We start from the raw sequence: 56803 nt of genomic DNA on the forward strand, positions 1-56803 counted from the left end.
GATCACGATCCCCAGCACCGCCGTGGCCATCGCGACCCCGAGCACGACACCGGACCGGTCGAGCAGCCATAGCGCGCCGGTCCGGCCGAGCAGAGCCCAGGTCACGTCGTGGCCGGTCCACACCAGCACGACTGCAGTGCCACCCAAGACGGCCAGCCGGATCCGTGGCCTGCCGCGGCGCCTCGACGATGTCTCCCTCCGCTCAGCACCGCAATCGCGGCGAACGCTGCCCATCCGTCCATGCCCCCGAGTCTGGCAACGCAGCGCTACCGGGCGACAACCACGCCCAGGCGCTGCACGACCGTAGTCGCGGGCTCCGCGTCGGCTGGTGGAGCCGGTGGAAGGCAGTCCCTCGAGGATACGTACCTGGCGATGAAGTACACCGGGTACCGGCCGGCCGCCGCGGCCTGGAACGTGACCTGGAGCCGCTGGTCGTTCGGGTCAAAGTTGGTGACAGCGTTGGCCGCCAGCTGGTTCTCCGGCCGCAGTACGGCCGTGGATGGGAGGGCCGACGGGTCGCCGGCTCCACCGGTGCTGTCGACTGCCCCGACCACCAGGGTGCCCTCGACGAGACGGATCCCGGATGCGGGAGGAATGACCACGTCGACCATGGCGGGCGTTCCGCCCGCGGTGGTCGACAGCTCTAGTCCTGAACCGCTCGCCCCGCTTGCCGGGATGGCGAACGGTGGTGCGCATGCTGGTCGCATCACGACTCCCGGCGGCTCGGCCGCGTCGCGTTCCGGGACGCTCAACGTTGCAACGGTTCCGGCCACCACCAGCGCGCCAGTAATGAGCAGGCTCGAGGAGATGACAGTTCGTCGCATCTTGGCCCGTCTGCGCGCCTGGTCTGCCACAACTCCAGCATCGAAAGTCCGAAGTTCCGCTGGATTGACGCTCGACTTGATAAGTGAGGCAAGTTCTTCGTCGTGCTGATTCATCGCGATCATCCTCATTTAGCCGTGTGTATCTCCTTCGGGGAGACCAGGAGCCGCCTAAGGTTCTGCAACCCTTTTGAGGTCTGACTCTTCACGGTTCCTGGACTGCACCCCAGCACCCGTGCGGTGTCTTCGACGCTCAAATCCGAGTAGAAACGCAATGTCAGCGTTTCTCGCTGGCGTTTAGGCAGCATGGCGAGACGCTCCCGAACTGTGATGCTGAGATCCGCATCATGGCGCGCACCGTCGCTCACAGGAGAATCCGGCACATCGCTCATGAGAACCTCGTGGCCGCGTGATCTGTGTCGCCAGCGCCGGCGCGACTGGCGGATCAGCGTCCGATATGCGTACGAATCGACGGCCGTGGTCGACCGGATGGAAGGCCAGGCGCGAAACACCTGGATCAGCGCCTCCTGCGTCAGATCCTCTGCAGTGTGCCGGTTCTCGGCCAGGAGGTGAGCGGTACCCAGGAGCCGACGCGACCCTCGCGCAACGAAGTCGTCGAAGTCTGCATACTCCATACCCCACACCTCCCAATAGGTAAGAGGCCCACCGTGTCCACCAGGTTGCCTCGAACCCGGGCTTCTTTGCACATCCGTCCTCGCGAACGGAGCAGTCCGCGCCAAGGAGGCTCGACCAGGTCACGCACAGTGCCCGTCCAAACCGGGGCTCAGGGGCAACCGCGATCGAGTTGGTCGAGGAGACGCCGCGAGCGATGCGACGGGTGACGTAGATATGTGAGATGGACCAAGACCGCAGAGCGAGCCGCAGTGCTTTGAGCCGTCGATTATTGGCAGTGCGACCCGACCATCTAACGCCTTTCCTGCCGCGTCAAGCAGTTCCACCGTACGCGAAGTTGGTGGCGATATCGCCGGCATCATAGGAGAAGAATCCCGGATCATTGAAGTAGTCGTCAGAGAAGAAATGCCACACTGACCCGCCACTACCGTACGTTAGATACATCAAGACGCGGGTTGGAGCTGTCGATCGGTACGCTCTCGCACGCATCAACGTGCAGGTGCTCGCGACTTCGCCGTTGAATGCAGCCGTACCCCAACTCGAGTGGGCGGCCGTTGTCGTAAATCTATAGGTGTTATTAAAATAGAAACGGTAATGTTGCCCGGGCAACCCGTCTTCCCCGGTGAACTCAATTCTAAACAGATAGAACGTGTCCCAGGCGAGCGCTGGACCTTGTCTTAGTAATTCGTCGTTCGTGTAACCAGGGCGGTATTCGCCTACAAATACATGAGGGGTGCTCACTGTCGGCAGCTGACTGGCCGACCCAAGATACCAACCCCATTGGACGTAGTCCGCGCCTTGAATTATGTAGATGTCCGCGGCACTTGGACGATTGGTGCCGATCCCTCGAGCCTCGTCCTGCCGCGGCGTGCGCAACATCCCGGAAACACCTCGTGAGGATGAGTTTCCGCTGAAGTCGCCAGCTCGCCAGTTGGCGATCGTGCAGACCTCCGACCCCGAACCTGCACCGGGGCACGTTCCCACCGAGAGTCGTTGAGGATGCGGCGAGCGGAGGGACCAGCACTGCAATGGCCGTGAACGCGCCGGCGACCTGCCAGCTGAACCATCGAAACATGATTCCCCCCACGCGTCGTGGTGCGCGCCCGTGCGAACTGTTTTGGACAGTACCTCACGAGCGGTATGTGCAACAGGCGCCAGCCGCACGGGCCAGCGCCATCGGCACCGGGCCTGACAGATCGGGTGGCCACGTCCTTACGAGGTACACAATGCGTGTGGCCGACCGTGTGTCGCCCGCGAGTAAGCTTCTACGACCTGGTGCCCGACCGGGCCGGATGCGGCTCGAGCCAGCACACTCCACCCTGGCTGCGACCTGTTTGGTGCGTCACTGCTGTCCCGAGTCGACAAGGCCGCCAGGTGACGACTCGTCGTAACTCCACCATCTCATTGGCACGAAGAGCGCCCCACCGGCCGCGCGGAGAACATCGCCGCTGGCGGGTCGCGTCAGCCCCAGAAGATGCCGGTGGGGTCGCGGTCGATCTCGGTCAGCAGGTCTTCGATCCTGCGTGCGTGCTCGGGCACCCGTTCGGCGCACTATCGCTGTACTCGCGACGTCCCGCACTGGGAGGCCATCCGGATCACAGCGTTTCAGTGGGTCTGAGCCGCATTGCTGAGCTCCTCGGCCGATACCCCGGGGAGCTTTCTAACGTACGTTTCCGTTCCGATGTTCCTCAGGGGCCAACTCCGCCTAGGCGTACGGCGCGGCTGCGGGTGATTTGGTTAGGAAGGTTTACTAAAGATCCGGTCTTCGGTAACTTCTTGTGCCTGCCCGCTCACTGTCGAGTGGGGTCCGCCCAGGAGGAACCATGAACGGTCTGTTCCGCCCAGCCCTGATCGCTCTAACCATTGCGCTGATCGGCATCCCGACAGCCAACGCCGTTGAACCACCGGATGACCGTCCGGCCGCCGCGCTCGCGTTCAGCCATCCCGGCGTGCTCGTCAATAAGGCCCAGTTGGACGTCACCCGCAGTCGGGTGCTCGCCGGCGCCCAGCCACAGAAGGCGGCGTACGACGCGATGCGCGCGAGTGGTTCCGCCTCGTTGTCGTACACGCCGAAGCCACGTGCCGTCGTCGAGTGCGGTTCGAACTCGAACCCGAACTACGGCTGCTCCGACGAGCGGAACGACGCCATCGCCGCGTACACCCACGCCCTGCTCTGGTACATCAACCGCGATACGCGTCATGCCACGAAGGCGATCCAGATCATGGACGCGTGGTCGGCGGTCCTGACGGATCACACCAACTCGAACGCACCTCTGCAGACGGGTTGGGCCGGTGCCTCGTTCTCCCGCACCGCCGAGCTGATCAAGCACACGTACACCGGTACGTGGACGCAGCGCGGACGGTTCGAGAACCTGCTGCGCAACGTCTATCTGCCCGAGATCCGCAACGGCGCCGGCTGCAAGAACGGCAACTGGGAGCTGATCATGATGGACGCCGCGATCGGTATCGCGGTGGTGCTGGACGATCGCGCCGCCTTCGACAAGGCGATCGGCATCTGGCGCGGGCGGTTGCCGGGTTACGTCTACCAGACCACGGACGGCGCCTGGCCGAAGGCGCCGTCGACCTGTCCGTCCAAGGACACCCGGGCCGAGATCATCGACTACTGGCAGGGCCAATCCACCTTCTCCGACGGGCTTTCGCAGGAGACCTGTCGCGATTTCGGCCATACCGGCTGGGGTCTGACGGCCGCGACGCATGTCGCTGAAACGGCCTGGCACCAAGGCGTCGACCTGTACGCCGAGGCGCGGGAGCGGCTGAGCGACGGCTTCTACTTCCACGCCCGGCTGGAGACCGGTACGCCGACGCCGTCGAACTTGTGCGGTGGCACCGTGAAGAAGGGGTTGGGCGCGGTGACCGAGGTGGCGTACAACCACTTCCACAACCGCCTCGGCATGTCGATGCCGACGACCCTGCGCTACACGGAGTCGAAGCGGCCGGCGGGCGCGAACTACTTCTACGCCTGGGAGACCCTCACCCACGCGGGCAATCCTGGATAACGCGCTGAGCGGACTGCGGGACCGTTGTGGTCCCGCAATCCGTATGGGCGGTTAGTCCCAGCTAAGGCCGGAGCCGGTCTGGTACTCGATGACGCGGGTCTCGAAGAAGTTCTTCTCCTTCTTGAGGTCCATTACCTCCGACATCCAGCCGAACGGGTTGCGGGTCTCGCCGAAGATCGGCGCGATCCCGATCTGCTCTGCCCGCCGGTCGGTGATGAAGTGCATGTACTGCTCGCACAGGTCGGCCGTCAGCCCGAGCATGCCGTTGGGCATGGTGGCGCGGCCGTACGCGACCTCGAGCTCACACGCCTCCGTGAGCATCTGCCGCACCTCGGCCTGGAACTCGCTCGTCCACAGGTGCGGGTTCTCCAGTTTGATCTGGTTGATGCAGTCGATGCCGAAGTTCAGGTGGATCGACTCGTCGCGCAGGATGTACTGGTACTGCTCGGCGATCCCGACCATCTTGTTGCGCCGGCCGAGCGACAGGATCTGCGCGAACCCGGTGTAGAACCACATCCCCTCGAAGACCACGTAGAACGCGATCAGGTCCCGCAGGAAGTCCGTGTCGGCCTCCGGCGTACCGGTGCGGAAGTCCGGATCCTCCAGGTGCTGGGTGTACTTCAACGCCCAGGCGTCCTTGTCCGAGATCGACGGCACCTCGCGATACATGTTGAACAGCTCGCCCTCGTCGAGGCCCAGCGACGTACAGATGTATTGGAAGGTGTGCGTGTGCACGGCCTCCTCGAACGCCTGCCGCAAAAGGTACTGCCGGCACTCGGGATTCGTCAGCTGCCGGTAGACGGCGAGCACGATGTTGTTCGCCACCAGGGATTCGGCGGTGGCGAAGAAGCCGAGGTTGCGCTTGAGCATCAGCCGCTCGTCATCGGTCAAGCCGTGCTCGCTTTTCCACAAGGCGATATCGGCCTGCATGGACACCTCGGTCGGCATCCAGTGGTTGTTGCATCCGGCAAGGTATTTGTCCCACGCCCACTGGTATTTCAGCGGCAGCAGTTGGTTGACGTCGGCGCGGGAGTTGATCATCGCCTTGTCGCTGACCTCGACCCGGCCCGCGCCGAGGACGATCTCGCCCAATCCGGTGACACTCATTGGCAGGCCTCGCAGTCAGGGTTCTCGATGGAGCAGATCTCGGCAGGTGGAGGTGTCACGGGTACGGCGTTGAGGCGGCCGTCGGTGCCCTGGAGTGTCGACTTCTCGACGTGGGTGGCGGACAACGAACGCAGGTAGTACGTCGTTTTCAGGCCGTAGCGCCACGCCGATCGGTACAACTCGTCGAGCGCCTTGCCGGACGGCGCCGACATGTAGAGGTTCAGCGACTGGGACTGGTCGATCCACTTCTGCCGGCGGGATCCGGCCTTGACGAGCCACATCGGGTCGATCTCGAACGCCGTCGCGTAGAGCTCGCGCAGGTCGGCCGGGATGCGCTCGATCTGCGCGAGCACGCCGTCGTGGTACTTCAGGTCGGACACCATCACCTGGTCCCACAGCCCGCGGGCCTTCAGGTCCTTCACCAGGTAGGGGTTGGCCACGGTGAACTCGCCCGACATGTTCGACTTGACGAACAGGTTGCGGTAGATCGGCTCGATCGACTGGCTCACCCCGCAGATGTTGGAGATCGTCGCGGTCGGCGCGATTGCCAGCAAGTCGGAGTTGCGCATCCCGTCACGTCGTACCTTCTGACGCAGGGCATCCCAGTCCAGCGTCTTGCCGGTGTCGACGCGCAGATCGCCGTTCCTTGCCGTGCGCAACAACTCGAGCGAGTCGATCGGCAGAATGCCCTGGCTCCACAGCGAGCCGTCGTAGCTGCTGTAGCTGCCGCGCTCGACGGCCAGCTCGGTGGACGCCTCGATCGCGTAATAGCTGATCTGCTCCATCGAGCTGTCGGCGAACTCGACCGCTGCATCCGACTGGTAGGGGATGCGGAGCTGGAAGAGCGCGTCCGTGAAACCCATCAGGCCAAGGCCGACCGGGCGGTGCCGCTGGTTGGCGCGCTCCGACTCGGGCGTGGTGTAGAAGTTCACGTCGATGACGTTGTCGAGCATCCGCACTGCGGTCTTGACGGTGTCGCGGACCAGCTCCGCGTCGAGACCGGTGGCGGTGAGGTGTGCGACCAGGTTGACCGAGCCGAGGTTGCAGACGGCCGTCTCGTCGATGCTGGTGTTCAGCGTGATCTCGGTGCACAGGTTGGACGAGTGCACCACGCCGTCGTGCTGCTGCGGGGAACGCAGGTTCGACGGGTCCTTGAAGGTGATCCACGGATGGCCCGTCTCGAACAACACGGTCAGCATCCGCCGCCACAGCTCGAGCGCGCGCACCTTGCGGAATACCCGGATCTCACCGCGGTCGGCGGCCGCCTCGTACTCCGCGTAGCGCTCGGCGAACGCCGTACCGAACAGATCGTGCAAGTCCGGCGTCTCGTCGGGGGAGAAGAGCGTCCACTGCTGGTCGGCCTCGACGCGCTGGATAAAGAGGTCGGGCACCCAGTTCGCCGTGTTCATATCGTGCGTACGCCGTCGCTCGTCGCCCGTGTTCTTCCGCAGGTCGAGGAATTCGCCGATGTCGATGTGCCAGGTCTCCAGGTAAGCGCAGACCGCGCCCTTGCGTTTACCGCCGTTGTGGGCCAAACCGGCACTGGTCATATAGGACTCATCCACGTCGACCTCAAGGTCGTGCACGACTGGCACCGTCGGTGTAGTCCGGACCTCGCGCACCCGGGAGAAGACCATGCCTTCGTGTGCGATCCAGTTGAACTTCCGGATCGGCGTGACGCCCACGAGCTCGGCGATTCCCGGTACGGCGGGAATTCGGAGATCGAAGACGTGTACGGGCTTCGAGAAGGTAGCGTGAGATCCGTCGGACCGTCGACCGACGTGCGGATTGTCCCGCTTGCGGTATTGGCCCGCGATGGGAATCCCGAGCCGAAGCAGCTGGTAGCGCAGGTCGGAGGCGAGCTTTCGCGAAGTAGTCGTGAAGTAGATCTCGGCGCCACGCGATACCCCGCCGTCCGTTTCCAGGAGGCCGCGGATGAGCGCATGGGTCTGTGCGGGCGGTAGATGAGCGAACCGCCGTGCAATGTGCTTCGAGCCTTGTTCGTCGTAGATGTCCTCGCTGACAAACGGAAGTGTCGCCTCGCCTGGTCCGACGATACGTCCCGTTCGCAGGTCTCTTCTGGCGCCACGTCCGGCCGCCCAGTGGACCTGCACGTAGGTGTGACCGCGCCCATTCTCCCAGAAGTGGATATCGCGAGCGGTGAGGTAGTCGCGTACGAACGACAGGTGCGTGTCGCACTGTGGGTTGCCCGATACCCCCCATTGGCTGCCGTTCTTCGACAGGTGGCCGTCACCGAGAAGGATGCCGTACAGGCGCGCATCGTCTTCCGTCAGATCGTGGACCGGAATGATCTCCTTCGGGACGACCTGCCCGAGGTAGTCACCCCTGCTGAGCATGCCGGCCTCGACCCAGGCTGCCTGGACCTTCCCCTTCGCGAGCCACTCGAAAGTGCGCTCGTTGCTCTGCTCCAGCGGTACGCCTTGAATCGCGTAGAGAGGGTGACCTGCGGTGACCGTGAGCGGCTCGATAGAGTGCTTCGCGTCAACCTCGACCATCGGGTCGTCCTGGTCGTACGTGAAGGTCTTGGTGACCTCGCGATAGCGACCGCTCGCACCGAGCACCAGATCGCCCACCTTGATATCGCGGATCGCGATGCTGCCGGCCCCGGCGTAGACGAGAGTTTCCGGAGCGAAGCACTGGTTCACCGCGACGGCCGTGTCGTTGGCGATCTTCAGGAACGGTACGACGCCCTGGGACTCGCCGTTCGTACCTTTGATCTTGGCGCCGATCCCGCGCACCGGCGTCCAGTCGTTGCCCAGACCGCCCGAGTACTTCGCGAGCAACGCGTTGTTGCGGATGCTGGAGAAGATCGACGAGAGGTCGTCGTCCACGGTGGTCAGGAAGCACGACGACAGCTGCGGCCGGGTGGTGCCGGAGTTGAACAGCGTCGGCGTCGAGGACATGAACCGGAACGAGCTGAGCAGTTCGTAGAACTCGATCGCTCGCGCCTCGCGATCGTCCTCGCGCAACGCCATCCCCATCGCCACGCGCAGGAAGAACGCCTGCGGCAGCTCGAACCGGACCTTGTCGATGTGCAGCAGATACCGGTCGTACAAGGTCTGCAGACCGAGGAACGCGAACTGCAGATCGCGCTCGGGCCGGATCGCCTCGGCCAGCCGGCCCAGGTCGAACGTCGCCAACTCCGGATCGAGCAGCCCCGCCTCGATCCCGGCATCGACGTACTTCGGGAAATACTCGACGTACGCCGTGGCCATCTCGGCCTGACTCGCCTGCCGGGGTTCACCGTGGACCCGGCCGAGCGTCTCCCGGCGGATCTGGTCGAGCAGTAGTCGCGAGGCGGCGAAGCTGTACTCCGGCTCGGTCTCGACGAACGACCGCGCCGCCATCACCAGCGCCTGCTCGACCTCGTGCAGGGCGATGCCGTTGTAGCAGGAACCGAGCGTCTCGTTCAGGATCAGCTCGGGGTCGACCGAGTCGAGCCCGGCGGCCGCCTCGGCGATGATGACGCGCAGCCGGTCGAGATCCAGCGGCGCCGTACTGCCGTCGATCGCGCGCACCGTGATGACGATCGGCGCGGCCGTGTCGAGCTCACCGGCGTCGGCGGGTACGCGGGCCTTGGCGCGCTCCTCGCGGTACAGCACGTAAGCCCGGGCGACCTGATGCTCACCCGCGCGCATCAGCGCGAGCTCGACCTGGTCCTGGATCTCCTCGACCTGAACGCTCGGGCGGCCGGCAGCGCGCTTGCCCAGCGCCTCGACCACCTGCCCGGTAAGGGTGGCGACCAGGTCGCGAACGCGATGGCTGGCACCCGCGTCCGCGCCTTCGACGGCCAGGAAGGCCTTCGACAGCGCGACGCCGATCTTGCCCGCGTCGAACGCGGCGCTCCGCCCATCACGCCGTACGACGGTCAGGTCCTGAGTTGTTGCGGTGCTTCGGGAGGCCGAAGTGGTGGTCACAAGCTCTCTCTCCTCGCGAGCCTTGGCGGCCCGGAGCCTGCGGGACGGAGAGCACACGACGAGACGGCAGCGCCCATGGCGACGCGGCTGCACATCACGTCCGCGCAGCCCACCCACGAGGCCTCGGACAGCACGTACCGGCGGTACGCGCGCTGATGGCAGGTCTTCGGACTCACGGGCATGCCTGATACCAGGCGCTCCTACCGGCCGTCGCTTCCCGGACCAAGTGCTTCCAGTGCTGTTGACGACTTTCGTTCCCGTTCACCGCTGCGGGGCAGTTCCGGTTTCACACCGGATTCCCTCTTACCCCTGAACCCCTACACCTTGTGGTATAGATCGCCCAGGACCACCAGTGGTTGTGATGCTATCCCGCCTCAACACTTTCGCCCCGCACATCCTCCTCGCGTGTCGCGGTACCAGATCAAGCCGCCAGGGCGTGCAGATCCTGCAGCGTCATGATCTCGGAACCGTGGTGGATCAACTCCCGATTGAGGTGCAGCACCACATGCCCGAACGGCGCCGCCGCATCCAGCCCGGTGGCCTGGCTCAGCCCGATCGTCATCACCTCCTCCTCAGGTAACTCGGCGATCGACTCCTGCCACGCGTCGACCCAATGCGTCAGCCACGCGACGGCGTCCCGCGCGTTGCCATGCAAGGTGATGTCGGTCCGGCTCTGCCTGCTCTCGCCGAACGTCCACTCCCAGCGCTCGAAGAACGTCTCGGTCAAATGCGCGATCAACCACGCGATCGTCCGCGGCCCGCGATGATCCGGCTCAGCCGGCCACTGCGCCGCCCACTCGCCACTCCCATGCAGCCGGAACCGCCCCGGATAGTGCCGCCGCACAATCGTCAACGCCTCGTCACTCGGCCGCCAGAAGTACTGCTCATCAGTCAACTCGGCCAACCTGCCCGACAACACCAACCAGCTGAACCCCAACTGCCCTCGCACCATCGCCATAGCCGACTGCTGGTGCAGAATCTCCCAGTCAAATGGCTCCGGCATCCCACTTCTCCTCACCCCGCGTCGAACGTATGTTCGAATCATGCCTCGCCCGCAACGTCGAAGTCAAACCCCCGCGTGTCGATCACCCGTTCGAGTATGCCCATCTGCTATGCGCGGTTTCAAACGACTGACCTTTGCAGCTAGATGCAAACCATGGGACTTGTTCTGGTGCCCGTTCGACCGTTGGTGACGGACTGTGGTCAGCCTGAGCGGCTGAGATCGACGGCTGCCGACGCGGCTGCGCCGTGAATTCTGCACGTAGGCGGCGCGCCACGCGGTAAATGGTTGCCCGGACTGGATCCTCGTGCCACCCTGCGCACGCCCGCCAAGCCGTCCGCCGGGCCGCGCCGAAACGGCATTTGGCGAGTGCGGAGCGTACACGCCGGGCCCTTGTCCGGCGCCTTGCGCGGCCGCTTCAGCGCGGAGACACTTCCGGTGGATTCCGGGAGGGAAAAGATATGGCCGTCTTCAAAGAAGTGCGCCAGCTTCGCCTTGATCAGCTGGTTCTGAGTCCACAACAAGCACGCACCCGCGATGTCGAGAAAGGCCTGGACGAACTCGTCGAGAATATTCGCGTCCAGGGCCAGTTGGAGCCGATCATCGTGTCACCGGCATCGGAGGGGGACCGGTTCGAGATCGTCGCCGGACAACGGCGCTGGCTGGCGTTACGCCGCTTGGGCGCGGCGACGATCCACGCGGCGATCCTCGACCACCGCATCGACGAGGTGACAGCACAGGCCATCTCCGTCAGTGAAAACCTGGTCCGCCGTGACCTCAGCGGCAAGGACCTGATCAGCATCTGCACCAGACTGCACCATCGGTACGGCTCGGTGAAGGCCGTCGCGGAGGAACTCGGATTGCCGTACAACAAGGTTCGCAGCTATGTGAAGTTCGACCGGCTCCGGCCGGAACTGAAGACCCTGGTGGAATCGGGTCGGCTGGACATTAAATCAGCCATTCGTTTGGAAGATCATTATGGCGAGAGCATGGTCGAACTGCACAAATTGCAGACCATTGCCACCGCACTGGCCGAAATGACCAATGCGCAGAAGGCGGAGTACTTCCGGGCGATGCAGCTCGACCGGGCCGGTGGGGCGCCCGCCGCCGTCGCCGATGGCACGGCCGGCTACGGGCGGCGGGCGCCCGGCGCGGTCCGGCAGATCCTCGTGACCCTTCGCACCGATGAGGTCGAGCTGCTGCGGGAGTGGGCGAAAGAGCACCATCTGACCCAGGATGCCGCGGCGGGTCAGATCATCAGGGCACACCTCCGCCGGCACACCGCGGCCGTAAGACCGAAGCGCGGGGCCTGAGCAAGCGTGCAGAGTGATCCTAAGATCACTCTGCGCGTGGGCCGGCCGCCGCCATCGCGATGAAGCGGCGCATTCCGTCGGAGGTCGAGGTCATTCCACTGGGCAGCGGCACCACCGCGCCGGACGGGAGCACGAGTGCGTGCCCTGGTTCACGCCGGGCGTTACCCGCGGCCCGATACCACTCGCTCATCGAGCGATAGCCGGCGCCGCCGCGCTCCCTGAGGGCGATGAACGCCGCCGTCATGTCGCCGGCCGTGGTGAACGCGTCGAGATCGGCGAAACCGACGGCGCAGTCGCGCGCGCCGACGAACTGCCGTCGCGGACCATCTCCCGCGGGCTCCGGCAGCAGGTCGCGTCCGTACCTGGCGAAATACAGCAGGGTGTGGGCGCTGTCAGTGCCACCCACCCAGGGACGTCCGTCCACTGGCCGGTCCAGGGCGGCCCGTAGCTCCGGTGCGACCCGGTCCTCGGCCTCGCCCGGCCAGTGGTCGACGTGCGTCGCCTGATCCCGCCAGGGCAGTGTGCGCAGGATGTCCTCATTGGGCGGCGGTGGCAGCAGCTCGACACCGAATCGCTCGGGACTGCGAGCCACGATGGAGCCCGGTGTGAGGGAGAACGTGCCGATGGCGGCCAGCGACCACAGGCCGGGGCGGTCGGTGAGATAGCTGTAGGTGAGCGCGGCCTCGTCCGCCTGCTCGGTCGGGAAGCCGGTGAACCCCATCATCTGGGCGCCGACGCCGGCCGTCGCCAGGTCCCGCAGGATGGGTTCGACCTCGGTCATCCGGACGCCTTTGTCGATCAGGTCGAGCACCCGTTGCGAGGCCGACTCATAACCGAACGAGACGGCGATACAGCCCGCCTGCCGGAGCTTGGCGGCCATACCGCGCTGCGGGAAGGTGCGCTCGAGCCGAAGCTCGGCCGACCAGCGCAGTCGCAGATCGACCGAGCTCAGGGCATCGCAGAGCACCCGCAAGTAGCGCGGTGACATCGCGTCGACCGCGAAGTAGATCGTCCGGCCGATCTTCTGGATCGCCTCCAGGTCACGGACGACGACATCGACGGGGCGTTCGCGCGATGGCGAGGTGGGCCGGTCGGTGTTGAGTCCGTAGTCGCAGAACGTGCACTTGTTCCAGTAGCAGCCGCGGGTAGGGCTGTAGAGGATGACCGATTCGGGAGACCAGTAGTCATCCCAGTCCCAGACGGTGAAGTCTGGTGCGGGCAGCGCGGCCACGTTCTCGTACACGATCGGGGGCTTGCCGTAGCTGTGCCCCCGGAGCATGACGCCGCGCGCGCCGGCCAGCGAGGTGCCGTCCCGGACCGCCGTGAGGATGTCGCAGAGCGCGGTCTCGCCCTCGCCCGGCACGATCACATCGGCATCGGCGAACAACGACCAGACGGCCGCCGGCTCCTTGGCGAACCGCACCGCGTCGCAGGTGTCGGTGCCGCCGAACACGATCAACGCCTCGGGCCTGATCCGGCGCGCCACCCGGGCCAGCCGCAGGGCGAATGGCAATTGGCTGATGTAGTTCACCGAAAAGCCGACCACCTCCCAGTCGCGTTCGCGCAACGCGGCGGTATAAGGGCCGTCGATATACCTGTCGAAAGGGCTGGTCAGCTCATCGATCAAACGCTCGTCGCAAAGGTCCTCATAACTCGACAGATTCGCCATACCGCCGACCCGGACCTCGAACCCGTCGTACGCCTCGGGCAGGCCGTCGAGGCAGATCAGGCGTAGCCAGAGTTTTATCGCCGAGGTGGCTTCCTGGTACGTCGGATAGTGGTAGAAGTCGGTCCGGTCGCGAAGTGCCGAAATAGCGGACTGGGCGAAATCCGGTTCGAGGCCGGCGCAGCCCACGGCGACGCGATAGGCCAGCTCGTCCCCACGGCTCAGCGTCTGCTGCGTTTCCAGTCGTTGCTTCAAGTCGTCGGCGAGTGCGAGCAGGCGTGCGACGTGGTCCGGTTCGGCCAGCAGGTTCAGCGCTTCCACGTTCGCGTCGAGGCAACGCAGGTTGGTGAAACCGCGATCCCGGGTCGCGCCGACCAGGTACGGGATCGAGTGGTACGGCGCGGTCGGATCGGTGAGTGGCGGGTTCACCAGCAGATAAGGCACCTCCGCGCCCGGGCGGGCGGCTCGTTCCTCGCCCACGCGGGAGATCGACTGGGCAGGAATGAACACCGTCATGTCGTCCTCCGGATCGGATCCTGGATAGCCGGAAATGACCTCCAAATTACCCGTGCCGGGAAGTTCTGAGGTGAAAGAAGCGAATATTTCCGGAGTCGGCCGGTGTTTGTTCCTAAGGTCACGGCGTTATGGACTTAAGAACCGGCCGCAGATTCTGTAGACAGCGTTGAATCGGCCTGGCTAACTTGGCTGGGCCGAGGTACCCGGTTATTCCGTCCGGTCAATCGAAAGGAAGTCGGCATGTCGAAGAATTCGCTGGATGCGCTTCGCCCTGCACTCGACAGGATGACGGAGGCACAGCAGGCGGTCTTCAGCTCGTTGAGCCCCGAGGAGATCGACCTGGCCGCCAAGATCCAGACGCGGCTCGACGCGGTCAGCCCCGAGGTCGAGGGGCAGGCCAACAACACGAACAACCTCTGCTGAGCGGTAGAGCAAACGTTCGATCCCGCCCGTCGCGTCCGCCGGTGTGCCGGTGGTCGTGACGGGCGGTCGGCCCGGGACACACTCACGGAGGTGGCACAGGTGGACGAGAAGGTCAGTCGCTATCTGGTGATCAGCGAGCAGACGTTCGGCGACGGGGACGGGCTGCGGACCAAGGTGCTGTACGCCACCCGGACCGCGGAGCTGATGTTCGTCGTCCCGGAGGTCGCGGACAGTCTCGAACGCGGCGATCTCACCTCGATCTCACCGGGCATGCTGGCGAAACTCCGCCAGGCCCAGGTCGTCGTACCGGCTGCCGAGGACGAGCTGGCGGCGATCGTCGAGCGCAATCGCGCCGCCGGACGGGACATCTCCCGGGTCCAGTACATCCTGATGCCCACGTCGTACTGCAACATGGGCTGCGTCTACTGCGGCCAGGAGCATGTCCAGGGCCGGCTCGGCTCCGATCACCGCGACCGAATTCGGGACCGGGTGTTGCGGGCGGCGCGACTGCCCACCACCGAACATCTGCAGATCGACTGGTTCGGCGCCGAACCGATGATGGGTTATGCCGCCATCAAGGACCTCTCCGCGGACTTCATCCGGGTCGCGGACGAGCGCGGTCTGGGCTACTCGTCGGAGATCGTCACCAACGGATCGCTGCTCACCCCGCGGAACATGGCGGTCCTGATCCAGCAGTGCCGGATCACCAAGTTCGACATCACGATCGATGGTCCGCCCGAGATTCATGACGAGCACCGGCCGTTGAAGGCGGGCGGGCACTCGTTCTGGAAGATCATCAAGACGATCAAGAAGGTGATCGACGATCCGGCCCACGCGCACGTGCGGTTCGAGTTCCGGACCAACGTCGACATCCACAACCAGGACGCCATCTCGCGTTATATCGACCTGATGGCCGATCTCGCCTTCGGCCGGCCGAACGTCACGTTCCTGCTGATGCGGGTCCGGCCGTGGAGCAACGACGTCTCCGCGATCGAGATGGCCAAGACCGACTTCGCCGACCAGGAGCTCGGCTGGCTGCGGCAGATGCACGAACGCGGACTGACCTTCATGCGAATGCCCAACCTGGCCAAGAAGGTCACGTGTCCGGCCGTTCGGACCTCCTCGGAGCTGATCAGCGGAAAGGGCGACATCTTCTCCTGTACCGACCAGCCGCTGGTCCCGGGCCTCGAGCAGGAGACCGTGCTCGGACACGTCACCGACGTCGAGTTGGAGGTGTTCCGTCCGACCGGCCTGTACGACGACTGGAACGACGACGTCGAGTCGGGCAAGTCGTGGTGCAAGGGCTGCGTCTTCCTACCGACGTGCGGCGGCATGTGCCCGAAGCTGTGGCGCGAGGGCTACGCACCTTGCCCGAGCTACAAGTTCAACGTCCAGGGCAGACTCGGGCTGGCCGCCGAGCGACTCGGTCTGCGGCAGCTGACGACGACCGCCGGCTGAGCTCACGATGACCACCCGACCAGCGGAGCGGCAGGACGAGCCCGAGACGCGTTTGCTGATCGGCGTCTGCGGCGCCGCGAACGTGATGAACCTGCCGGCCTACCTGCACGCGTTGCGGGCGCTTCCCGGCTGCCGGATCCGCGTCATCATGACCGCGAGCGCGGCGAGTATCCTGCCCGCGACGACGGTTCGGCTGGTGGCCGACGAGGTCTACTGCGACGGGGTGCACAACGCCGACCCCGGGCACGTCCAACTGGCCCGCTGGGCGGACCAGTTCATCCTGCTGCCCGCCACCGCGCATCTGCTCGGACAGGCCGCGAATGGCTTGGCGGGGAACCTGGTCGCCACCACTCTGCTCGCCTACGATGACGCGGCGATCTTCTTCCCCAGCATGAACGGCCGGATGTGGAAGCAGCCGAGCGTGCAGCGGAATGTGGAGCGTTTGCGCGCGGATGGCCATGAGGTGGTGGAACCGGAGCCGGCCCAATGCTGGGAGGTGGCATCGGCGAGCTTCCAGCAGGCTGCCGGGCTGCCGACGCCACGCGTGGTCGCGCAAATGGCCGGTGTTTTCGGGATGCTGGCCAGACGTGCCGGCGGGGCGGGCCGGATTCCGGATGAAGCGCTGGGAGAAAGGGATGTCGATGCTGGACGCTGACCTGGGGGTGCGCGAATGAACCGGCTGAGGGCCGCGGTGCGCAAGGAGCTGACCGCCGGACCGATGGCGACCAAGGGCTTTCCGCTCTTGCTGGCAGGGCAGTTCACCTCCAGCATCGGCGACCTTTGCTACGCGGTCGCCCTGCCCTGGCTGATCCTTTCCAACGGCGGCAGTCCGGTCCTGCTGGGCACCGTGCTGGCGTGTTACGGCGTCGCGCGCACGGTCGGTATCCCGGTCGGCGGAATTCTCGCGGACCGTTTCGGTGCCCGGCAGATCATGCTCACCACCGACATGGTCCGGTTCGCCGTAGTCGCTCTGCTCGGCGTGGTCGCGCTGGACGGCCAGCCGCATATCGCCTTGCTCGCGCCGATCGCCGTACTGGTAGGTGCCTGCGAGGGCTTCTTCCTGCCGGCCTCGTTCGCCTTACTACCCAGCTTGTTGCCGGAGAAGGAACTTGGCGCCGGTAACTCGCTCTCGTCCATCGCGACCCAGGGCGGCAGCCTGCTCGGGCCCGTCGTCGGCGGTGTGCTGGTCGCGACCGTCGGCCCTGGGCCGGCCCTGCTGGTCGATGCCCTCACCTTCGCCGTGTCCGCGGCGACGTTGTACGCGATGCGACCGGTGACGAAGACCACGACCACCGACGACGACGAGGACGTCGAGGCCGAACCGGCGGTGATTCCCGCGACGTTCGGCGAAGTGCTGCGCCGGGGACGCCTGCTGCACATCATTCTCGGCATCGGCCTGATCGGGAACCTGGTATATGCCGGCGCCGCCGAGGTCGCGCTGCCGACCCTCGCCCATCGCGACTTCGGCGCGGCCGGTTACGGCATTCTGCTGCTCGGCCTGGGCGGCGGCATGATCGTCGGAGCGGTGCTGGCCCGCCGGGACTGGGTGGGCGATCAACCAGCGCCGTTCATCGCGGTGCTCGGCCTGGTGATGGCGGTCGCGATCGGGACCGTGCCGTTCGTCGGTGGTCTGGCCGGGGCGGTCATCTGCATGACCTTGTTCGCGGTCGCCAACAGCTGGTCGGGCATCGTGATCATGACGATGCTCCAGGTCTGGACCCCGCGGCATGTGCTGGCCCGGGTGATGAGTGTGCTGATGCTCGCGCTGACCGGAACGTTCCCGATCTCGGTGGCGATCACCGGTTTCGGTGTCGATCGGTACGGCGTGACCGCGTTCTTCCCGGTGGCCGGCGCCGCCATCGCGTTGGGCATTCTCGGCGCCTTCAGCAGACCGGCCTTCCGCCGGTACCGCACCGGCGACCGCTTCCCACAGGTACCGGTTGCCGCTCAGACCGAAGGGACGTGACCACCGTGGAGTACGACGCTCTCGCCGCACTGCGGTCGGCAGGCCTCGCCGTGGACGTGCTGTCCTCGGCCCATCGCGAGGTGCTCGCCGGGTTGAGCCCGCAGGAAGTCGGCGTACTCAACGACATCAAGAACCGGCTCGACGCGGTCGAGCCGGACGTCGTCGGGCAGGAGGTCAAGCTGCTCTGAGCGTGCGCCGGCGCCGGACCCGAGGAGGCTGACCGTGATCCAAGAATCCGAATGCGCCGCGTGTGGCGCCGTCAGTTCCGCCGGTGATCGCTTCTGCCGTTCGTGTGGCGTGGTGCTGACGGCTGCCGATACCGAGCCGGAAGCGCGCAAGACGGTCGTCGTACTCTTCATCGATCTGGTCGGTTCCACCACGCTCGCCGAGCAACTCGATCCCGAGGTCCTCCGGCGCGTGCTCGACCGGTACTACAAGGCCTGCGCGGGCTGTATCGCGGAACATCTCGGCGTGGTCGAGAAGTACATCGGTGACGCGATCATGGCCGTTTTCGGGGTGCCGGTCAGCCGCGAGGACGACGCGATCCGGGCCGTGCGCGCCGGCCACGCGGCCGTGCGGCTGGTGCAGGAGCTTGGCGCCGAGCTGCGCCTGCCGGGTGTTCGGCTGAACGCGCATTGCGGGATCAGCGCGGGTGAAGCAGTGGTCATCAGCGCGCCGGGCGTCCACCTCCGGGTGATCGGGGACACCGTCAATACCGCGAGCCGGCTGGAGACGGCTGCCGGGCCCGGGGAGGTGCTGGTGAACGCCGAGGTGGCCCAGGTGGTCGGCCGGCACGCGCAGCTCGAGGAAATGGCCGCGTTGCCGTTGCGGGGCAAGGCGCTGCCAGTGCCGGCCTGGCGAGTGATCGCGTTGCGCGATGACGCGATTCCCGCCGATCGGACCGAGCTGATAGGCCGGGAGCTGGAGGCGTCCGCGCTGCGCGAGTGCTTCCGCCGGGTGATAGCGGAGTCGACCTGCCGGCAGGCCGTCGTCCTTGGTGCGCCTGGGCTCGGCAAGTCCCGGCTGGTCCGCGAATTCGCCGAAGGCGCCCAGCAGGCGCTCGTTTTGACAGGGCGTTGCGAGTCGTACGGCAAGGACATCACGTACCTGCCGCTCGCCTCGATGTTGCTCGAGTCGTTGCCCGGCGGCTGGGAGCGGATCAGCGCCTTGCTCAGTGGGGACGACGTTGCGCGGCATGCATTGCGATGTCTGTCCACAGTCCTCGGCCGCGATCCAGGCGACCAGCGGCCGGTGGGCGTCGAGGAGATCTCGTGGGCGGTCAATCACCTCTTCCGTGCCCTGGCCGGGCTGCGGCCGCTGGTACTCGTCTGGGAGGACCTGCACTGGGCCGAACCGACGTTGCTCGCTTTGGTGGACGACCTTCGCAGCCGGTTGTACGACGTGCCGGTGCTGGTCGTCTGCGTAGCCCGGACCGAGGTGCTGGACGTCAAGCCCGGCTGGGCGGTCGATTGCGATACGAAGGTGCAGCTCGAACCACTCGGTGAGTCCGACACCCTGCAGCTGGTGGTTGGCCTGATGGCCGACGTACACGCGCAAGCCGCGGACCAGGTCATCACCAGGCTTGCGCGTGCCTGCGAGGGCAATCCGTTGTTCGCGACGCTGATGGTCGACGTATCGGCGGAGCGCAGCCTGACGGTAGTGCCCGCGAGTGTGTCCGCCGTTCTGCGGGCCCGGATCGACGCGTTGCCGCCGGCCGAGCGGCAAGTGGCTCGCTGGGCGGCGGTTGGTGGGCCCGATGTCGGTGCCGACGTACTGCGGGTGCTCGGGTCGGATGCGGCCGACCTTCAAACCGGACTCGCTGGTCTGCTTCGGCGCGGAATCCTGGAGCAGGTGTCGGCCGGCAGATACCGGTTCGCCCAAACACTCCTGCACGACACGGCGTACAAGATGACGGCCAAGACGCTTCGCGCCCGCTGGCATGCGTTGCTGGCGGAGGCCCAGGGCGGCGGCACGGACACCGGGATGTACCACGCCGAGGCGGCCTGTCTGTTGCTGCGCGAGATCGATCCACAAGACGTACGACTTCCCTGGCTGGCCGAGGTGGCCGTCGAACGGTTGTCGGCACTCGGCACCGTTTCGCTGCACCGGAAGGACCTCAGCGCGTCCATCGCCTTGCTGGAGCGGGCGCTCGCGCTGCTCGAGCCGAGTGCGGAGCGCTATCCGGGAGTCGCCTTGCGATTGAGCGACGCCTTGGTCGCCGCGGGGGATACCGAGCGGGCTCAACAGGTATTGCGCGAAGGTCAGTCCGTCTGCACGCAGTGGCATGGCGGCCGCACAATGCGGCTTCAGCACGGGATCGTCCTGTTGAGGCTTGGCGTGCTCGGCGCGGCGGCCGCTGAAGGGCTGATCGACGAGGTCGGCCGGGATCTGGCGGTTGGGCCCGGGACCGATCTCGACTGGTCTTTGTGGCATCAGTTTCGCGGCTTGTACGAGTTGAGCCGAGGCCAGATCGGTGCTGCCGAGGAGGAGTTGCGGCACGCGCTAGTACGGTCGGAGGCGCTCGGTGATCGCTACAGCGCGGACCGCCTGCTCGGTGCCTTGTGCGAGTTGTCCCAGTGGTCGCCGACGTCGGTGCGGACGGCGTTGCAGCTGTGCTCGGAGCTCGCTGTGCGGTTCGAGGCCGACCGGTTGTTGCTGATCCCGGTGCTGACCACGCGGGCGCGGCTGCTCGCGTTGATCGGTGAGGTCGACGAGGCTCGGGTGGTGCTGGCGGCGGCTCGGCGGCACGCGAACGATCTGCGCGCCGCGCTGGCGGGTATCGCGGTCGCCCAGGTGGACGCGTTGATCAGCGCGATGATCGGCGAGCATGAGCAGGCGGCCCGGCAGTTCGCCGAAGCGACCGAGGCGTTGCGGCAGCAGGGGCACATCGTCGCGGCGCTCACGCTCGACGTCTACACCGCACGGGAACTGCTGGGAGCCGGCCGGCCGGCCGAGGCCGCGACCGCGATCGCCCGGATCAGCGCTCGCGATGACCACGAAAGTCTCGACGTACGGGCAAGGACTTGGCTTGCGCTCGTCCAAGCCCGTTTGGCCTGCGCGGACGGCGACATCGCTGCCGGCCTGGTGCTGGCCGCCGACGCGGTCGAGTCGATCAGCACCGACGACCCGTACCTGCTGGGCGACGCCTGGTTCGAGTACGCCGTGGTGCTGGCGATCGCCGGGCGAACCGAGGACGCGCTGGCGGCCGCCGATCGTGCGCTGGGCAGCTACGTCAGCAAGGGCGCGACCCGGTCGGCCGAGCAGGTGCGCGGCTGGATCCGGGCGACCGAGGGAGGAGCGCGGCGATGACCATGCCATGGCGGGGGACCGGCGTCGAGCAGTTCCCGGGCGTTCCGGCCTGGGGAGCGCCCACGTCGCGTCGACCACCCGAGCCATTTCCGGTGGTGCCGCTCGGCGGGATCGACCCTCAGTGGGCGTGGGGAGGTGCGGACGGCAGCGGCGTACGGGTGTGCATCCTGGACAGTGGAGTGGACGCGTCCCACCCACTCGTCGGTGGTGTCGAAGGCGCGTTCTCGATCGTGCTCGACGACACCGGCGCGCTCGCGGTGGCGGCGGTCGAGCCGGCGGACTCGGCCGGACACGGCACGGCTTGTGCGGGCATCATCCGCTCGATCGCGCCGGCCGCGGCGATCACCTCCATGCGGGTGTTGACCGACGCCGCGACCGGCACTGGTCATGCCCTGCTGACCGGGCTCGACTGGGCGATCAACGAAGGCTTCGACGTGATCAACCTGTCGCTGGCCACGACCAAGGCGGACTACATTCTCGCGCTCTACGAACTCGCGGATCGGGCCTATTTCCGTCGCTGCACGCTCGTGGTGTCCGCGCACAACCTGCCGGTCCGCAGTTTCCCCTGGCCGTTCGCCGCGGTGCTCTCGGTCGCCAGCCACGACCAGGAGGACCCGATGCTGCACTACTACAACCCCGCGCCACCGGTGGAGTTCCTGGCCCGCGGCGTCGCCGTCCCGGTCGCGTGGGCCAACGGCAAGGTGGTGCGCAGTACCGGCAACAGCTTTGCCAGCCCGCATATCGCCGGGCTGTGCGCGTTGATCCTGGGCAAACACCCGTGGCTGACCCCGGCACAGCTGAAATCCGTGCTCTACCTCACCGCCCGCAATGTCACCGACTCGTCAGGAGAAGACCATGTCCCTGCTTGACTTCGCCCTGCCGAACTCCCGGCCGGACAGCCGGATGATGCTCACCGAGCGCCAGCTGCTGCAATCGGTCGTCGAGATCGCCCGGCACGTGTTCAGCGCGATGGCCTCGTCGGTCTTCCTGATCGACGCGGAGACCAGGGAGCTGGTCTTCGAGGCGGTTGCGGGTGAAGGTGAAGGCCAGTTGCCCGGCACCAGGTTCGCGCCGGGCACCGGCATCGTGGGCTGGGTGGCGAGCAGCGGCCAGTCGATCTTCGTGGACGACCTGGCCGACAACGATCTGTTCGCGCGGTCAGCCGCGGAATCCACCGGGTACGTGCCGTCGAGCCTGATGGCGGCACCACTGATCCGGCGCGGTGACTGCATCGGCGTACTGGAGGTGCTCGATCCCGCCGACCGGAGCCGCGGCGGACTGGTCGACCTGGATCTGCTTGCCCTGCTCGCATCGCAGGCGTCGATCGGTCTCGATCTGCTGGTGCGGGCCCGATCCACCGACGGTGGCGGCGGCAGCTTGACCACCGGTCAGGAGGCGTTGGTCGCTCGCGTGACGTCCGGCGTACGGTCGGCCTCCCCGGAGATCGCGGCTGTGGTCCTGACCATGCTCACCGCGGTCGATGACATCCTCAGCCGATCCGCTTGACGGTTCTCCGCTGCTGGTCCATCAGCTGGCCGATCCCTTCACCCTCGACCTGCTCCCGGGCCAGGCAGTGGCAGCAGGTTGCGGGTACGCCGGCCCGGGCCAGGTTGTGCTGCTCAGCCGGTCGGTCGATGCCGAGTTCAACGACTTGCAGGTACGGCTCGATCGGCTCGGCGTACCCAGCCTGCGGATCGACGCCGATCGGCTCGGGGATTTGCGGCTGACCGTCGAGGCACGCCCCACGGTGGTCTGGTGCCGGCGTTTCACTCGTACGGCGATGCCCGGCGGAACGGCGATCGATGCCTTGCGCAACGACTCGTGGATCGCCGTGGCGAACCATCTGACCCGCCTCGCGGTGACGTCGTTGCCCGGGGCCCCGATCGGCGTACTCGATCAGCTGGCCGGTGCGCGCGCGTTGGGCATCGCCGTACCGGCAACAATCGTGACCACCACTCCGGCCGAAGCGGTCGCGACCCTGCCGGGTGACCGCGTTGTGCTGAAGGTGATCGAGTCGCATTTCGTCGAGCCGTTGCCCGGTCGCCTGTACGGCGTCTTCGCCGAAGTCGTCGAACGTCGCGACCTGATGCGCCGGCCGCCGCCCGGGATGCCCTTGATCATGCAGGAGTTCGTGCCCCACGAGGCCGAGCAGCGCGTGTACTACTGCCTCGGCCGGATGCTTGCCTTCGAGATCCGCAAGTCGAGCCCGGCGGCTCCTTGGTCGGACCAGGCCTCGGTGCTGGTCCGTCCGGTCGAGGTCCGCTCGTCGATCGCGACCGCGGTCAGCTCGATGGCCGACGCGTGGAGCCTGCGGTTCGGCGCTTTCGACTTCCTCCTGGCGGACGGTGTGCCGGTGTTCCTGGAGGTCAACCTGACCGGCGATTGGCGCTGGTACGAGTCGAAGGCCGGCAACCGCGCAGTCTCCGCGATGACAGCCGCCGCAATTCTCGACCTCCATCTCCGCGCGGGGGGAGCCGTCCATCCGCAGCCATCTGGATTCGACCTCCTGTCCTTCTTGACCACCTAGTTTCGTGGATTCTGCTGGTCGTTCTTCCTGGCGATCCGGCACCCCGCCGATAGCGTGTGGGGGATTCGCAAGCAGTGCTCTGCCCGAGCTAAGGACTGATTCGATTGCGAAGACTGGCCATTGCCGCCCTCACCGCCGCGACCCTCTGCATCAGCAACCCGGCCATGGCCGCGGTCATCGCCTGGCCCGGCGCTTCGACGGTCACCGTTGCTGACGGGACGAACGTCCTTGGTGGCAACCTGAGTGGCTTGTCGTTCCAGACGCCGAGTGTGTTGTGGGCGGTGAAGAACGGGCCGAGCAAGCTCTATCGGCTCACGCCCAACGGCTCGACCTGGCGTCCCGACTCCTCCAACGGCTGGTCGAGGGGCAAGACGCTGCGGTACGGCGACGGCACCGGCGAGCCCGATGCCGAGGGCGTGGTGGTCACCCCCGACGGGATGTTCGTGGCCACCGAGCGCGATGGCGGCGGCGACAGCAAGCCCGCGATTCTCCGGTACGACGTCACCTCCTCGGCCACCTCGCTCAACGCGACCGCCGAGTGGGACCTCACGGCCGACCTACCCGAGGTGGGCGCCAACGACGGACTCGAGGCCATCTCGTGGATCCCGGACGCCTTCCTCACCGCGAACGGCTTCCGCGACGAGAACACCGGTAGCGCCTACGACCCCGCCTCATACCCGGGCCACGGCACCGGCCTGTACTTCGCCGGCCTCGAAGCCGACGGCGTGATCTACGTCTACGCCCTCAACCAGTCCGGCGACGACTTCACCCGAATCGCCACCATCGACAGCGGTTTCGGCACGGTGATGGACCTCGAGTTCGAGCCGCCGACCGGCCGACTGTGGGTGGTCTGCGACAACACCTGCTCCGGCCGTACGACAACACTCGCGCTCAACGCCGAAGGCACGTTCGCCGCCACGGCCACCTACAACCGCCCGTCCGGCATGGCCAACCTCAACAACGAAGGCTTCGCCATCTCCCCAACCTGCACTTCAGGCCGCAAACCCGTCACCTGGGCCGACGACGGCAACACCGCCGGCCACGCCCTCCGCACCGGCACCCTCCCCTGCACCACGAGCTAACCTCGGCGCGTCGATCGCGGCCTGGCGCGCACGGCCGATTCTCCCGACGACAAAGCGACGGTTATCCCCTCATCTCCTGGGTTCCGGTACCAAATAACCGGCCCGCGGGCGTTGTCAAGCTGCTTGGAGTCGTTCGGTGTCTTTTGCTGGGGTGCCGGTTTTGGGGAGGTTGATGCCGACGGTCGCGGCGGGTGCGGGTGTGTAGGGGCGGTGTCGGAATCGTTCGGGGTGGGCGTTGTAGTAGGCCTGTTGTGTTTGGTGGCGTTGTTGCCAGCGGTGGCGCCAGGTGCCGTTGTGGACCTCGTTGGGTGAGAACAGCGCGATCCCGGAGTGCTTGTGTTCGTGGTTGTACCAAGGCACGTAGGTGGCGAGGTGGGCGCGGGCCTGGTCGAGGTTTTGGAAGGTGCCGGGGTAGTTGGGCCGGTACTTCATGGTGCGGAACTCTGATTCGGAGAATGGGTTGTCGTTAGAGACCCGGGGCCGGTTGTGGGTCTGGGCGATACCGGCCTTGGCGAGTAGCTTTTTGAGGTCGTTGGAGCGCATCGCGGGTCCGGAGTCGGAGTGCACGGCCCGTGGTAGTCCGTGTTCGGCGAAGGCGCGCTCGAACATTTCGACGGCCAGGTGGTCGGCCTCGCGGTCTTCGACTCTCCAGCCGACGATGGTGCGGGAGTAGATGTCGATGATCGAGTAGGCCTTGAACGTGATGCCCCGCCATGGGGAGCGCAGGTCGGTGATGTCCCAGGACCAGACCTGCCCGGGCCCGGTCGCTTCCAGCACCGGCATTTCACGCGGGGTCTTCGCGCCCGGCGAGTGGGCGCGACCGGCCGCAGGGACTGGTCAGGAATGCCGGCGGCGATCCGCCACCACGACCGCCGCGACGCGAGCATCACCCCCGCATCCCAGGCCGAGGCGAAGGCATGATCGACGGAGTTACCGGCCGCCCATGCCGCGGTGATCCTGGCTGCGATCAGGACACAATCAGCCGCAGGGATCCGCGACGGATAGGCCCGCTGCTTTTGCGGCACCGGATCAGCCACCGGCTTACGCGGGCTGGTCCGGTAGTGCCACGTCGAGCGTGACACCCCGGCGATCTCCAACGCGCGACGTTGTGACCCGAGCTGGCCGGTCAGGTCGACGACGAGCTCGTTCTCGCCGGTCAGGAACCGGACGGATCGTTCGTCGTCCGGGCATCGGCGGGCTCGTGCTCGTTCATCGCATGCAAGAGCCCGATAGCTTTTCCCAACGCCTCGTTGGTGCCCTCCAGCTCACGGATCCGTTTGCTCAACTTCGCAACCTCAGCCGCATGCGCCGCACGCTCAGCCGCCCGCGCTTTCTCCAACGCGGTCCGATTGCCCGAAGGAACACTCATAAGGCCACCTTCTCGCGGAACCAGGCCCCGGTCGAGATCACCCTCGAACACCCCCGACCGCCACCGCTTCAACCGGTCATACGAAACACCCTGCGCCGCCAACCACGACCGCTTCTGCCCATGCGGCTGCACGCCATACTCGTGCACGAACTCCCGAATCTCCTCCGCCGTGAACCCCACACTCACCGTCAACACCCTGCTCCTCACCAATCGCGAACTGACTCACAACCAGCCTGGCGAAGAGGGCCGGAACCCAGAATCTCAGACGTTAACCGCCAAATGCCGGGTCAACCCCTCAGATCGCGGGGGCTAACCCGCCATCTTGGCGGTTAACCCCTCCAAATAGGGAAGCGTGGCTCCGCCTCGGGCAGCGCTCGTCCTATTCCGAGGGTCGGCCTCCGGAATGGGGAGTCGACCCGCCAAGTTTGGCGAGTCCACCCCCTATTCCGAGGGTCGACCCGCGGAATAGGGCGATGGCCGGTGGCGTCGGCGGGACCGGTGGGGTTTGGGAGTGGCTGGCCATTCGCGGGGTGGGTTACCGCCCCGGAATCCGAGGTGGGAACCCACCCGGACGGTGGCTACCCCTCGCCAGGCGAGAGCATTCCGCGACGAAACCCGCCATCCGCGACGGCACCGCCCCGCCATCCGCGAGCGGTGTCGTCCGGCCACCCGTGAATGGCATCAGCTGGCCATCCGCGACGGCGCCGCTCGCCATCCGACTACGGCACCACTCGACCATTCGTGAATGGCATGACCTGGCCGTTCGCCCACGGCACCAGGTGATGCAATCGGGCAGACCTCACCCGTCCCCCTGATAGCCCGCTGCCTTTGGTGGAGCCGGGTCGGGTCAAGGGCGCGTTAGCGTCGGCGGTAGCCGATGGAGCCCTTGACGCGGGCCGGGTTCGCCTGACAATTCGGGAGAACTCAGGGGGACGGGTGCCCACCAAAAAAGACTGGTTCAAAGGTGATGCCGGGCAGGCGACCAGCGTTGATTCGTCCGAATCCGCCCGCCCACGGCAAGTGCTCAGGCGCGAGGTGCTCAGCCGCAAGGTGGTCAGGCGCAAGGTACTCAACGCAAGGTGGTCAGGCGCGCGAGGTGGTTAGGGGAGGAGGGTGTCGCAGAGGGCTACTAGGTGTTGGCGGAGGGGGTGGGCTCGGTCGGCGAAGGTGCGTTGGGTGGTGGCGTAGGTGGCTTTGCCGGCGGGGGTTTCGATGGGGATGGGGTCGTAGCCCAGGGGCTGGAGGTCGTAGGGGGAGGCGCGCATGTCCAGTTCGCGGATGTCGCGGGCCAACTCGAAACAGTCCAGCAAGAGGTCGCTCGGGGTGAACGGCATCAGCTTCGACGCCCACTTGTAGAGGTCCATGTTCGCGTGCAGGCAGCCACCTTGTTCCAGGAGCGGCTGCGTTTCACGGCGAGGCTGCAGGATGTTCAAAGGACGAGCCGGCTCGGTGAAGAACCGGAACGCGTCGAAGTGCGAACACCCGATCCGATGCGACTCCACGACCTGGTCCGTGCCGGACGATCCGAGGCGAAGCGGCCAGGCGTTGTGGCGGACTTCGTCGGCGTTCTGGCGGTAGACCATCGCCCACTCGTGGAGACCGAAGCAGCCGAACTGGGGTTGCCGGGAGGCCGTCGAAGCGAGCAACTGACGGATCCACGTGATGCTTTCGGAGCGTCGTACGGCCTCCGCGGGGTCGATCGACGCGACACCGTCGACCACGCGGTAGCCGCGCTTGCCGTCGTACTCCGGAGCGTTCTCCAAGCGAACCCCCGGGCCGGGGTGCCAGAAGCGCAACTGGTTCGGCCGGGTGGGGTAATACGTGAAGAGGAAGTCCTCGACCGGGTGGGGTTCACGGCGGCGCCGGCGCTCGAGGTGACCGGCCAGGAGGCGGTCGGCGCGCCGTACGTGGTCGTCTCGCAGGGGCTGCCACACAGCCGGTGGGAGGGCGGCCAGGCTGACATTGCTCACCGTCCCACTGTCTCACCCTGGTACGACGGTAGGCTCGGGACGTTCAATCCCCCGCAACACCTTCGTTAGTAGAGGCAGCTCACCCGTGCGTATCGCTCGATTCTCCGTCGACGACGAACCGAAGTACGGCATCGTCGAGACCGACGACCCGGACGGTCTGGAGGGCACGGTCGCCCTGCTCGACTCGGACCCGCTCTACCGCCCGGTGCAGTTCACCGGCGAGCGGTTGCCGCTGGCCGATGTGCGCCTGCTGGCCCCGGTCATCCCGCGCAGCAAGGTGGTCTGCGTCGGCCGGAACTACGCCGCGCATGCCGCCGAGCTCGGCAACGACGTACCCACCGAGCCGTTGATCTTCCTCAAGCCGAACACCTCGGTGATCGGCCCGCGCGACGGCATCGTCTACCCCGAGCAGACGAACGAGGTGCACTTCGAGGGCGAGCTGGCGATCGTGATCGGCCGGATCTGCCGCGACGTGCCAAAGGAGCGGGTGAACGAGGTCATCTTCGGTTACACCGTGGCCAATGACGTGACCGCCCGCGACCTGCAGAAGTCGGACGGCCAGTGGGCCCGGGCGAAGGGCTTCGACACGTTCTGCCCGCTCGGCCCGTGGATCACCACGGAGCTGGACGTGAGCGACGTGCGGGTCACCACCACCCTGAACGGCGAGATCAGGCAGGACGGCCGGACCTCGCAGTTCATCTTCGACATTCCCGAGGTGCTGGCCTACATCACCTCTTTCACCACGTTGCTTCCCGGCGACGTGGTCCTCACCGGCACCCCCGCGGGTGTCGGTCCGATGCTGCCCGGCGACGAGGTCTCGGTCAGCATCGAAGGAATCGGAACCCTGACGAACAAGGTGATCACGCGTGACTGAAAGGCCTGCCCCGACCGACGATGACGTCCTGGGCGGACTCGAACCGAACCAGGTCAGGGTTCGGTTCCCACCCTCGCCGACCGGTCTGCTGACCGTCGGCAATATCCGCAGCGCCTTGTTCAACTGGGCTTTCGCGCACCACTACGGTGGCAAGCTGGTGCTGCGCATCGAGGACACCGACGCGGCGCGCAACACCCCGGAGGCGCTCGCCTACACGCTGGAGTCGCTGCGCTGGCTCGGCCTCCATTGGGACGAGGGGCCCGAGGTCGGCGGCGAGTACGGGCCGTACCTGCAGTCAGAGCGCTTCGCCATCTACAGCGAGATCTCGGCCAAGCTCCTCGACGCCGGCAAGGCGTACCACTGCTACTGCTCGCAGGAGGAGCTCGAGCAGCGTCGCGAGGCCGCGCGTACGGCGGGCCAGCACAGCGGGTACGACGGACACTGCCGCGCGCTCACCGCTGAGCAGACCAAGGAGTACGTCGATGCCGGGCGTCGTCCGGTGCTCCGCCTGCGGATGCCGGACCGGCCGATCACCTTCACGGACCTGGTCCGCGGGGAGATCACGTTCCTCCCGGAGAACCTCGGCGACTACGTCCTGGTCCGGGCCAACGGCCACCCGCTCTACCCGCTGGTGAACCCGGTGGACGACGCGTTGATGAACATCACCCACGTGCTGCGTGGTGAGGACCTGCTGTCGTCCACGCCTCGTCAGATCGCCCTGTACGAGGCGCTCGGCGAGATTGGCATCGGCAACGGTGTCGCGCCCCGGTTCGGGCATCTGCCCTTCGTGATGGGCGAGGGCAACAAGAAGCTGTCCAAGCGCGACCCGGGCTCCGGCCTCGGGGAGTACATGGAGCGCGGCTTCCTGCCCGAGGGCCTGCTGAACTACCTGGCCCTGCTCGGCTGGTCGATCGCCGACGACCGCGACGTCTTCACGATGGACGAGATGATCGCGGCGTTCGACATCCGCAAGGTGAACGCGAACGCGGCCCGCTTCGACCCGAAGAAGTGTGAGGCGATCAACGCCGCGCACATGCGGTTGCTGCCGCCCGCGGTGTTCGCGGAGCGCGTCGTACCGTTCCTCGCGAAGGAAGGCCTGATCGCGGCCGAGCCGACCGACGAGCAGTTGAGCTTGCTGACCGCGGCGACGCCGTTGGTGCAGGAGCGGATGAACACGCTGTCCGAGTCGGTCGACATGCTCGGCTTCCTGTTCATTCCGGCCGACGAATTCCGGATCGACCCGGACGCCGCGGCCAAGGTGCTGACGCCCGAGTCGGGTGCGGTGCTCGAGGCCGCGTCGAAGGCTCTGGCCGACCTGCCCGAGTGGACCACCGAGGCGATCGAGCAGGCACTGCGCTCGGCCCTGGTGGAAGGCCTCAGGCTCAAGGCGAAGAACGCCTTCGGCCCGGTCCGGCTGGCCATCTCCGGGCGCCGGATCTCGCCGCCCTTGTTCGAGTCGATGGAACTGCTCGGACGGGAGATCTCGCTCGGCCGGCTCGACCAGGCCCGCGAGGGCCTCAGTACGGACTGAGTCATGGCCTACAACGCATACCCCGCGCAGGACGTCGTACCGGGTGATCCGCAGCCGTATCACCGGCAGATGCGGAACGTCTGGTTCGCCGTCTGGCGGCCGTTTCTCGGCACGCTCGCGATCCTCTGCGGCTGGATCATCGCCACGCTGATCTGCCTGCTGCCGATCCAGGCGATCAGGCCGGAGGCGGTCGAGAAGGTGGGCTGGGAGATGCTGCTCGCGACGAACCTGTCGCTGGCCGCGTTGATCCCGCTGAGCCTGGGCATGGCGAAGTTCCTGCATCAGCAGCCGCACGGGCTGTTGTCGTCGCTGAGGCCGGGCCTGCGGTGGCGGCCGCTGGGGATCTTTCTGATCGCGGCGACGGTGGTCGAGGTCGCGATGCTCGGCGTCTCGATGCTGCTGCCGGTCGAGCTCGCCACCGAGGTCAGCGGCAAGGCGGACGACGCGACGGCCATCATCGTCGTGGTGTTGCTCACGTCCACGTTCCAGGCAGCGGGGGAGGAGTACTTCTTCCGCGGCTACCTGTTGCAGGCCTTCGGGTCGATCATGCGCAACCCGATCGTCCCGATCCTGCTGACCGCGCTGATCTTCACGCTGTTCCATGGTGTGTGGCCGTGGGAGAGCCTGCCGCTGTTCTTCGACCGGTTCGCCTTTGGTGTGCTGGCCGGTGTGCTGGTGGTCCGCACAGGTGGTCTGGAGGCCGCCATCGCGGTGCATGCGGTCAACAACATCATCACGTTCATCTTCGCGGCGATGACGGACTCGGTGACCGAGAGCCTCGGCATCACCGACGCGCCTTGGTCGTTGGTCGCGGTCGACATCGCGAAGTTCGCGTTGTTCGCCGCCGTCGGCCTGTGGATCGCCCGCAAGCTGGACCTGCAGACGACGGCGCGAGTGCCCGCGCCGCCGTTGGCGAAACCCGTGTGACAGGAGTGACACCGGGCCAGGGGCACCCCGTTTTGCTGCCGGGGCCCCTGGTCGGGTAGGCTCAACGCGCCAGGTTGTGAGGGCGGAAAAAGAAGTAAGAAGCTCTCACGATCGTAGTAAAAAAGCAGTAAAAAGCTTTGGGGTATGGGGTAATTGGCAGCCCGACTGGTTCTGGTCCAGTTAGTCTAGGTTCGAGTCCTAGTACCCCAGCGATTGGACTAGATCGCTGGAAATTAGATAGAGTCCAACCTCGTTGGAAGGCCCGCAAAGGCCGGAAAACAAACCTCTGGCCCCGTTGTGTAGCGGCCTAGCACGCCGCCCTCTCAAGGCGGTAGCGCGGGTTCGAATCCCGTCGGGGCTACCAGAGAAACCGAAAGGCCTCCACCCCGGTGGAGGCCTTTCGGCTTTTCCCGGGCTCACCCAAAAAAGCCCCGGCGCGCCAACTGTGGTGTGCCGGGGCTTTTGCGTGCGGGCGTTATTCGGAGGCGCGGCGGAGGGCTTCGGAGAGGCGTTCCGCGGCGGCCATGACGGCGGGGGCGTGCATGCGGCCAGGTTGGCGGGAGAGGCGCTCGATCGGGCCCGAGACCGAGACGGCCGCGATGACCTTGCCGGAGGGGGAGCGGACTGGCGCCGAGACGGAGGCGACGCCTTGTTCGCGTTCGCCCACGCTGTGCGCCCAGCCACGACGTCGTACGCCGGCCAGCGCCGCCGCGTTGAAGGTGGCGTTGTGGAGGCCGCGGTGCATGCGCTCCGGGTCCTCCCAGGCAAGCAGTATTTGAGCGGCGGATCCCGCGGCCATCGTGAGCTGGCTGCCGACCGGCACGGTGTCGCGCAGACCCGACGGGCGCTCGGCGGCAGCCACACAGACCCGGTATTCACCTTGGCGGCGGAACAGCTGCGCCGATTCGCCGGTGATGTCGCGGAGCCTGGCCAGCACCGGGCCGGCGGTCGCGAGCAGCCGGTCCTCGCCGGCCGCCGAGGCGAGCTCGCTGAGCCGCGGACCGAGCACGAAACGCCCCTGCATGTCGCGGCCGACGAGCCGGTGATGCTCGAGGGCGACCGCGAGACGATGGGCGGTGGGGCGGGCGAGTCCGGTAGCCGCTACGAGTCCGGCCAGGGTCGCCGGTCCGGACTCGAGTGCGGACAGCACGAGAGCTGCTTTGTCGAGAACGCCGACTCCGCTAGAGTTGTCCATGAGACGATATTGCCGTCTCGAATCGTGGAACGCAAGTCGCCAGACGAGGCGGCACGGGAGCACTGTGGCTATCTGGGGTTAACCCAGCAGTCAAGTCGCAGCCACCTCAACAATCATCGTAGGGAGCAGTCTGATGGGTCGGACGTTGTCGGAGAAGGTCTGGGACGCGCATGTCGTGCGCCATGCCGACGGAGAGCCCGACCTCCTTTACATCGACCTCCACCTGGTGCACGAGGTCACGAGCCCGCAGGCCTTCGACGGGCTGCGGCTGGCCGGCCGCCAGGTCCGCCGCCCGGACCTGACCATCGCGACCGAGGACCACAACGTCCCGACGTACGACGTGGACAAGCCGATCGCGGACCCGGTCTCGAAGACCCAGGTCGACACCCTGCGGAAGAACGCGGCCGAGTTCGGCATCCGGATCCACACGCTGGGCGATCCCGACCAGGGCGTCGTGCACGTGATCGGCCCGCAGCTCGGGCTGACCCAGCCGGGCATGACCGTGGTCTGCGGTGACAGCCACACGTCGACCCACGGCGCGTTCGGCGCGATCGCCTTCGGTATCGGCACGAGTGAGGTCGAGCACGTGCTCGCCACTCAGACCCTGATGCAGGCCCGTCCCAAGACGATGGCGGTGACCGTAGATGGCGTGCTGCCCGACGGTGTTTCCGCCAAGGACCTGGTGCTGTCGTTGATCGCCCAGGTAGGTACGGGCGGCGGCCAGGGCTACATCGTGGAGTACCGCGGCGAGGCGATTCGCGCGCTCTCGATGGAAGCCCGGATGACGATCTGCAACATGTCGATCGAGTGGGGTGCGAAGGCCGGCATGATCGCGCCGGACGAGACCACCTACGCGTACCTGAAGGACAAGCCGCATGCCCCGCAGGGCGCGGACTGGGACGCCGCCGTCGAGTACTGGAACGGCCTGGCCACCGACGCCGATGCCACCTTCGACCGCGAGGTCGTGCTACGCGCCGAGGACGTCGCCCCCTTCGTCACCTGGGGTACGAACCCGGGCCAGGGCGTGCCGCTGTCGGCGAACGTGCCGTCGCCGGACGACTTCGACAGCGAAGGCGACAAGATCGCGGCCGAGCGCGCCCTGGAGTACATGGGCCTCACCGCCGGTACACCGATGCGCGAGGTCCACGTCGACACCGTCTTCCTCGGTTCCTGCACCAACGGCCGGATCGAGGACCTTCGTGCCGCAGCCGGCGTGCTGGCCGGGCGGAAGGTTGCCGAGGGCACCCGAATGCTGGTGGTGCCGGGTTCGGGCCGGGTCCGGTTGCAGGCCGAGTCCGAGGGCCTGGACGTGATCTTCAAGGACGCGGGCGCCGAATGGCGTGGTGCGGGTTGCTCGATGTGCCTGGGCATGAACCCGGACCAGCTCGCGCCGGGGGAGCGCAGCGCGTCCACCTCCAACCGCAACTTCGAGGGCCGGCAGGGTAAGGGCGGTCGTACCCACCTGGTATCGCCGTTGGTCGCCGCCGCCACCGCCGTCACCGGCACCCTGTCCGCCCCGGCGGACCTGGAGCCCATCGACGTAGCCGTCCCGCAGAACGTCTGAGATCGAGGAAGAAGTCATGGAAGCCTTCACCGTTCACACCGGTACGGCGGCACCGCTGCGGCGCAGCAACGTCGACACCGACCAGATCATCCCGGCCGTCTACCTCAAACGCGTCACCCGGACGGGCTTCGAGGACGGGCTGTTCTCGGCCTGGCGCAACGACCCGGCCTTCGTGCTGAACCAGCCGGAGTACGCCGGCGTCTCGGTCCTCGTCGCGGGCGAGGACTTCGGCACCGGGTCATCCCGGGAGCACGCGGTCTGGGCCCTGATGGACTACGGGTTCAAGGTCGTCATCTCGTCGCGGTTCGCCGATATCTTCAAGGGCAACTCGGGTAAGGCCGGTCTGCTCGCGGCACTCGTCGAGCAGGAGGCGGTCGAGCAGCTCTGGAAGGTGATCGAGGGCGATCCGACGACGCCCGTCACCATCGACCTCGAGCAGAAGACGATCACCGCGGGCGATCTGGTCGCGCCGTTCGAGATCGATGACTACACCCGCTACCGCCTGCTCAACGGCCTCGACGATGTCGGCATCACCTTGTCCAACGAGGCCGACATCACGACGTACGAAGCGTCGCGTCCGTCCTTCAAGCCGGCCACCCTGCCGGCCAAGGCATAGGGGCCATAATCGCGTAACATCCGCGTCATAGCTTCGGTGTTAGGCTATGGCGGTTGTCAGGCTACGTCTTTACAAGGCGTTCGAGATTGGGAGGTGAGGCGCTCATGAGCAGCGATCCCTCCAGACATACCGATCTCGCTCGACCTTGACGCGCTGACTTCTCCTTCGTCCAGGTCGGGCCATCGGTGTGCCTTCGCGCATGCCGGTGGCCCGAGGCGCTTTTCAGTGGCAGTGCTGTGACCTGCCACGGGGTCGGGCAGATGGTCGCCCACTTCACCCGTCTCGCCTTCAGACCTGGAGGACTGCCATGTCCGACCTGCGCCTGCGCACGCTTCGTGCCTTCGGCCGTACCCCTTCCCTTCGCGCCGCCGCGCGCCGTTATGCCAGTGGCGTTCCGGCCCAGCCCGAACCGGTGGTTGAGCCCGCGAAGAAGCCGTTGCCCAAGGGGCACAGCGTGGTCGACAGTGCGATCTACTCCGGTGGTTGCCGGGTCGCGTCACCGGCCACGTTGGCCGAGACGTACCAGGGTTTGCACGAGACGCCCGGCAGTCTGGCCTGGATCGGCCTGTATCGCCCGGACAGGCGCGAACTCGCCTCGCTGGCGCAGGAGTTCGACCTGCACGAGCTGGCCATCGAGGACGCCATCCAGGCCCACCAGCGGCCGAAGCTCGAGCGGTACGGCGACACCCTGTTCGTCGTACTGAAGGCTGCTCGCTATCGGGACGAGACCGAGGAGGTCGAGTTCGGCGAGGTGCACTTGTTCGTCGGGCCGGACTTCGTCGTGACGGTTCGCCATGCCGAGGCGCCGAACCTTGCCGCCGTACGGCGCCGGGTGGAACGCGATCCCGAGCTGCTGCTGCGCGGCACCGAGGCGGTTCTCTACGCGATCATGGACAAGGTCGTCGACGGGTATGCGCCGGTCGTCGCCGGTCTCGAGAACGACATCGACGAGATCGAGACCGAGGTGTTCCGTGGCGATCCGAAGGTGTCGCGGCGCATCTACGAGTTGTCCCGCGAGGTGATCGAGTTCCAGCGCGCGACCCGGCCGCTGATCGGAATCCTCGAGCAACTACGCAAGGGCTTCGACAAGTACAAGGTGGACGAGGAACTGCAGCGCTCGCTGCGAGATGTCGCCGACCACGTCACCCAGGTGGTGGAGAAGGTCGACGCCTTCCGCGAACTGCTGCGCGACATCCTGACCGTGAACGCCACTTTGGTCGCGCAGAAGCAGAACGAGGAGATGAAGAGCCTCACCGTCGCGAGCAACAGCCAGAACGAAGAGGTGAAGAAGATCTCAGCGTGGGCGGCGATCCTGTTCGCGCCGACGTTGATCGGCACGGTCTATGGCATGAACTTCGACGTGATGCCGGAACGGGACTGGACCTACGGATATCCCTTCGCCGTAGCGCTGATGGGCCTGGTCTGCGTAACTTTGCATCAGGTCTTCAAGCGGCGTGGTTGGTTGTAGGCCGGGGAGGTTGTTGGCCCTGGGTATTAAGGTCAGCAGCAACAGAAGCGAAAGGGGCTCCGGCGATGTGGTTGTTCCTGCGTAAGCGGTTGCTGATGTGGCTGATCCTCGCGGTCGGTGTGCCTTTGCTGGACTGGCTACTGGGCAAGGCGAGCGACACGATTCGGGCCCGCAAGGGGGATAACGCGGTGACTCGCGGCCTCGACACGACGCGAACCGGGGTTCGCAAAGTGCGCGGCCGCCGGCGCTGAGTCCTCACCCATGGTCGCCGGTTCGTTGCTCAGAAGGGAAAAATCACCCCTTCCGGGCACCAGAATCGGCGAAATGCCATGAAATACAAGAAAAGTGCCGCGTGGGTGTTTGTACAGGGCGTGAAAGGTCCATAACGTTCCCTGAAGATCGAGCGCGGTGCTCGACACCTACGTTCACGGAGGGAAGCAGTGAACAAGAGTCAGTTGGTCGAAGCGCTCGCAGTGCACTTCGACGGAAACCGCCGTTCCGCCCAGCACGCCTTGGAGTCGGTGATCGACACCGTCCAGCGCGAGTTGACGAAGAAGGGTGGCAAGGTCGCCATCACCGGGTTCGGCGCCTTTGAGGCGATCGAGCGCGGCGCTCGCATGGTTCGCAACCCGCGGACCGGCGAGACCAAGCGCGCCAAGAAGACGGTGGTCCCGAAGTTCCGGGCCGGCGCCGAGCTGAAGGCCGTTGTTTCCGGTGCGAAGAAGCTGCCGAAGCTGGTTGCTCCGAAGCCGGCCGCGACCGCCACCAAGGCCGCCGCCACCAAGGCCGCACCGGCGAAGGCCGCTGCGACCAAGACCGCCGCCAAGAAGGCTCCGGCCAAGGCCGCCGCCACCAAGACGGTTGCCAAGAAGGCTCCCGCCAAGACGGCTGCCAAGAAGGCTCCGGCCAAGGCCGCCGCCACCAAGACCGTTGCCAAGAAGGCTCCGGCGAAGACCGTTGCCAAGAAGACGGTTGCCAAGAAGGCACCCGCCAAGAAGGCTCCGGCCAAGAAGGCTCCCGCGAAGCGCACCGCTCGCTGATCCTTCGCACCACCTGCACTGAAGCACCTTTGCGAAGGCCGGTCTCCCCAATCCGGGGGCGACCGGCTTTCGCCGTACTCAGAGCGTTTTTCTAGGGCAGGGTTATGAAGCGGACGGACGTAATAGCGAGGCTCGCGCCCTCGCCGGACGTCTCCAGCCGCACTCGCTGGCCGATGCGCAACAGCCGGACCGGCGTTGTCGTAAGGCTTTCCGGCCCGAAGGACAGCTCGATCCCGTTGTCCGTCAGTACGGCGCCCGCACCCGTCTCCGCGTCGTACCGGCTCACAGTGGCTTGCATGAGTTCAGCATGCCAGGCCTTCGGAGCCGGTGGCCGCTCCGAGCACCAACGACATCACCTCAGCCGTTTGCGGACCTAGTCCAAGCTGTACGGCGTGCGCGAGGTCTGCCGCCGTATCGACGTCGCGGCGAACCGAGATGATGCCGGGATGATCAATGGGTACGGCGCCCGACGCCTGGTGCGCGAGCGCGGATCCGACCCCGAAGCGTGGATCCAGTTCGACGCCCGGGCCAGCCGCTAACAGCGTCGTACCCGTGCCTGGTAAGTCGATAACGAAGCTTCGGCCTATCCCGCAGGCTGCGAGGACTGACGTCAGTTCAGCCGGCCGTAGCGCGGGGAGATCGGCAGACATCGCCGCAACGCCAGTGCCTTCTTTGGCGGCCACAGCGGCTCCATGCGCCAGCGCCTCGTTAAGCCCAAGGTCCGGCCGATCTGGCTCTACCCTTGCGCCTAGGGCGGTTACGGCCGCCGCAACGGTCGGATCGTCGGTCACGACCACTACGCCGTGGACCATCGGCGTAGCCAGGGCTGCCGCAGTAGTGTCGACGGCAAAGGCCAGCGCGAACTCAGGACGGTGCTGAGGGTAGGCGTCAGCAAGTCGGCTCTTCGCGATCGTCAAACGCTTCACCGGGAGCACGAGGGTCCAGGAAGCGACCTGTACGTCTGCCATCAGGCAGGATTCTCCCATGACCGAAGGTTCGCACGACCGCCAGGAGGCAGCAGTGGAGCGCAGACCGCGCACAGGGTTCTGGTTCGGCCTGGTGGTAGTGCTGGTCAAGCCGTTCATGCTGCTCTGGACCAAGCGCGACTGGCGTGGGATGGAGAACGTACCGCGCACGGGCGGCATGGTCTTCGTGACCAACCACATCTCCCACTTCGATCCGTTCGCGGTCGGGTTCTTCGTCTACGAGTGCCGGCGGATCCCGCGCCTGCTCGGCAAGGCGTCCCTGTTCAAACTGCCGATCGCCGGGCGCATCATCACCAGCGCCGGCCAGATCCCGGTCTATCGCGGGTCCGCCGAGGCCGCTGACGCCTTCCGGGCCGCCGTCGCTGCGGTCGAGCAAGGCGAATGTGTCGGCGTCTATCCCGAGGGCACGATCACCCGCGACCCGCAGTTGTGGCCGATGACGGGCAAGACCGGCGCCGCCCGGATCGCGTTGATGACCGGTTGCCCGGTGATCCCGATCGCGAACTGGGGCGCTCAGGAGGTGTTCGCCAGTTATGGTTCGCACGCCGTCCGGTTGCTGCCGCGCAAGACCATGCGGGTCAAGGCAGGCAAGCCGGTCGACCTGAGCGCGTTCGAGGGGCAGCCGATCACCTCCGACCTGTTGCAGAAGGCAACAACCGTGATCATGGACCGGGTCGCGCTCGAGCTGGGCGAGTTGCGCGGCGAGACCCCGCCGGCCCAGTTGTACGACGCTCGTCAGGCTCGTGAAGACAAGGCTCGTCAGGCTCGTGAGGAAGGTGAGGGGCAGGTATGACCAAAGTGGCGGTGTTCGGGGCCGGCTCGTGGGGTACGGCGTTCGCGACCGTGCTGGCCCAGGCCGGTAATCAGGTGTCGATCTGGGGACGTCGGGAGGCGCTGTGCGAGACGATCAACGCGCGGCACGAGAACACCGACTACCTGCCCGGCATCCGGTTACCCGATTCGATCACTGCCACCCATGACCCGGCGGCCGCCGCTGCCGGGGCCGAGGCGATCGTGCTGGCCGTGCCGAGCCAGTCGTTGCGGGACAACCTGCGCGACTGGGCAGGCGTGCTGCCCTCCGCCGTACCGCTGGTGAGTTTGATGAAGGGTGTCGAGGTCGGCACCACCAAGCGGATGAGCGAAGTGATCGCGGAGTTGACCGGCGCCGGGCCCGAGCGGATCGCCGTCGTCTCCGGGCCGAACCTGGCGCGCGAGATCGCCGAGGGACAGCCCGCGGCCAGCGTGGTGGCCTGCACGGACGAGGGTACGGCGGCCCGGTTGCAGAAGCTTTGCCATTCGCCGACGTTCCGGCCCTATACGAACAACGACGTGGTGGGGTGCGAGCTTGGTGGTGCGACCAAGAACGTGATCGCGCTGGCGGTTGGTATGGCGGTCGGACTGGGCTTTGGGGATAACGCGCGCGCTTCGGTGATCACGCGTGGGTTGGTCGAGACGGCGCGGCTTGGGCGGGCGTTGGGGGCGGACGAGCACACCTTCTCCGGGTTGGCCGGGTTGGGGGATCTGGTGGCGACTTGCTCGTCGCCGTTGTCGCGGAACCGGACGTTCGGCGAGAAGCTCGGGCAGGGGATGACTGTCGCGGAGATCGCCGGCGCTACTCGGCAAGTGGCTGAGGGTGTGAAGTCGTGCTCGTCGATCACGGAGCTTGCGCATCACCACGATGTCGAGATGCCGATCGCGGAGCATGTCACTCGCGTGGTTTCGGGGGAGATGACTCCCAAGGACATGCTGTTCAGTCTGATCTCGCGGTCTGCCAAGTCCGAGCGTTGGGGCTAGTCGCGGTCGAGGAGTTGCTGGAGGACTAGAGCGGCGGCGCCTTTGAGGGCGGCGTCGCTCGTCTCCGAAGTGGTGACGCGCAGCGTGGTCGTAGCCAGTGGCAACGACCTGGCGTAGATGTTCTCCCGTACGCCGGCCAGGAGGCTTTCGCCGGCTTGGGCGAGAGAGCCGCCGATGACGATGACCGACGGGTTGAGCAGGCTGACGCAGGTGGCGAGCACAGTGCCGAGCTCGCGCCCGGCCTGCCTGACCGCGCGGGTCGCTGCGGCATTTCCGGCGCGCACTTGGTCGACGATGTCCTGGCTGCTGGTGACTTGGACTCCCTGCTCACGTAGATCCATCGCGATCGCTGCCGCGCTCGCGATGGCTTCGAGGCATCCGGTATTGCCACAGCGGCAGACGACGTGATGCCCGCCAGGGGTCTGCACATGGCCGAGGTCGCCCGCTGCGCCCTGGGCGCCTCGTTGCAGCCGGCCGCCGCTGATCACCCCGGCACCGATGCCAGTGGCGACCTTGACGAACAGGAGATGGTCTACGTCGGCGTAGTGGCTGGTGTGCTCGCCAAGGGCCATGAGGTTCACGTCGTTGTCGACGAGCACCGGCTGGCCTAGATCCTTCTCTAGCCGTCCCACTACGTCGTAGCCGTCCCAGCCGGGCATGATCGGCGGATGGTTCGGCCGGCCGGTCTCGTGCTCGACCGGACCGGGTAGACCTATACCGGTGCCGGCCAGGGGAGCGTGGCCTTTCAGCAGCTTGCGCGCTTCACGGACGGCCCGGCCCAGGATGCCCTCGGGTCCTTGGTCGATGCGCTGTGCGGTGGTGACGCTGTCGAGGATCGTGCCGGCCAGATCGGTGAGTGCGACGGTCAGGTGGCTGGCGCCGACGTCGATGGCCAGGATCACCCGGGCGCCGGGGTTGAAGGCGAACCGGGCCGGTGGGCGTCCGCCGGTCGAGGACGCTTCCCCCGACTGGACCACCAGGCCGCTCGCCAGCAGCGCGTCGATCCGGCCGGCCACCGTGGAGCGGGCCAGGCCGGACAGCTCGATCAGCTCGGCCCTGGTTCGCGGGCGGCCGTCGAGCAGCAGTCGCAGCAGCGGTCCCGTGCCCGGGGCCAGCAGCGGGCTGGTCGTCATACCGGCACTTTAGTGCTTCAGTGGGCAGACTTCTGCTTGACAGGCGACAAAAGTCCCGCCTAGCGTCCACGTCATGACCAACGCTCTGCGGATCGGCATTGTCGGCGGCGGATTCATGGGCCAGGTGCATTCCCATGCGGCTCGTGTCGCGGGCGCACAGATCGTGGGGGCAGTCGGGTCCTCACCGGACCGCGCAGACGCCGCAGCGGCGTCTACAGGCGCTCTGAAGGGCTATGCCGACCTGGACGCCCTCCTAGCCGCCGACGTCGACCTGATCCACGTCTGTACGCCGAACAACCGGCACCTGCCGGTGACGCTTCAAGCGCTCAAGGCGGACAAACACGTCATCTGCGAGAAGCCGCTCGCCACGTCGGTCTCAGACGCGGCAGACCTGGTCGAGGCGGCTGCGGGTCGCGTCGCCAGCGTGCCGTTCGTCTACCGGTACCACCCGATGGTTCGGGAGATGCGGGCCCGACTCGCGGCGGGAGAGGCCGGGACGATCAGTACGGTCCACGGCAGCTACCTGCAGGACTGGTTGGCCAGTGCGGACGACGACAACTGGCGTGTGGATGACCAGGCCGGAGGACCTTCGCGCGCGTTTGCCGACATCGGCTCGCACTGGTGCGATCTGGCCGAGTTCGTCACCGGGGATCGCCTCGTCGCCGTCAGCGCGTTGACCCGCACCTTGCTGGCGGAACGCGGCGGGGTCGCCGTACGGACCGAGGATCTCGCGACGGCCCAGTTCCGGACGGCATCCGGCGTACTCGGCACCATCGTGATCAGCCAGGTCGCGGCCGGCCGGAAGAACCGGTTGTACCTCGAGGTCTCCGGAACCGAGTCGAGCTTCGGCTTCGACCAGGAAGACCCGGACCGGCTCTGGCAGGGCCGCCGCGACGCGAGCTCGGTCCTGGTGCGTGACCCTGGGACGTTGAGCCCGGAGGCCCTGCGGGTCAACCGGATGCCGGCCGGACATGCCCAGGGCTATCAGGACGCCTTCAACTCGTTCGTCGCCGACACCTATGCGGCCGTTTCTTCCGGGTCCGCGCCCGACGGCCTACCCGTTTTCGCCGACGGCCTTCGCTCGGCGGAGGTCGTGGACGCCGTACTGCGCTCGGCCGCGGCCGACGGCGCTTGGACCACCGTTACCTCTCGAGGAGTCAGCTGATGCCACGCCCGATCACCCTGTTCACCGGTCAGTGGGCCGACCTGCCGTTCGAGGAGGTCTGCCGGCTCGCCTCCGAATGGGGCTACGACGGTGTCGAGATCGCCTGTTCCGGCGACCACTTCGATGTTCAGCAGGCGCTGTCCGACGACACGTACATCGCCGGCCGCAAGGAGATCCTCGAGCGGCACGGCCTGCAGGTCTGGGCCATCTCGAACCACCTGGTCGGACAGGCCGTCTGCGACGACCCGATCGACTTCCGGCACGAGGCGATCCTGCCCTCACGCGTCTGGGGCGACGGAGAGCCGGAGGGCGTACGGCAGCGCGCGGCGGCCGAACTCGCCGACACCGCCCGGGCCGCGGCCAAGCTCGGCGTGAAGACCGTCATCGGCTTCACCGGCTCGTCGATCTGGCAGTACGTCGCGATGTTCCCACCCGTACCGGCCGCGCGGATCGAAGCCGGCTACAAGGACTTCGCCGATCGGTGGAACCCGATTCTGGACGTCTTCGACGAGGTCGGCGTGCGCTTCGCCCATGAAGTGCACCCGGGCGAGATCGCGTACGACTACTGGACCACCGTCGCGACCCTGGAGGCCATCGGGCATCGCGAGGCCTTCGGGTTGAACTGGGACCCGAGCCACATGGTCTGGCAGGACATCGACCCGGTCGGGTTCCTCTGGGACTTCAAGGACCGGATCTACCACGTGGACTGCAAGGACACCCGCAAGCGGATGGGCGGCGGACGCAACGGCCGGATGGGCTCGCACCTGCCCTGGGGCGACCCGCGCCGCGGCTGGGACTTCGTCTCGACCGGGCACGGCGATGTGCACTGGGAGGACTGCTTCCGCGTCCTGAACTCGATCGGCTACGACGGCCCGATCTCGATCGAGTGGGAGGACGCGGGCATGGACCGGCTCGTCGGTGCGGCTGAGGCGGTCCAACTGGTTCGCTCGCTCGCCTTCGACCAGCCGGAAGCCTCGTTCGACGCCGCCTTCGCCACCGACAAGTAGGGCTTTAGCCGAGGGCCTGCTGCAGGTCTTTCCAGAGGTCCTCGGCATGCTCGATGCCCACGGACAACCGGATCAGGTTGTCCGGGATCGTCACGGGCTCGGACGCCCAGCGGCGGCGTCGTTCCAGCATGGACTCGACGCCGCCCAGGCTGGTCGCGTGGATCCAGAGCCGCGTCGATTCCGCCACCCGCTGGGCCTCCTCGGCACCACCCGCCACCTCGATCGCGATGATGGCGCCGAACCCCTGCATCTGCTTGGCCGCCCGCTCATGCCCAGGATCATCCGCCAGCCCTGGGTAGCGAACGCGCGAGATCTTCGGATGCGCCTGCAACCGCTCTGCCAGGTACTGCGCGTTCGCCTGCGCCTTCTCCATCCTCAGCGCCAACGTCCGCATGCCCCGCAGCGCGAGCCAAACCTCCATCGGCCCGGCGATCGCCCCTTGCGTCTTGCGGCGCAGTGCCAACGCGTCGTACGTCGCCTGATCCCGAGTCACCACAGCCCCGAGCAGTACGTCGGAATGCCCGGCGAGGTACTTCGTCACGGAATGGACCACGATGTCCGCGCCCAACGCGAGCGGCCGCTGCAACAGGGGAGTCGCGAACGTGTTGTCAACGGCAACCAGCACGCCTTCGGCATTGGCGGCGGCACAAATCGCCGGCAGGTCGGCCACCTCCATCGCCGGGTTGGTCGGCGACTCTGCCCACAGCAACGCGGCGCCGGGCAAGGCTGCGACGACGGCATCCGTATCGGCGATATCGACCAGCTCGAGGGTGATCCGGCCCGTCTCGGCCTGCTGCTTCAGCAAGCCCGTCACGCCGTTGTACGCATGCTCAGGCGCCACGACCTTGCCACCGACCGGCACCAGGTCGATCACCACCGCGCACGCAGCCATGCCCGAGGCCAGCACCAGCGCTTGCCCACCCTCGAGCTCACCAAGCACGTCCTCGAACGCCGTCCAGGCCGGATTCCCGAACCGCCCGTACCCCGTCGGCCCTCCGGCGACGTACGTCGAACTGAACACAACCGGCCCACTGAGCGCCGCATCGGCCTCAACCGCCGGCCGACCGCCATGCACCAGCAAGCTCGCAGGATCCAGTTCGTCAGTCATGTCAGCATCCTGCTAGCTCGCTGACCCCAAAACAAACCTAGGGCTCGATGCGGCAGGGCAGGGGGAGTTCGCCGTTCGCGAGCAGCGAGAGTGCCTCGGTGGCGATCTCGGCGAGAGTCGGACTCGGGCCGGGCTGGTCGACCCAGGTCTGCACGACCATCTCGATCAGGTCGATCGTCACCGCGGCCGTGAGCGCTGCGACCAGTGGCGTGCGGTTCTCGAGGCGCTTCGCGATCTCGGCCGCGAGCTCGTCGCGCCAGCGCCAGACCAGGTCGGCCAGGTGCGCGCTCAACGAGGGATGGTCCTCGGCCAACTCGTAGATCGCCCGAGTTCGAGCCGGTTGGGCCTCGAGATCGCCAAGTGCCCGGCTGACCAGCTGCCCCAGCGCCTTCTCCAACGGCACCCCGGGATCCCCGTCGCGCATCTCGTCGAGCGCCGTGAACAGGCACTGCTCGACGAACTCCAGCACCAACCGCTCTTTGGTCGGGTAATACCGATAGAGCGTGCTCGGCCCCACCTCGGCCGCGGCCGCGATCTGCTCGACCGTCGTACGCCCGAATCCATGGTCGATGAACAGCTCGAAGGCCTTGTCGGAGATGAGCTGGCGCGTGCGCTCGCGTTTGAGCTCCCGCAGTCCCATCCAGAACCTCCTTCAGGCCTTGACGTGTGGGCAGGTTACACCGGCCTCCCATCCCTCCAGCCGCATCCGGGCTCCAGTTGTGCGGCGACATGCCGTCTGGCAGCATCAATCATATGGAAGTCACTACCATTTCATAGTGACAACCTGATTTCGTCACCCAGGCCTTCCAGCCAAGGAGCCCGCCAATGACCGAAACGCCCGCCTCCCCGCATCCGCCCTTTCCTCTTGGGCGCCCGACCGGGTGTCCGTTCGACCCGGCCTCCGCCTATGCGGCACTGCGCGAAGAGGCGCCGCTGACGAAGGTCTCGACTCCGGCCGGCGTCGACGCGTGGATGGTCAGTCGCTACGACGACCTGCGGACGGTGTTGCGCGACCGACGGCTGAGCTCTCGGCTCGCACCCTCGGACCACGTCGTCGAAGATGCCGACCTCGATCGCGAGGTCGACGCCGGCTCGATCCTCAACCTCGACGGCGCCGAGCACACCCGGCTGCGGCGGCTGCTCACCACCGAGTTCACCGTGAAGCGGATCGAAGCCCTCCGGCCGCGGATCCAGCAGATCATCGACGTGCATATCGACGCCCTGCTCGCGAGCCCGCGACCGGTCGACCTGGTCCGCGACTTCGCCCTGCCGATCCCGTCTCTGGTGATCTGCGAACTGCTCGGTGTGCCGTACGCGGACCGCGACGTGTTCCAGCGTCAGAGCGCTCAGCTCGTCGCCGTCGACGTACCGCTGCCGGAAGCCGAGGCCGTCGCGGCCGAGATGCAGCAGTACATGGCCGGTCTCGTGATGGCGAAGCTCGAGCAGCCTGCCGACGATCTGCTGTCGCGTCTGATCGAGCGGGCCAACAGCACCGAACGCCCGTTGTCGATGGAGGAACTGGTCTCGATCGGCATCACGCTGCTGATCGCCGGCCACGAGACCACCGCGAACATGATCGCCCTCAGCACTCTGGTGTTGTTGCGCAATCCCGACCAGCTCAAGGTTCTCCAGGAGCACCCGGAGCTCGCTCCCACCGCCACGGAGGAACTGCTGCGGTACCTCTCGGTGGTCCAGTTCGGCGTATTCCGTCAGGTCACCGAGGACATGGAGCTCGCGTCGGAGCAGCTCAAGGCGGGCGAGTTCCTGATCGCGGCGTTGTCGGCGGGCAATCGCGACGAGTCGGTCTATCCCGCCGCCGACCAGGTCGACCTGAGCCGGCGGGCGTCCACTCATCTGGCCTTCGGGTTCGGGCCGCATCAGTGCCTTGGGCAACAACTCGCGCGGGTCGAACTGCAGGAGGTCTTCACCCGGCTCTACCGGCGGATTCCGACGCTGCGACTGGCCGTGCCGTTCGAGGAGATCGACTTCAAGCACAACACCCTTGTGTACGGCGTGAAGGCCCTGCCGGTCACCTGGGACGACCCGCGATGACGCGCCGCACGACCGGACGAAGGAGAAGACCGTGGATGTGACCATCGACCAAGACGGCTGTGTCGGAGCGGGCCAATGCGTGCTCGCGGCGCCGGGGGTCTTCGACCAGCGCGACTTCGACGGCGTCGCCTTCATCCTCAAGGAGCCCGACCCCGACCAGCACGACGCCACCCGCGACGCCGCACTCCACTGCCCCGCCCAGGCGATCCAGCTCCTCGAATAACCCGGTGATCCAAGGGCGCGAGTGTGCGGATCACCTCGGCCGCTAGGGTCGGTTTGGTGAGTCAGACCACAGAAGAACCCCGCAAGCCCCGAGTCGCCATCGTTTTCGGCGGCCGATCGAGTGAGCACGCGATCTCCTGTATCACTGCGGCCAACGTGCTCCGGGTGATCGATCGCGACAAGTACGACGTGGTCCCGATCGGCATCAGCACCGAGGGCCAGTGGGTGCTCGAAAGCTCCGATCCGGCCCATCTCGCCCTGACCGATGGCCGGCTGCCGACGGTCGACATCGCCGCGGCGCCGGTGTTGTTCGGTAGCAATCGCGAGTTGGTCGTCAGCGAGGCGGACCAGGTCCCGCAGACCCTTGGCGAGATGGACGTGATCTTCCCGCTGCTGCACGGTCCGTGGGGCGAGGACGGCACGATCCAGGGCATGTTCGAGATGGCGGACATGCGGTATGTCGGCGCGGGCGTACTCGCGAGCGCCGTCGGCATGGACAAGCACTACATGAAGGTCATCTTCGAGGCCGCCGGACTGGAGGTCACGCCGTACGTCGTCATCCGTGCCCGCGATTGGCAGCGGGACGCCCAGTCCCGTCGCGAGGCCGTCGGCAAACTCGGCTACCCGGTGTTCGTGAAGCCCGCTCGCGGTGGTTCCAGCCTCGGCGTGAGCAAGGTCAACGGCCCGGACGAGCTGGATGACGCCGTCGCCGTGGCCCAGCGGCACGACCCGAAGGTGATCGTCGAAGCGTCGGCCACCCGCCCGCGCGAGATCGAGGTCGGCATCCTCGGCCGGGTCGACGGTGAGCCTGCCGATGTCAGCGTCTGCGCCGAAATCGTGGTGCAGGGCGGTGGGCACGACTTCTACGACTTCGAGACCAAGTACCTCCCGGAGGGCGAGCAGTTCACCACCCTCAGCGTGCCGGCCGACCTGCCGCCCGCGATCGCCGAGGAGATCCGCGCCAAGGCTCTGATCGCCTTCGACGCGATCGAGTGCGAAGGCCTCGCCCGGGTCGACTTCTTCCTCGACGCCGCGAACCGCGTGATCGTCAACGAGATCAACACCATGCCCGGCTTCACCCCGCAGTCCATGTTCCCGCGTGTCTGGGCGGCAAGCGGCATCGACTACACCGAACTGGTCGACCGCCTCATCACCCTCGCCCTGACCCGCCCAACCGGCCTGCGCTAGCTCCCTTTTCATACTTTCCTCGCCTCATCCGTTCGCCTCGTTTCGTTCATTCGCGGCCCTTCGTTGCTGCCACCTTCCGTGCTGCGCGTGGGCCCCGGCTCGGTGGTCCGGGGCCCAGGGGTCAGTGGCTCACGGCAACCACCGACACCAACCTCGTCAGTCGCTCCGGGGAAGCTCCCGAGTTGGGTTGGCGCAGAGAAGGTACGTGTTTTCGATGCTGATATCAGAGCTGAAATTGCCTTGTGGATAACGCCTTTCGGGTTTTGACTCGAACATGTGCTCGACTATAATCGAGCACATGTTCGACATCGACCTGAGTGAGCTCAGCCCCGCGGAGCAGTTGTCCGCGCTGGGCGAGTTCCGCTTGGGCCGCGATCGGATGGAGGTGCGCATTCTCGAGGGGGCTGTCGCTTTCGCTGACGGTCATGCCGAGGCGCGGCCGTCGACGGCAGCTGGTGGCGGTGGCCCGGTTGAGGGGTTGCCGGGCAGGGAGCGGTTGACGGTGTATGGCGGTGAGGGCTGTCCGGAGGTGGGTGAGTTCGTGGCCGCGGACCTGGGCGTGGTGCTGGAGATGTCGTCGGTGGCGGCGGCGGGCCTGCTGAGTGACGCGCTGGGGTTGCGGCACCGGCTGCCGCGGGTGTGGGCCCGGGTGCTGGCCGGTGAGGCACGGGCGTGGCGGGCCTGCCGGATCGCCCGTGCCACCGCGGCCTTGTCGCTGGAAGCCGTCGCGATGGTGGATGCCGCGGTGGAAAAGATCATCAACCGGGTCGGCCCGGACCGGCTGAAAAGCATCGTGGACGCGGCGATGTGGCGCGCCGACCCCGACCGTGCCCAGGCCCAGGCCGAAGAAATGGCCCGCTCACGCGGTGTCTGGGTGGGCCGATCCGACTCCCTGGGCACCAACACCTTGTTCGTGCGGGCCGCGACCGGCGACGTGATCCGAGTCGACGCGACCATCCAGGCACTGGCCGACGCGTTGAAAGTGCTCGGCGACACCGACTCGGTGGATCGGCGCCGCGCCAAAGCGATCGGCTGGCTAGCCGACCCCGCCGACGCCATCAAACTCCTCCACGCCGCCCGCCACCTCGCCACCAACCCACCCCACCCAGCTGACAACCCCTCCACAACCACAACCACAACCACAACCACGACCACGACCGGGCATCCAACAGCCAGCGCCGCGTGTGCCACGAACCCCACCGCCGATCCGGCACCCACCCCAGCCAGCCACGCGACCGACACCGGCTCAGCCGGGTTCTGGTTAGCCGGATCCCAGTCCGGCGATCAGACCGGCGGGCCGGCCGGTCATGCCGACAAGGTGGCCCCGGAGACAGTGGCCCCGGCCAAGGCGGCCGGTCATGCGGACAAGATGGTCGGTCATGCGGACAAGATGGTCGGTCATGCGGACAAGATGGCCGGTCATGCGGACAAGATGGCCGGTCATGCGGGCAAGGTGGCCCCGACGGCGGCCCGGGACAAGGCGGCCCCGAAGGAGGTGGCCCCGGAGGAGCGGCGGCTTGGGGACGCGGGTTGGCAATTGGCTGCGGAGGGATGGGACCAGTCCTACATCCCGGATCCCGAACAGCGCGGGCTGGACGAACCACCACCAGTCGACCAACCGCCACCACCAGACGACCTGGCGGCAGACGGATACCCGCCGCCAGACGGATACCCGTCGCCGGACGGACCGTTGCCTGGCGTTCCACTGTGGCCCGGCGGCCTGCTGCCGGGCGTGCCGCTGCGGGAGGTGCCGTTGGCGGGCCGGCTGCCTGTGGCTGAAGGCGCGGCGTTCGATGCGGTCTGGGATGGCGATGAGTTCCGGCGAGGCTCCTTGAGCCGCCTGTTGGCCGAGATCAAGGACCGTGCTCGCACCGATGAGGTGGCCCGAGCGGGCGGTGGGGCGGCTCGGGTGGAGGTCAAGGTGCACCTGAGCGCCGAGGACCTGACCGCACTTGCCCGCCATGAACGGCCCGCCGGAAGCAACGACGTCGACGGGAGCACCGGGCCCTACGGGAGCACCGGGGACTACGGGAGCAACGAGAGCGAGGGGAGCACCGGGGACTGCGGGAGCGACGAGAGCGACGGGGGCACCGGGGAATACAGGGGCTACGGGGGCAACGAGAGCTACGGGGGCTACGGGAGCGGCAAGGGGGCTGGGGTGATGAGGGTCGAAGGGGTTGGGCCGGTGCTGGCTTCACTGCTCAAGGAAGTCCTGGGCCATGACAAGGTCGTGCTCAAACCCGTCATCGACCAGCGGGAACGAGTCAGCGTCGACCGGTATGAGATCCCGGCACGCATCCGCGAACGCGTGTTGATGCGGGACCTGTACTGCGTCTTTCCGTGGTGCAACAGGCGAGCAACTCATTCGATGGACCTCGACCACGTCGTGCCATACGACAAGGACGGCCCGCCAGGGCAGACCAATACCGCGAACCTCGCGCCATGCTGCCGATACCACCACCGGCTGAAGACCCACGGCGGCTGGAGCTACGCCGTACTGGCAGAAGGCACCTATACGTGGACCAGTCCCGAGGGCGCCCGGTTCGTGGTCGACCATACGGGGACTCGAGCAGTCGAGGACGCGGCCGCGGATGCAGCCGTGGACAGCTGGCCGTTGGCTGAGGTCGATGCGGCGATCGGAGGTCGTGGAGTGCACGTGGCCAGCAGATCAATCCAGTCAGCGGCACCGGCGCAGCTCAGGAAGCGAAGCAAGTGGCAAGCGAGCCGCAGTCGCCATAGGGAAGTCGTCGCGGATGAGTGACGTGAGGCGGGGCACGCTGCCCACCCTCGGGCCGGCGGGCTAGGTGCAGGGGGTGATGACAGGGTTGTGGGTCTTGATGGGGTCGGCGACGTCGGTGAGGACGTTGGCTTCGGGGGAGTAGGCGTTGGGGACGGCCATTTCGAGATAGAGCTTGCGGCCGATGGTGGTGAAGATGACGCCGTTGGGGGCCTCTTGGGCGAACCAGCCGACGCCGTTGACTTCGAAGCACTGGGAGGCGGCTTCGGTCATGCCGACGGGTGGGGAGACGCCGCAGGTGAGCTCGATCGGGGGATCGCCGTACGCCGTGGTCAGCGGGCTGACGGGGTCGGTCTTGCGGCGTTCGCCCTCGGTGATGCGGTCGGGCAGGGCGCTGATCAGCGCGGCGCAGGCGGTCGCGACCTCGGGCGCGGGCGACGGGACGGCGATGCCGACCGGCCCTGGACTGCACGCGGCCGCGCCGAGGAGGAGCGGCAGCGACAGGCCCAGGGCCGGTAGCGAACGGCGCACCGTCAGATGTGCACTACCGGGCAGGTCAGCGTGCGGGTGATACCGGGAACGTTCTGGACCCGGGCCACCACCAGCTTGCCGAGTTCGTCGACGTTGCGGGCCTCGGCTCGCACGATCACGTCGTACGGACCGGTGACGTCCTCGGCCAGGGTCACGCCCTGTACCTCGGCGATCTGCTGCGCCACGTCGGCCGCCTTGCCGACCTCGGTCTGGATCAGGATGTAGGCCTGGACCACCACGTCGTTCTCCACTCAGTCGTCCTCAGCGGGGCCCCTGGCACCGCTCAGCCCACCGCTCAGAACTGCCTGACGGTACTGCCGATGCCCGAGGCGTACTCTTCGTTGCGCGATCACGCTACCTCGTGGACCCGGTCGCCGGAAGTTTGCCCGGCCCGGCGGACTAGAGTGCCTGGCTGGCGATCGGAGGGCTGAACGTGAACGAGACCGTGGGCGGCATCGGCGAATTCGGGCTGATCGAGGCCGTCACGAAGGGCTATCGCCAGGGCGCGGAAGTGCTGGTGGGGCCTGGTGATGACGCTGCCGTGGTGGCGGTTCCGGACGGCCGGATGGTGATCACCACCGACCTCCTGATCGAGGGGCGGCACTTCCGGCAGGACTGGTCGTCGGCGTACGACGTGGGGCGTAAGGCCGCCGCGCAGAACCTGTCCGATATCGCGGCGATGGGTGCGCGGCCGACGTCGCTTGTGGTGGGACTGGGGATGCCCTCGGACCTGTCGAGCGAGTGGGTGACGGAACTGGCCCGCGGATTGCAAGACGAGGGCGAGGCGCTCGAGGTCAGCGTGGTGGGCGGCGACATGGTGCAGTCCGACAAGGTCGTCGTCTCGGTGACCGCTTTCGGGACGCTCGATGGGCGCGAGCCCGTGCTGCGGTCCGGCGCGCGTCCGGGCGATGAGGTGGCGCTGGCCGGACGGCTGGGGTGGGCCGAGGCCGGGTACGCCGTACTGACGAGGGGGTTTCGGTCACCTCGGGCCGTTGTGGAGGCGCATCGGAGGCCGTTACCGCCTTATGAGCAAGGGCCGATCGCGGCGATGGCGGGGGCCTCGTCGATGTGCGATGTGAGTGATGGGTTGTTGTCCGACCTGGGGCATATCGCGACGGCCAGTCAGGTTGTGATCGACGTACGGTCGGCGGCGCTGGCTATCCCCGAGCCACTGCAAGCGGTCGCGGCGGCCACCGGGTTGGAGGCCCTCTCGTTCGTGTTGACCGGGGGCGACGACAACGCGCTGGTGGCGACTTTCGAGCCGGCGGACGTGCCCATCGGCTGGACCGTGATCGGGACGGTTGCCGAGGGCAATGACAACCAGCCGCCGGGTACCGTGACAGTGGACGGTGAGGCGTATGAGGGTGCCACCGGCCACGCACATTTCAGGAGCTGACATGACACCACGTCGCGTATTGACCGTGGCAGGGTCCGACTCCGGCGGCGGTGCCGGGATCCAGGCCGACCTCAAGGCGATGCTGGCCACCGGCGTGCACGGGATGAGCGTCATCACCGCCATCACCGCCCAGAACAGCATCGGGGTGCAGGGCGCGTGGGAGTTGCCGGCCGACCAGGTGCGGGCGCAGTTCCGCAGTGTGGTGGACGACATCGGCGTCGACGCGGTCAAAACCGGCATGCTGGCCTCGGCCGCGATGGTCCGGGTCGTTGCCGAACTGTTGCGAAGCCTGCCCGAGAACACCCCGGTCATCGTCGACCCGGTATCGGTCTCGAAGCACGGCGACGCCTTGCTGGCCGCTGACGCGATGGAGGCATTGCGCGAGGAGATCGTGCCCCTGGCCACCGTGTTGACCCCGAATCTCACCGAGCTCGGCCCGGTGGCGGGTATGGAGATCAACGGCCTGGATGACCGGGAGCTGGCGGCCAAGCGGCTGCTGGAAGCCGGTGCCACTTGGGTGCTGGTCAAGGGTGGGCACGACGCGGGGGATACGTCGGTCGACGTGCTGCATGGCGACGGCTTTCGGGAAGAGTTCAGTGCGCCGCGTGCCGATAACCGGCATACCCATGGCACGGGTTGTACGTTGGCGAGTTCGATCGCGTCGTACGTCGCGCAGGGGCAGAGCGTGCCCGAGGCGGTGGCGAGCGCGAAGCAGTACATCAGTGGGGCCGTGCATGCCGGTTTCCCGCTCGGTGCCGGGATCGGCCCGGTGGATCACGCGTGGCGATGGAGGGGTTTGTGAAACGGCAGCCGCCGGTCGAGGGTGTCTGTGGGGAGTGCGGGTTCGACTACGACGCGGGCCAGTTGCACCCGGTGGTGACGACGCTGGTGCGTCAGGCCGCCGAGGCCGGGATGAAGCTCACGTCGGCGGCGGCGGATCCGGGGCCCGAGTTCGTCCGCCTCAGGCCCGAGCCGGAGGTGTGGTCCGCCATCGAGTACGCGTGCCACGTGCGCGACGTACTGGAAGTGCAGCGGAAGCGGATCGCCCAGGCGTTGGTGGAGTACCGCCCGACCTGGGCGCCGATGGACCGCAAGGGTCGGGTCAGCCAGGAGAAGTATGAGCTGCAGGATCCGAACCAGGTAGCGGTGGCGATCATCCGCTTCGCGCAGGAGTTCGGCGCGGCGGCGAAGGCGCTGACGCCCGAGCAGCAGCAGATCCGCGGGCTCTACAACTACCCGGTGGTGATGCCGCGCACGCTCGACTGGGTCATCCGCCACACCGCTCACGAGATCCAGCACCACAAGCACGACATCGTCACCGTGCTCGCCCGCGTCACCCCGCCGCCGAAGCCCAAACCCGAGCCTCAGCCAGAAGCTTTGAAGTCAGAGGAGCCCGTAGCCACGCAGGAGATCGCGTAGCACCGGAACACCCAGCTCCAGGTCGAAGTGCTCCGCGTGGATGCCGATCGACTCGGCTCCCGCGACGTTGTCGAAGTTGTCGTCGATGAAGAGTACGGCGTCCGCGGGCCGGCCGATCGCGTCCAAAATGCGGCGAAAGTACTCCGGATCGGGCTTCGAGACGCCCAGATCGCACGAGTAGAAGGTCTGGTCGAACCAGTCGCCGTAGTGCCGCTCCTCGTGCATGATCATCCGCCGGAACGACTGCTGGTTCGTCGCCAGATGGCAGCCGACGCCGCCCGCGCGAAGCTCCTGGATGATCTCGATCACCTCCGGCACGGACTCGAAGTGGCGCCACAGCTCGAGCACCTCGGACACCTCGGCCGTGCTGTTCGAGCGGGCCAGCACCTCGGCGATGGCGTCGGCGAAATCGCCCTTGCCCATGATCGACGGCAGCTCGGACGCCATCAGCTCGAGAATGAAGTCGTCGGGGTTCTGCCCGGGGCCCGCGAAGGTGGCCAGGGCGGCCCGCCAGTCAACGGTCGGACGTTGCAGGACACCATCGGCGTCGAAGAGGACGGCGGCAGGGGGAGTCGGCATACGACCATCCAACCAGACCGAAATCGGTCGGCGCCGGGGGCTTGACCGGTTCAGTAGGAATGCGCTTACCTAGACCAGGTCGAACATTTGTTACCGCCAACAAACACGATCCGACAGGTGGGTGGCGTTGCGTCATGACCTTGTCCCGTAGAGGTTTTCTAGGCCTGAGTGCCGCTGCAGCAGCGGCCGGCCTGACCGGATGTGGCTCCCGAAGTTCGCTCGGCGCGACCGACGAGCTGACCATGTGGACCTGGACCGGCTCGGTGAACGACGGCCTGATCGAGCAGGCGTCCAAGGCCATTCAAGGCTCGGACAAACGCCTGCTGATGACCAGGATCGGCAGCGACTACAAGACCAAGGTGCTGACCTCGCTGGCCGGTAAGTCCCTGGTCCCGGACATCGTCGCGATGAACGACGACGTCGCGACGTACTTCCCGAATGCGGACCAGTTCATCGACCTGCATACGCTCGGCGCCGACGACCTGAAGAGCCAGTACCTCGAGTGGAAGTGGAAGCTCGGCATCACCCCGGAGAACCGGATGATGGCCTTCCCGATGGACACAGGTCCTACCGCGCTCTTCTACCGGCGCGACAAGTTCGAGAAGGCCAATCTCCCCACCGAGCCGCTAGACGTGGCCGAGGCGGCGTCTGACTGGGATAGCTACATAGAGCTCGGTAAGAAGCTCAAGAAGGCTGTGCCGGGTTCTGTCCTCACGGACAACATCGCCAGCGCCTACCGCTACGGCCTCTCCCAACAGCGGCAGCGGTACATGACGCCCGACGGCCAGTACATCGGCAACGGCGACCACATCCGCCAGGTTTGGGACACCTCCTGTCGCGTCATCAAGGAAGGCCTCTCGGCGAACGCTCAGGAGGACACGACCGACGTGGACGCCGTCGTCAACAACGGCAGGCTCGCCGCGTTCATCGGTGCCGTGTGGTGGGCCCAGCTCGGTCCCAAGAACGCCGCGCCGGAGACCAAGGGCAACTGGCGGGTCTGCGCGACACCCGGTGGTGCCGGCAACCGTGGCGGCTCATTCCTCGCGATCACCAAGTACTGCAAGGACCCGGAGGCCGCGTTCGCCTTCATCAGCTGGCTGGAGAGCGCGAAGAACCAGGCGCAGGCGTTCCTCGATCCCTCGCTCTTCCCGTCCACCCCGGCGACGTACGAGGATCCGTTGCTCAACGAGCCCGACCCGTTCTTCGGCGGCCAGCGCATCGTGGACGTCTTCGGCGAATCCGCGAAGGCCTATCCCGGCACTTACTTCAGCCCGTACGACTCCATCATCGGCACGCCGCTCGTGGCGGAGCTGGTGAACGTGGAGGTCGGCAGCAAGACGCCGGACCAGGCCTGGCGCGACGGCCAGGCGCGGGTCGAACGCGAACTCACCCGAGTGGGGGCGATCTGATATGGCCGTCGAAGCCCTGCCGGCGACAGCTGTCAGCACCACGCCGGACCATGAACCTCAAGGCCGCTTCAAGAAGTTCCTGCCCCAGTACGTCGCGATCTCGCCGTTCTTCGTGTTGTTCGCGATCTTCGGCGCGTTCCCGGTGTTGTTCTCGATCTACATCTCGTTCCACTCATGGAACGGCATCGGCGAGATGAAGTGGGTCGGCCTCGAGCAGTACACCTACCTCTTCACCGATCCCCAGTTCTGGGCCGCGATCGGCAACACCCTCATCATCTGGGTGCTCTCGACCGTGCCGATGCTCTTCCTGGCTCTGGTGATCGCGAACGCCCTGCACAACACCGTGCGGTTCCGCGGCTTCTACCGGGTGGCGTACTTCATCCCGAACATCACCTCGGTGGTAGCCGTGACGATGGTCTTCGGCTCTATCTTCAGCAATAACTTCGGCCTGCTGAACGCCTTCCTGCAATCCGTAGGCCTCAACAAGATCGAGTGGCTGAGTCAGCCTTGGGGTATCCAGGTCGCCATCGCGTCGATCGTCACCTGGCGCTGGGTCGGCTACAACGCGATCATCTTCCTAGCGGGCCTTCAGGCGATCTCTGCCGACGTATACGAGGCCGCCAAGGTCGACGGCGCTTCAAGCGTGCAGACGTTCTTCCGGATCACCGTGCCGATGTTGCGCCCGGTCATCCTCTTCACGGCTATCACGTCGACTATTGGCGGCCTGCAGATCTTCACCGAGTCGCA

General features: G+C 66.7%; 53 protein-coding genes, 2 tRNA genes and 1 riboswitch (2 of these 56 cut by a window edge). Of the genes, 35 read left to right on the forward strand and 20 right to left on the reverse strand.

Annotated features, from left to right (window positions below; translation table 11 throughout):
* The 4 genes from OG394_RS38925 to OG394_RS38940 form a co-directional block, all read right to left on the reverse strand.
* On the reverse strand, window positions 1-147 hold the 5' portion of the coding sequence (locus OG394_RS38925) for a hypothetical protein (protein ID WP_328992366.1). The gene continues 60 nt to the left of window position 1, outside the view; the window shows 147 of its 207 coding nt (coding positions 1-147); the start codon lies at window positions 145-147; the stop codon falls past the left edge of the window.
* A gap of 119 nt (window positions 148-266) precedes the next feature.
* Window positions 267-824 (reverse strand): hypothetical protein, encoded by a 558-nt coding sequence (locus OG394_RS38930; protein WP_328992367.1) that lies wholly within the window; start codon window positions 822-824, stop codon window positions 267-269.
* 125 nt (window positions 825-949) lie between these two features.
* Window positions 950-1456 carry a SigE family RNA polymerase sigma factor gene (locus OG394_RS38935; protein WP_328992368.1) on the reverse strand — a complete coding sequence of 169 codons (507 nt, stop codon included), beginning with the start codon at window positions 1454-1456 and terminating at the stop codon, window positions 950-952.
* Between the two features lie 310 nt (window positions 1457-1766).
* The gene (locus OG394_RS38940) at window positions 1767-2333 is read right to left on the reverse strand and encodes a hypothetical protein (RefSeq protein ID WP_328992369.1); all 567 of its coding nucleotides are present in this window, start codon (window positions 2331-2333) and stop codon (window positions 1767-1769) included.
* Between the two features lie 944 nt (window positions 2334-3277).
* Between OG394_RS38940 and OG394_RS38945 the strand changes: the two genes are divergently transcribed.
* Window positions 3278-4471 carry an alginate lyase family protein gene (locus tag OG394_RS38945; RefSeq protein ID WP_328992370.1) on the forward strand — a complete coding sequence of 398 codons (1194 nt, stop codon included), beginning with the start codon at window positions 3278-3280 and terminating at the stop codon, window positions 4469-4471.
* Between the two features lie 51 nt (window positions 4472-4522).
* Here OG394_RS38945 and OG394_RS38950 read toward each other — a convergent pair whose 3' ends face one another.
* From OG394_RS38950 to OG394_RS38960, 3 genes are all read right to left on the reverse strand, one after another.
* Window positions 4523-5578, reverse strand: coding sequence for a ribonucleotide-diphosphate reductase subunit beta (locus OG394_RS38950; RefSeq protein ID WP_328992372.1), 1056 nt, complete (start codon window positions 5576-5578; stop codon window positions 4523-4525).
* A complete protein-coding gene (locus OG394_RS38955) occupies window positions 5575-9516 on the reverse strand; it encodes a ribonucleoside-diphosphate reductase subunit alpha (RefSeq protein WP_328992373.1) in 3942 nt (1313 codons plus the stop codon). Before OG394_RS38955 ends, OG394_RS38950 begins: the two co-directional genes overlap by 4 nt.
* A gap of 140 nt (window positions 9517-9656) precedes the next feature.
* Window positions 9657-9882, reverse strand: a riboswitch (cobalamin riboswitch).
* Between the two features lie 55 nt (window positions 9883-9937).
* Window positions 9938-10519 carry a DinB family protein gene (locus OG394_RS38960; protein ID WP_328992374.1) on the reverse strand — a complete coding sequence of 194 codons (582 nt, stop codon included), beginning with the start codon at window positions 10517-10519 and terminating at the stop codon, window positions 9938-9940.
* Window positions 10520-10977: 458 nt separating this feature from the next.
* On the opposite strand from OG394_RS38960, the gene OG394_RS38965 reads away from it, so the two are divergent.
* On the forward strand, window positions 10978-11829 hold the full coding sequence (locus OG394_RS38965) for a ParB/RepB/Spo0J family partition protein (protein WP_328992375.1): 852 nt from the start codon (window positions 10978-10980) through the stop codon (window positions 11827-11829).
* Between the two features lie 25 nt (window positions 11830-11854).
* Here the strand turns inward: OG394_RS38965 and OG394_RS38970 are convergent, their stop codons facing one another.
* Window positions 11855-14011, reverse strand: coding sequence for a B12-binding domain-containing radical SAM protein (locus OG394_RS38970; RefSeq protein ID WP_328992376.1), 2157 nt, complete (start codon window positions 14009-14011; stop codon window positions 11855-11857).
* A gap of 240 nt (window positions 14012-14251) precedes the next feature.
* Here OG394_RS38970 and OG394_RS38975 point away from each other — a divergent pair, with 240 nt between their 5' ends.
* The 10 genes from OG394_RS38975 to OG394_RS39020 all read left to right on the forward strand — a co-directional run bounded on the left by OG394_RS38975 (window position 14252) and on the right by OG394_RS39020 (window position 24776).
* Entirely contained in the window at window positions 14252-14434 is a 183-nt protein-coding gene (locus OG394_RS38975) for an aroma-sacti cluster domain-containing protein (protein WP_328992377.1), read from the forward strand.
* Window positions 14435-14533: 99 nt separating this feature from the next.
* Window positions 14534-15892: a radical SAM/SPASM domain-containing protein gene (locus OG394_RS38980; RefSeq protein ID WP_328992378.1), complete on the forward strand. Its 1359-nt coding sequence runs from the start codon at window positions 14534-14536 to the stop codon at window positions 15890-15892.
* A 7-nt stretch (window positions 15893-15899) separates the two neighbouring features.
* Window positions 15900-16547: a flavoprotein gene (locus OG394_RS38985; RefSeq protein ID WP_328992380.1), complete on the forward strand. Its 648-nt coding sequence runs from the start codon at window positions 15900-15902 to the stop codon at window positions 16545-16547.
* A gap of 15 nt (window positions 16548-16562) precedes the next feature.
* On the forward strand, window positions 16563-17858 hold the full coding sequence (locus OG394_RS38990) for an MFS transporter (RefSeq protein WP_328992381.1): 1296 nt from the start codon (window positions 16563-16565) through the stop codon (window positions 17856-17858).
* On the forward strand, window positions 17855-18046 hold the full coding sequence (locus tag OG394_RS38995; protein ID WP_328992382.1) for an aroma-sacti cluster domain-containing protein: 192 nt from the start codon (window positions 17855-17857) through the stop codon (window positions 18044-18046). The genes OG394_RS38990 and OG394_RS38995 overlap by 4 nt, the downstream gene beginning before the upstream one ends.
* Before the next feature lie 34 nt (window positions 18047-18080).
* Window positions 18081-21167: an AAA family ATPase gene (locus tag OG394_RS39000; RefSeq protein ID WP_328992383.1), complete on the forward strand. Its 3087-nt coding sequence runs from the start codon at window positions 18081-18083 to the stop codon at window positions 21165-21167.
* A complete protein-coding gene (locus OG394_RS39005; RefSeq protein WP_328992384.1) occupies window positions 21164-22036 on the forward strand; it encodes a S8 family serine peptidase in 873 nt (290 codons plus the stop codon). The genes OG394_RS39000 and OG394_RS39005 overlap by 4 nt, the downstream gene beginning before the upstream one ends.
* Window positions 22023-22673: a GAF domain-containing protein gene (locus OG394_RS39010; RefSeq protein WP_328992385.1), complete on the forward strand. Its 651-nt coding sequence runs from the start codon at window positions 22023-22025 to the stop codon at window positions 22671-22673. Before OG394_RS39005 ends, OG394_RS39010 begins: the two co-directional genes overlap by 14 nt.
* Window positions 22648-23694: an ATP-grasp domain-containing protein gene (locus OG394_RS39015; protein WP_328992386.1), complete on the forward strand. Its 1047-nt coding sequence runs from the start codon at window positions 22648-22650 to the stop codon at window positions 23692-23694. Before OG394_RS39010 ends, OG394_RS39015 begins: the two co-directional genes overlap by 26 nt.
* A gap of 104 nt (window positions 23695-23798) precedes the next feature.
* Window positions 23799-24776: an esterase-like activity of phytase family protein gene (locus OG394_RS39020; RefSeq protein ID WP_328992388.1), complete on the forward strand. Its 978-nt coding sequence runs from the start codon at window positions 23799-23801 to the stop codon at window positions 24774-24776.
* 114 nt (window positions 24777-24890) lie between these two features.
* Here the strand turns inward: OG394_RS39020 and OG394_RS39025 are convergent, their stop codons facing one another.
* The 3 genes from OG394_RS39025 to OG394_RS39035 all read right to left on the reverse strand — a co-directional run bounded on the left by OG394_RS39025 (window position 24891) and on the right by OG394_RS39035 (window position 28115).
* A complete protein-coding gene (locus OG394_RS39025) occupies window positions 24891-25559 on the reverse strand; it encodes a DDE-type integrase/transposase/recombinase (RefSeq protein ID WP_328992389.1) in 669 nt (222 codons plus the stop codon).
* 373 nt (window positions 25560-25932) lie between these two features.
* Window positions 25933-26145 carry a hypothetical protein gene (locus tag OG394_RS39030; protein WP_328992390.1) on the reverse strand — a complete coding sequence of 71 codons (213 nt, stop codon included), beginning with the start codon at window positions 26143-26145 and terminating at the stop codon, window positions 25933-25935.
* Between the two features lie 1100 nt (window positions 26146-27245).
* Complete coding sequence (locus tag OG394_RS39035; RefSeq protein ID WP_328992391.1) at window positions 27246-28115, reverse strand: 3-methyladenine DNA glycosylase; 870 nt, start codon at window positions 28113-28115, stop codon at window positions 27246-27248.
* Window positions 28116-28200: 85 nt separating this feature from the next.
* On the opposite strand from OG394_RS39035, the gene OG394_RS39040 reads away from it, so the two are divergent.
* From OG394_RS39040 to OG394_RS39060, 5 genes are all read left to right on the forward strand, one after another.
* On the forward strand, window positions 28201-28989 hold the full coding sequence (locus OG394_RS39040) for a fumarylacetoacetate hydrolase family protein (protein ID WP_328992392.1): 789 nt from the start codon (window positions 28201-28203) through the stop codon (window positions 28987-28989).
* On the forward strand, window positions 28982-30520 hold the full coding sequence (gltX, locus tag OG394_RS39045) for a glutamate--tRNA ligase (protein ID WP_328992393.1): 1539 nt from the start codon (window positions 28982-28984) through the stop codon (window positions 30518-30520). Before OG394_RS39040 ends, gltX begins: the two co-directional genes overlap by 8 nt.
* 3 nt (window positions 30521-30523) lie before the next feature.
* Complete coding sequence (locus OG394_RS39050; protein WP_328992394.1) at window positions 30524-31447, forward strand: CPBP family intramembrane glutamic endopeptidase; 924 nt, start codon at window positions 30524-30526, stop codon at window positions 31445-31447.
* A gap of 138 nt (window positions 31448-31585) precedes the next feature.
* A tRNA-Gln gene (locus tag OG394_RS39055) sits at window positions 31586-31657 on the forward strand.
* 78 nt (window positions 31658-31735) lie between these two features.
* Window positions 31736-31811 (forward strand) — tRNA-Glu (locus tag OG394_RS39060).
* 111 nt (window positions 31812-31922) lie between these two features.
* Here OG394_RS39060 and OG394_RS39065 read toward each other — a convergent pair.
* Window positions 31923-32642 carry an IclR family transcriptional regulator gene (locus OG394_RS39065; protein WP_012922430.1) on the reverse strand — a complete coding sequence of 240 codons (720 nt, stop codon included), beginning with the start codon at window positions 32640-32642 and terminating at the stop codon, window positions 31923-31925.
* Between the two features lie 133 nt (window positions 32643-32775).
* On the opposite strand from OG394_RS39065, the gene leuC reads away from it, so the two are divergent.
* From leuC to OG394_RS39090, 5 genes are all read left to right on the forward strand, one after another.
* On the forward strand, window positions 32776-34206 hold the full coding sequence (leuC, locus tag OG394_RS39070; protein ID WP_328992398.1) for a 3-isopropylmalate dehydratase large subunit: 1431 nt from the start codon (window positions 32776-32778) through the stop codon (window positions 34204-34206).
* Between the two features lie 16 nt (window positions 34207-34222).
* Complete coding sequence (gene leuD, locus OG394_RS39075) at window positions 34223-34822, forward strand: 3-isopropylmalate dehydratase small subunit (protein WP_328992400.1); 600 nt, start codon at window positions 34223-34225, stop codon at window positions 34820-34822.
* 307 nt (window positions 34823-35129) lie between these two features.
* Entirely contained in the window at window positions 35130-36290 is a 1161-nt protein-coding gene (corA, locus tag OG394_RS39080) for a magnesium/cobalt transporter CorA (protein ID WP_328992401.1), read from the forward strand.
* A gap of 65 nt (window positions 36291-36355) precedes the next feature.
* The gene (locus OG394_RS39085) at window positions 36356-36541 is read left to right on the forward strand and encodes a hypothetical protein (protein WP_328992402.1); all 186 of its coding nucleotides are present in this window, start codon (window positions 36356-36358) and stop codon (window positions 36539-36541) included.
* 189 nt (window positions 36542-36730) lie between these two features.
* Window positions 36731-37330: an HU family DNA-binding protein gene (locus tag OG394_RS39090; protein ID WP_328992403.1), complete on the forward strand. Its 600-nt coding sequence runs from the start codon at window positions 36731-36733 to the stop codon at window positions 37328-37330.
* 91 nt (window positions 37331-37421) lie between these two features.
* Here OG394_RS39090 and OG394_RS39095 read toward each other — a convergent pair whose 3' ends face one another.
* The gene (locus OG394_RS39095) at window positions 37422-37628 is read right to left on the reverse strand and encodes a hypothetical protein (RefSeq protein WP_328992404.1); all 207 of its coding nucleotides are present in this window, start codon (window positions 37626-37628) and stop codon (window positions 37422-37424) included.
* Window positions 37629-37632: 4 nt separating this feature from the next.
* On the reverse strand, window positions 37633-38316 hold the full coding sequence (cofC, locus tag OG394_RS39100; RefSeq protein WP_328992405.1) for a 2-phospho-L-lactate guanylyltransferase: 684 nt from the start codon (window positions 38314-38316) through the stop codon (window positions 37633-37635).
* Between cofC and OG394_RS39105 the strand changes: the two genes are divergently transcribed.
* Together OG394_RS39105 and OG394_RS39110 are read left to right on the forward strand one after the other, a co-directional pair.
* Window positions 38315-39109 (forward strand): lysophospholipid acyltransferase family protein, encoded by a 795-nt coding sequence (locus OG394_RS39105; protein ID WP_328992406.1) that lies wholly within the window; start codon window positions 38315-38317, stop codon window positions 39107-39109. The two genes, cofC and OG394_RS39105, sit on opposite strands and share 2 nt — an antisense overlap.
* Window positions 39106-40110, forward strand: coding sequence for an NAD(P)H-dependent glycerol-3-phosphate dehydrogenase (locus OG394_RS39110; RefSeq protein WP_328992407.1), 1005 nt, complete (start codon window positions 39106-39108; stop codon window positions 40108-40110). Before OG394_RS39105 ends, OG394_RS39110 begins: the two co-directional genes overlap by 4 nt.
* On the opposite strand, the gene OG394_RS39115 is transcribed toward OG394_RS39110, so the two are convergent.
* Window positions 40107-41243: an ROK family protein gene (locus OG394_RS39115; RefSeq protein WP_328992408.1), complete on the reverse strand. Its 1137-nt coding sequence runs from the start codon at window positions 41241-41243 to the stop codon at window positions 40107-40109. The genes OG394_RS39110 and OG394_RS39115 overlap by 4 nt on opposite strands.
* Before the next feature lie 73 nt (window positions 41244-41316).
* Between OG394_RS39115 and OG394_RS39120 the strand changes: the two genes are divergently transcribed.
* Entirely contained in the window at window positions 41317-42408 is a 1092-nt protein-coding gene (locus OG394_RS39120; RefSeq protein ID WP_328992409.1) for a Gfo/Idh/MocA family protein, read from the forward strand.
* Window positions 42408-43415: a sugar phosphate isomerase/epimerase family protein gene (locus tag OG394_RS39125; protein ID WP_328992411.1), complete on the forward strand. Its 1008-nt coding sequence runs from the start codon at window positions 42408-42410 to the stop codon at window positions 43413-43415. Before OG394_RS39120 ends, OG394_RS39125 begins: the two co-directional genes overlap by 1 nt.
* A gap of 4 nt (window positions 43416-43419) precedes the next feature.
* On the opposite strand, the gene OG394_RS39130 is transcribed toward OG394_RS39125, so the two are convergent.
* Both OG394_RS39130 and OG394_RS39135 read right to left on the reverse strand, forming a co-directional pair.
* On the reverse strand, window positions 43420-44523 hold the full coding sequence (locus OG394_RS39130) for a trans-sulfuration enzyme family protein (RefSeq protein ID WP_328992412.1): 1104 nt from the start codon (window positions 44521-44523) through the stop codon (window positions 43420-43422).
* 37 nt (window positions 44524-44560) lie between these two features.
* Window positions 44561-45163: a TetR/AcrR family transcriptional regulator gene (locus OG394_RS39135; protein ID WP_328992413.1), complete on the reverse strand. Its 603-nt coding sequence runs from the start codon at window positions 45161-45163 to the stop codon at window positions 44561-44563.
* Between the two features lie 185 nt (window positions 45164-45348).
* On the opposite strand from OG394_RS39135, the gene OG394_RS39140 reads away from it, so the two are divergent.
* The 4 genes from OG394_RS39140 (at window position 45349) to OG394_RS39155 (ending at window position 50746) form a co-directional block, all read left to right on the forward strand.
* Window positions 45349-46575: a cytochrome P450 gene (locus OG394_RS39140; RefSeq protein WP_328992414.1), complete on the forward strand. Its 1227-nt coding sequence runs from the start codon at window positions 45349-45351 to the stop codon at window positions 46573-46575.
* A 31-nt stretch (window positions 46576-46606) separates the two neighbouring features.
* Entirely contained in the window at window positions 46607-46798 is a 192-nt protein-coding gene (locus OG394_RS39145) for a ferredoxin (RefSeq protein WP_328992415.1), read from the forward strand.
* A gap of 53 nt (window positions 46799-46851) precedes the next feature.
* Window positions 46852-47985, forward strand: coding sequence for a D-alanine--D-alanine ligase family protein (locus OG394_RS39150; RefSeq protein ID WP_442914320.1), 1134 nt, complete (start codon window positions 46852-46854; stop codon window positions 47983-47985).
* A 298-nt stretch (window positions 47986-48283) separates the two neighbouring features.
* Window positions 48284-50746, forward strand: a complete 2463-nt coding sequence (locus OG394_RS39155; protein WP_328992418.1) for an HNH endonuclease signature motif containing protein — start codon at window positions 48284-48286, stop codon at window positions 50744-50746.
* Window positions 50747-50785: 39 nt separating this feature from the next.
* Here the strand turns inward: OG394_RS39155 and OG394_RS39160 are convergent, their stop codons facing one another.
* Both OG394_RS39160 and OG394_RS39165 read right to left on the reverse strand, forming a co-directional pair.
* Window positions 50786-51253 carry a DUF3515 domain-containing protein gene (locus tag OG394_RS39160; protein ID WP_328992419.1) on the reverse strand — a complete coding sequence of 156 codons (468 nt, stop codon included), beginning with the start codon at window positions 51251-51253 and terminating at the stop codon, window positions 50786-50788.
* 2 nt (window positions 51254-51255) lie between these two features.
* A complete protein-coding gene (locus OG394_RS39165; RefSeq protein ID WP_433023411.1) occupies window positions 51256-51492 on the reverse strand; it encodes an Lrp/AsnC family transcriptional regulator in 237 nt (78 codons plus the stop codon).
* A gap of 188 nt (window positions 51493-51680) precedes the next feature.
* On the opposite strand from OG394_RS39165, the gene OG394_RS39170 reads away from it, so the two are divergent.
* From OG394_RS39170 to OG394_RS39180, 3 genes are read left to right on the forward strand one after another with little or no spacing between them, the layout of a single operon-like run.
* Window positions 51681-52649 carry a thiamine-phosphate kinase gene (locus tag OG394_RS39170; RefSeq protein ID WP_442914321.1) on the forward strand — a complete coding sequence of 323 codons (969 nt, stop codon included), beginning with the start codon at window positions 51681-51683 and terminating at the stop codon, window positions 52647-52649.
* 1 nt (window position 52650) lies between these two features.
* Window positions 52651-53451 carry a bifunctional hydroxymethylpyrimidine kinase/phosphomethylpyrimidine kinase gene (gene thiD, locus OG394_RS39175; RefSeq protein ID WP_328992421.1) on the forward strand — a complete coding sequence of 267 codons (801 nt, stop codon included), beginning with the start codon at window positions 52651-52653 and terminating at the stop codon, window positions 53449-53451.
* Complete coding sequence (locus tag OG394_RS39180; protein WP_328992422.1) at window positions 53448-54068, forward strand: DinB family protein; 621 nt, start codon at window positions 53448-53450, stop codon at window positions 54066-54068. The genes thiD and OG394_RS39180 overlap by 4 nt, the downstream gene beginning before the upstream one ends.
* Here OG394_RS39180 and OG394_RS39185 read toward each other — a convergent pair.
* Window positions 54033-54647 carry an HAD family hydrolase gene (locus OG394_RS39185; RefSeq protein ID WP_328992423.1) on the reverse strand — a complete coding sequence of 205 codons (615 nt, stop codon included), beginning with the start codon at window positions 54645-54647 and terminating at the stop codon, window positions 54033-54035. The genes OG394_RS39180 and OG394_RS39185 overlap by 36 nt on opposite strands.
* 134 nt (window positions 54648-54781) lie before the next feature.
* On the opposite strand from OG394_RS39185, the gene OG394_RS39190 reads away from it, so the two are divergent.
* Window positions 54782-56056: an ABC transporter substrate-binding protein gene (locus tag OG394_RS39190; RefSeq protein ID WP_328992424.1), complete on the forward strand. Its 1275-nt coding sequence runs from the start codon at window positions 54782-54784 to the stop codon at window positions 56054-56056.
* 1 nt (window position 56057) lies between these two features.
* Window positions 56058-56803, forward strand: the 5' portion of a protein-coding gene (locus tag OG394_RS39195; protein WP_328992425.1) for a carbohydrate ABC transporter permease. The gene runs 187 nt beyond the window's last position; only the first 746 of its 933 coding nucleotides appear in the window; it begins with the start codon at window positions 56058-56060; its stop codon lies off the right edge, out of view.

This window comes from Kribbella sp. NBC_01245, from assembly GCF_036226525.1.
Lineage (GTDB): Bacteria > Actinomycetota > Actinomycetes > Propionibacteriales > Kribbellaceae > Kribbella.

Bases quoted from the DNA above. Each gene is read 5' to 3' on its own strand.
- OG394_RS38930 (WP_328992367.1), bottom strand. From the start codon at position 824: ATGCGACGAACTGTCATCTCCTCGAGCCTGCTCATTACTGGCGCGCTG.
- OG394_RS38935 (WP_328992368.1), bottom strand. From the start codon at position 1,456: ATGGAGTATGCAGACTTCGACGACTTCGTTGCGCGAGGGTCGCGTCGG.
- OG394_RS38940 (WP_328992369.1), bottom strand. From the start codon at position 2,333: ATGTTGCGCACGCCGCGGCAGGACGAGGCTCGAGGGATCGGCACCAAT.
- OG394_RS38945 (WP_328992370.1), top strand. From the start codon at position 3,278: ATGAACGGTCTGTTCCGCCCAGCCCTGATCGCTCTAACCATTGCGCTG.
- OG394_RS38950 (WP_328992372.1), bottom strand. From the start codon at position 5,578: ATGAGTGTCACCGGATTGGGCGAGATCGTCCTCGGCGCGGGCCGGGTC.
- OG394_RS38960 (WP_328992374.1), bottom strand. From the start codon at position 10,519: ATGCCGGAGCCATTTGACTGGGAGATTCTGCACCAGCAGTCGGCTATG.
- OG394_RS38965 (WP_328992375.1), top strand. From the start codon at position 10,978: ATGGCCGTCTTCAAAGAAGTGCGCCAGCTTCGCCTTGATCAGCTGGTT.
- OG394_RS38970 (WP_328992376.1), bottom strand. From the start codon at position 14,011: ATGACGGTGTTCATTCCTGCCCAGTCGATCTCCCGCGTGGGCGAGGAA.
- OG394_RS38975 (WP_328992377.1), top strand. From the start codon at position 14,252: ATGTCGAAGAATTCGCTGGATGCGCTTCGCCCTGCACTCGACAGGATG.
- OG394_RS38985 (WP_328992380.1), top strand. From the start codon at position 15,900: ATGACCACCCGACCAGCGGAGCGGCAGGACGAGCCCGAGACGCGTTTG.
- OG394_RS38990 (WP_328992381.1), top strand. From the start codon at position 16,563: ATGAACCGGCTGAGGGCCGCGGTGCGCAAGGAGCTGACCGCCGGACCG.
- OG394_RS39005 (WP_328992384.1), top strand. From the start codon at position 21,164: ATGACCATGCCATGGCGGGGGACCGGCGTCGAGCAGTTCCCGGGCGTT.
- OG394_RS39010 (WP_328992385.1), top strand. From the start codon at position 22,023: ATGTCCCTGCTTGACTTCGCCCTGCCGAACTCCCGGCCGGACAGCCGG.
- OG394_RS39015 (WP_328992386.1), top strand. From the start codon at position 22,648: ATGACATCCTCAGCCGATCCGCTTGACGGTTCTCCGCTGCTGGTCCAT.
- OG394_RS39025 (WP_328992389.1), bottom strand. From the start codon at position 25,559: ATGCCGGTGCTGGAAGCGACCGGGCCCGGGCAGGTCTGGTCCTGGGAC.
- OG394_RS39030 (WP_328992390.1), bottom strand. From the start codon at position 26,145: ATGAGTGTTCCTTCGGGCAATCGGACCGCGTTGGAGAAAGCGCGGGCG.
- OG394_RS39050 (WP_328992394.1), top strand. From the start codon at position 30,524: ATGGCCTACAACGCATACCCCGCGCAGGACGTCGTACCGGGTGATCCG.
- OG394_RS39065 (WP_012922430.1), bottom strand. From the start codon at position 32,642: ATGGACAACTCTAGCGGAGTCGGCGTTCTCGACAAAGCAGCTCTCGTG.
- leuC (WP_328992398.1), top strand. From the start codon at position 32,776: ATGGGTCGGACGTTGTCGGAGAAGGTCTGGGACGCGCATGTCGTGCGC.
- leuD (WP_328992400.1), top strand. From the start codon at position 34,223: ATGGAAGCCTTCACCGTTCACACCGGTACGGCGGCACCGCTGCGGCGC.
- corA (WP_328992401.1), top strand. From the start codon at position 35,130: ATGTCCGACCTGCGCCTGCGCACGCTTCGTGCCTTCGGCCGTACCCCT.
- OG394_RS39085 (WP_328992402.1), top strand. From the start codon at position 36,356: ATGTGGTTGTTCCTGCGTAAGCGGTTGCTGATGTGGCTGATCCTCGCG.
- OG394_RS39095 (WP_328992404.1), bottom strand. From the start codon at position 37,628: ATGCAAGCCACTGTGAGCCGGTACGACGCGGAGACGGGTGCGGGCGCC.
- OG394_RS39105 (WP_328992406.1), top strand. From the start codon at position 38,315: ATGACCGAAGGTTCGCACGACCGCCAGGAGGCAGCAGTGGAGCGCAGA.
- cofC (WP_328992405.1), bottom strand. From the start codon at position 38,316: ATGGGAGAATCCTGCCTGATGGCAGACGTACAGGTCGCTTCCTGGACC.
- OG394_RS39110 (WP_328992407.1), top strand. From the start codon at position 39,106: ATGACCAAAGTGGCGGTGTTCGGGGCCGGCTCGTGGGGTACGGCGTTC.
- OG394_RS39115 (WP_328992408.1), bottom strand. From the start codon at position 41,243: ATGACGACCAGCCCGCTGCTGGCCCCGGGCACGGGACCGCTGCTGCGA.
- OG394_RS39120 (WP_328992409.1), top strand. From the start codon at position 41,317: ATGACCAACGCTCTGCGGATCGGCATTGTCGGCGGCGGATTCATGGGC.
- OG394_RS39125 (WP_328992411.1), top strand. From the start codon at position 42,408: ATGCCACGCCCGATCACCCTGTTCACCGGTCAGTGGGCCGACCTGCCG.
- OG394_RS39130 (WP_328992412.1), bottom strand. From the start codon at position 44,523: ATGACTGACGAACTGGATCCTGCGAGCTTGCTGGTGCATGGCGGTCGG.
- OG394_RS39135 (WP_328992413.1), bottom strand. From the start codon at position 45,163: ATGGGACTGCGGGAGCTCAAACGCGAGCGCACGCGCCAGCTCATCTCC.
- OG394_RS39140 (WP_328992414.1), top strand. From the start codon at position 45,349: ATGACCGAAACGCCCGCCTCCCCGCATCCGCCCTTTCCTCTTGGGCGC.
- OG394_RS39155 (WP_328992418.1), top strand. From the start codon at position 48,284: ATGTTCGACATCGACCTGAGTGAGCTCAGCCCCGCGGAGCAGTTGTCC.
- thiD (WP_328992421.1), top strand. From the start codon at position 52,651: ATGACACCACGTCGCGTATTGACCGTGGCAGGGTCCGACTCCGGCGGC.
- OG394_RS39185 (WP_328992423.1), bottom strand. From the start codon at position 54,647: ATGCCGACTCCCCCTGCCGCCGTCCTCTTCGACGCCGATGGTGTCCTG.
- OG394_RS39190 (WP_328992424.1), top strand. From the start codon at position 54,782: ATGACCTTGTCCCGTAGAGGTTTTCTAGGCCTGAGTGCCGCTGCAGCA.